The organism is Nitrospina gracilis 3/211 (genome assembly GCF_000341545.2).
GTDB lineage: Bacteria > Nitrospinota > Nitrospinia > Nitrospinales > Nitrospinaceae > Nitrospina > Nitrospina gracilis.
Genome location: NZ_HG422173.1, coordinates 890,662 through 936,045 on the forward strand (window position 1 = coordinate 890,662; position 45,384 = coordinate 936,045).

The window sequence follows — 45,384 nt, forward strand, 5'->3', positions numbered from 1 at the left end:
CTCCCGGTAAAACAGCGAATTGTAAATAATATTGATTTTCTGTCAACATTATAATAGCCTGTCGGGGTACTAAACCGACAATTTTAAAGGCTTTGTGGATTCGGGATCGTTTCCGTCCAATGTATAGGCATTGGGGTCTTAAATCAAGGTTTATAGTTTGAAATGATGAATTTTCAGGTCGAGGGAACATGCCTTCACTAAGTGGATACCGCATTTACGACACGGCGGAACCGTGCAACTACACCGGCCAGAAACTGATCGACGCCATGCACAAGGTGGTGAGCGACAAGTTGAGCGAGGACGGCCGGGAACTCAACCTTTTCGGCTGTTGCGTCGGCGTCAACGGCATCAAGGTGATCGCCGAGGACCCGCGCATCGTCAAGATCAAGCGCCTCAACCTGGGCGGCAACAAGATCGGCGATGCGGGGGCGCATTTTGTTTCTGAGTGCGAGGCGTTTTCCAAGGTCAACTGGGTCGAATTCGGCGGCAACGAGCTCGGCGCCAACGGCATCCGCGCCATCGTCAAATCGAAGGTGTTTCAGAAATTGAGGACGCTCAACCTGTACCGCAACTACCTGCGCGACGAAGGCGCAAAAGTACTGGCGGAGGAGAACGAACTGGAGCGGCTGGAGGAACTGGACCTGGCGCAGAACGAGATCGGCGATGTGGGCCTGATCGCACTGGCCAATTCCACCAAACTGCCGAACCTGGTGTCCATTGCCATGGACAACAACTTCACCACCATCGAAGGGCGCGAGGCCGCGCGCAATGGGCCGTTGTTCCGCAAGTGCCAGTCCGTAAATCTGTAACCGAACGTCATTCCAGTTCAGGTGAGTTCATGTCCGAAGACGCTTACGGCAAAGGCACCTTCCTGATCGCCAACCCGGTCCTGGGCGACCCCAATTTCTCCCGCACCGTGGTCCTGTTGTGCGATCACAATGAAGAGGGTTCGTTCGGCCTGGTGGTCAACCGCAAGGCGGGGCTCATGGCTTCCGAACTGTTCCAGAAAGCGGAGTTTCTGACCGGTTACGACAACGAGGTGTTCGTCGGGGGGCCGGTGGCGCAGTCGCAGGTGTTTTACCTGGTGCGCTCGGAACTGCCGCTGGAGGGGCTCGACCCCATCTGCGACAACATCCACCTCGGCATGAGCTGGGAACCGCTGGAGAAGGTGTACAGGCAACTGGAAAACCCGGCGGAGAACCTGCGCTTTTACATCGGTTACTCCGGCTGGGGAAGCGGCCAGCTGGCCGGGGAGATGGAACACCGCAGCTGGCTGACCTGCGATGCGAAAAATGACCATATTTTCGGCGACCCCGAAAGCAACATATGGGGCCGGGTGGTGAAGTCGCTTGGCAAGGAATACGAATACCTGCTGAGAGCGCCGGTGGACCCGCGCATGAACTGAGGGATCGCCCATGCCCTCCCTGACTCCTTCCGCTTCCAAAACTCGAAACCCGATGAACCGCCTGCACACGCCGCCGCCACAGGAGCAGATCTACGCCTGCCACCTTCCGGGCCGCTACATCGGCTACACCGTCGAAGCCTATTTCTGCGACCGCTTTCCCTACTTCGAACGGGAGGAGTGGGAGCGGCGCATCGTGACAGGCCGCATCACGGTCAACGGCCTGCCGGTGGCCCTGGGAACGCGGCTCAAGGAACACGACTACATCGTCACCAACATGGGCGTGCGCACGGAACCGCCCGCCGACCGCAAGCTGGAAGTGGTTTATGAAGACGACCATTTGCGTGCGTTCAACAAGGGCGCACCGCTTCCGGTACATCCCAGCGGCCGTTATTTCCTGAACAGCATGACGGAGTTGTTGCGCCAACGGTATCCGGACGAAGTGCCGCGTCCGGTGCAGAGGCTGGACGCCACCACCACCGGGCTCGTGCTGTTTGCCAAAACGCGTGAGGCGGCGTATAACCTGTCTCAGGAGTTCACCCGCAACCGCGTGCACAAGGAGTACCTGGCGCTGGTGGCGGGCGAGCCGCAGTCGCCGCGTTTCGTGGTGGACTTGCCGGTGGGCAAGGTGGTGGGCTCGGCGCGCGGCGTGGGACCGGACATCCGGAATCCCAAATCCGCGGTCACGGTGTTCGAATGCCTGGCGGTGAAGGAGGGCGTGTCGCTCATCCGCGCCGTGCCGCACACCGGACGCACCAACCAGATCCGCGTGCATCTGGCGAGTATGGGCCTGCCGATTCTGAATGACGAGGTGTACGGCGAAAAGATTGAGGGTTCGTACGAATACGGCCTGCATGCGTACCGGCTGGTGTTTCACGGACCGGGTGGGGCGATGGAACTCACAGCACCGTGGCCGGAGCATTTCTCTCCGTTGATTGAGCACAGTGTGCTGGCGGGGGAAACGAAAGTATAAATGAACGTACCGATACAAAAACCGACGACGTTAGCTGCTACAGAGACCGCGTATCCGTTGATCCAGCGCATGCGCAATCCGTACTGGATGGCGCCGATGTCCGGCATCACCGACCTCTGCTACCGCCACCTGATCGACGAGATGGGCGCGGGTGTGATCATCTCGGAGCTGGTGTCGGCGAAGGGACTGGTGTACAGCTCGGAACGCACGGCGAAGATGATCCGCGTCCATGAAAATCCCGGCACACTGGTCGGTATTCAACTGTTCGGCGAGGATGCCGACGATTACGTCCGCGTCGCGCCGCAGGTGCAGGAACAGGGCGCGCATTTCATCGACATCAACCTCGGTTGCCCGGTGAAGAAGGTGGTGAAGAAAGGGTGCGGGTCGGCGCTCATGCGCGATCCGGAAAAGCTGTATGTTTTTCTCCAGCACATCCGCGCAAACATCGACCTCCCGCTCACTGTGAAAATGCGCACCGGGTGGAGTCATGAAGAACTCACCATCCACGAATGCGTCGATGCGGCGAAGCAGGCGGGGTGCCAGTGGGTGGCCATCCACGGCCGCACGCGCCAGCAGGGCTACAGCGGGCAGGCCGACTGGGAGTTGATCGCCGACGTCAAACGCAACACCGATATCCCCATCATCGGCAACGGCGACATCCGCAGTGCCGACCGCGCCCGGCAACTGCTTGAGGAAAGCGGCGTCGATGCGGTGATGATCGGTCGTGGCGCCCTGCGTGATCCGTGGATTTTCAAGGAATGCACCGGCGAACTGGGAGACACGTTGTCCCCCACGCCGACGGAGCTGCTGCACCGGTTTCATGAAATGCTGGAGCCGGTGTACGACATGCGGCGCACCCTGTTGTACCTGCGAAAGCTGGCAGTGTGGATGGCGTACGGCTATCCCGGCGCGGCGGCTTTTCGCGGTATGATGTTTTCACTGCCCACGGTGCGCCAGGTGTTGACCGAAGGCGAGGCCTTTTTTCGCAAGGTGGCGCACCTGCCCAGGCCGAAGTTCGACGAGGCGGAGGCTTTCATGATGGGGGGTCATGGTTAAAAATGAACCTGCCGGGTCTCGGTCATTGAGTCGCAGGTTATCATGGGGGAGGGGTGATGATGGATCAGGCAACGCTTCAGCACTGGGTGGAGGCGAACAATTTTTTCCAGTTCATGGATTCGGAAGAGCGGACGCACCTGTATTCGTTCAAGGACCACTGGAAATTCGTGAAGCCCGGCGAATGCGTGGTGCGCGTCGGTGAGACGGATTACGGGTTTTTCGTTATTGTCAAAGGCACGTTCAGCGTCATCAAGCCGGAAGACATTTTCCTCGCGCATCTGAACCCCGGCGACCTGTTCGGCGAAGTCAGCCTCAAATCCCGCCGCAAACGTTACAGCAACGTGGTGGCGGATGAAGAAGGCATCGTGTTCAAGGTCGATGACATCCTGTTAAAAAAAATCAGCCCGGCGCTGCATCTGAAAATCAAAAACCAGGTTATTGAAGTGTTGATCCGCCGGCTGGACGACATGAACCAGCGGCTGGTCAAGCTCACCCGCATGCGCTGACCGGCAGGCGGCGTCCATTTCCCTTTTGTGAGGTTCCATCCGTGACCGCCCGCAACCCCTCCACTCCGCGCGATCAAAACCCGCGCCGCAAACCGCCGCCGAAAAAAAAACACACTCCCGTCAAGGAACGCGAATGGACGCTGTGTGGCTGGAACGCCTGTATGCGCGCGTTCGAGGAACGGCCGGAGGACCTGCTCCGTCTTTACTACCACAAGGACCGCTCGAAAGCGTTGTACCGGGTCAAGCAGTGGTGCGCCAAACGCAAACTGCCTTACCGCGAACTGGATGACGACTCCCTGAACCGAGCGGCGGGAGGGGTGCATCACGAGGGAGTGGTGATGGTCACGCGTCCGCTTCATGCACTCTCCCTCTACAAACTGCTGGAGAAGCCGGTGCCCGCCGACTGGATCGGGGTCGCTTTCGACGGCGTGGCCAACACCCACAACGTCGGTGCGGTGCTTCGTTCGTGCGGCTACTTCGGCGTGCGCGGGGTTCTGCTGGACAAGGAACAACGACAAGTGGCGGTGGCTTCCTCCACCGCGCGCACGGCGGAAGGTGCATTGGAGGTGGTGCCGGTGTACGACTGCGCCGATCTCGCCTCCGGCCTGCGGGATATCAAAGGAAAAGGCGTGTTCGTGCTGGGCACCGACCCGGAGGCCAAGGAATCCCTCTACGAGGCCGACATACCGTTTCCCTGTATGCTGGTGCTGGGCGGCGAGCGCGAAGGGTTGTCGAAACGCGTGCGCGGGCGTTGCGACCGGGTGGTGCGCATACCCGGGGAAAATACGATTCAATCTCTCAACGTGTCGGTCGCGGCAGGGGTGGTGCTGGGCGAGCTGTTCCGCCGTCTGCACGCTCCTCCCAATACTTCATCATCATGAACTTCGCGCTGGTACATCCGTTGATCGTGCATTTCCCGGTGGCCCTGCTCACCAGCGGGAGCGTTCTGGAGTTATACGGCCGCCTGCAGAAGGAGCCGGTGGCGGAACGTGCCGGACGCTTCAACGTGCAGTTCGGGTTCTGGGCGCTGCTTGTCGCAGTGGCGGTGGGTTTGCTGGGACTGCTCGACCTGGAAGTGCAGGACAAATTCCGTTCGTTTTTGGGCTCGCACGTTCTGTTTGCCTTCAGCACAGTGACCGTGTACACCCTGGGCATGGTCTGCTACCGTTTCCGTTCCAGAGCCTGGGCGGACTGGTTGTATCTGTTGTTATTGGCGGTGGGATTGTGCACCACGCTGGTGACGGGGTACTACGGCGGCGAACTGGTGCACCGGTTCGGCCTGCCTTCGGGCGATCAGCCGCTGGTGGAGTGAAACACCAGCAGGTAGCCGCTGTAGGCGGTAGCGGCCATCAACAGCACGTTGGCGATGTAAAAGAAGAACGCGTTGCGCGACAGGGCGTTGGTGTAGGAGTAAATGGTGCAGATGATGGTGACAATGACGAAGGCGAAGGAATAGCCCTGGTGCCCTTCCACCTCCACCACCGGCCACTGGCCGAGGTCTACGGCGAACAGGCCGGAGAAGATCGCCATCACCCCCATCAGCAGGGCGGCGCTGAAATTGAACGCGGCAGCCTGCACCATCTGGGTGTCATTGCGCCGTTTGGCGAACCCCATCATGAGCAGTCCGGCCATAGCCAGCGCTACCGGAAAATGAGACAGAAACGGATGGAGTGAAGGTGTGCTCAGCATAAGAACCGCCAAAGCGCGACCGGCGTGGACTGCGTCCGGGGAACGGGCTACTGCTTAATGAGCGGACAATGGCCTGAGAGCACAAGCCGATGTGCTCCGCGTCCCACGCGGGGGATCAGTTGTCGTTGGGCCGGATGTCGGTATCCAGGTTGACGTCGACGTCGACCTTGGTGGCGGCGGAGACTTCCTGTTCCAACTCCTGCATGTTGGCCGTTTGCTTGACGGTTTCGGTTTCGTCCAGCACTTCCTGCTTGAGTTCGTTGAAGGTGCGCTGAAATTCGCCCCAGCCTTTACCGATGGCCTTGGCGAGACGGGGCAGGTTGGCCGGTCCAATGATGAACATGCCAATGCCCATGAGAATCATGATCTCAAAAAAACCGATATCGAACATAAGGGTTTCCAAAAAAAAGGATTCTGGTATGATTCGATCTTATCAGACTCCGTGGGGGGCGGCAAGAGAAGACAACCGGGCTTGCCCGTGGCCGCCGGGCCCGGAATTTGACACACCCCCGGGACTTGGCTAACCTGTACCCATTCCTTCCCAAACTGGGAACCGGTGGCTCCGAATCCAGCCGATGCGCAATCCGAATCACCCGAAACGCCTTTCATGAAAATCACTCGAGGGACCAAGCACTTCAAAGGCCCGTTGCCGCACCCGGTGGTGGCGCTGGGCAACTTTGACGGGGTGCACCTGGGCCATCAGCTCATTTTCCGCAGGGTTGCGGAAATCGCCAGGGAGAAGCAAGGAGCGGCGATGGTGTTCACCTTCGAGCCGCACCCCTTAAAAATCCTCGCGCCGGAAAAAGCGCCGCCGCTCCTCACAACCTTCCGCCAGAAGATGGAGCTGATCGAACAGTGCGGCATCGACGAAGTGGTGTGCGCCGATTTCACACAGCAGTTCGCCGACCAGCGTCCCCGCGACTTCGCCAAGGACATCCTGGTGGACCTGCTCGGGTCGAAGGAAATCGTGGTTGGCTACGACTATGCTTTTGGCCGCGGGCGCGAAGGCACGTTGTCGTATCTGCAAAAGATGGGGGAGGAGTTCGGATTTGCCGTGCACGTGATCGAGGAGATCCGCATCAACGGCCAGCGAGTGAGCAGTTCGCACGTACGGGAATTGATCGAGGACGGGCAGGTGGAGGAAGCGCGGCAGTTCCTCGGCCGTTACTATTCCATCCATGGTCCGGTGGTGCACGGCTACAAAACCGGCCAGCGCATCGGTTTTCCCACGGCGAACCTCGACACCAGCAAGGTGCAGATTCCCGGCACCGGCGTGTACGCGGTGCGCATCATCCACAATCAGAAAGAATACAACGGCGCGGCCAACATCGGTTTCAATCCGACGTTCCACCGCGACCGGCTGAGTGTCGAAGTGCACATCTTCGACTTTCACCAGGAGATCTACGGCATCGACCTCGAAGTCCAATTCATCGCACGTATCCGCGGCGAAAAGGAATTCGCCAACGCCGACGAACTTGTGGCGCAGATCGAAAAAGATATCGAAACCGTCAAATCCATTCTTGCCAGGCACACGTTTTGAAACGATCCGGTCAACTGATCATCGGCATGCTGGTGGCCGTTGCGGCGGTGTACTACACCGTGCGCAACGTCTCGATGGAGGAGTTGCTCGACTCCTTCGCCAACGTTCATTACGGCTACCTGGCCATCTCCGCGTTGATGATGATCCTCACCTATGTCGCGCGGGCGGTGCGCTGGCGCGTTCTGCTCGCGCCGGTGAAGGAAGTGCGGACCATCGAACTGGGTTCGCCGCTGATGGTGGGGTTCATGGCGGGGGTCCTGCCGGCACGTGCGGGCGAATTGATCCGGGCTTTTTTGCTGGGCAAGAAGTTGAACATGTCGTTCGCCAGCGCGCTGGCCACCATTGTCGTCGAACGCCTGTTCGACATGGTTCTGCTTCTCATGCTGTTTGCGTGGTTGCTGGTGTTTCATGCCGACATGCTGGAATCCAAAATTGCCTGGTCGGGAATACCGATTCAAACGATCGCATTCCAGTTCGGGCTGGCGAGCGTGGTGCTGGTAGTGGGGCTGGTGGTGTTTATTTACCTGTTGATCTACCACGAAGAGCGCGCCATGAAACTGGTGCACTGGTTCATGAAACCGTTTCCGGAAACATTCCAGTACAAGATCGTGCAAATGGCGGAAACGTTCAGCCAGGGGTTGCACGTGGTCAAGAGCCTGCGCTCCCTGATGTGGGTGTTCGTGGCGACGGCGGCAGTGTGGGCACTGGTCATCCTGCAGTATTACCCTCTTTACTTCGCCTACGATTTGAATGAAAAAACGCTCGCGTCCACCATCCTGCTCACAGTGATGATCTGCATCTTCATCACCATCCTGCCGACACCCGCGTTTCTGGGGTCGCTGAACGCCGGGGTCCTGATTGCACTCCACGAAATCATGAACGAGCCGGAAGTGGCGGCGGTGAGCTTCGGTTTCGTCGCCTGGGGGCTCAATTTCATTGTCGTGATGGTGGGCGGCATCTACTTCATTCTGCACGACCACATCTCCGTCAAGAACCTCGTCGACATCGAAGAAGAAGTCTAGCCCCGCCACGCGGAGAAGGAACTGCCACCTGTTGAATGGTTCCGGCGATGGCCTGTGGGCGCGGACAGCGTCTGAAGCAGGGGGCCTGCGCCGGTCGCAGACTCCCTGGCGACCGCTTCCGGCAGTGAAATTAGCATTCCATTTCCCAGGGCGTTATGCTATTTTACCTGCTCAAAATGAACATGCCGAAGTGGTGGAATTGGTAGACACGCATGATTCAGGATCATGTGGGGGCGACCCCGTGGAGGTTCAAATCCTCTCTTCGGCACCATCTTGCTCTGCCCACCGGGCCGGATCCTCTCCGGTCCGGTTTTTTTATGCCTTTGAGGGGATGGGGGCCTGCGCCCCGCGCAAAAGGGGAAATCCCATTTCCTCGCGCTGACGGACGTAACCTTCGGCGCAGAGGCGGGCGAGTTTCCTCACGCGGCCAATGAATCCCGTGCGTTCGGTGACGCTGATGGCGCCGCGCGCGTCGAGCAGATTGAAGGTGTGCGAACACTTCAGGGTGTAGTCGTAGGCGGGCAAAACCAGGTCCTGCTCCAGCAGGGCGCGCGCTTCCGCCTCGTACATGTCGAACCACTGGAACAGGCGTTCCTTGCTGGACGCCTCGAAGTTGTAACGCGAGAACTGCTTTTCCGTCTCCAGGTGGATGTCACCGTAGGTGAACTCGTCGTTCCATTGCAGGTCGTACACGTTGTCGATGTTCTGCAGGTACATGGTGATGCGCTCCAGCCCGTAGGTCAGTTCCACCGTTACCGGTGAGAGGTCGAGGCTCCCCACCTGCTGGAAGTAGGTGAACTGCGTGATCTCCATGCCGTCCAGCCACACCTCCCAGCCCAGTCCCCACGCGCCCAGGGTCGGCGATTCCCAGTCGTCCTCGACGAAGCGGATGTCATGTTGCAGGGGGTCGATCCCCAGCGCGCGCAGGCTTCCGAGATACTGTTCCTGAACGTCTTCCGGTGAGGGTTTTAAAATCACCTGGTACTGATAATAGTGTTGCAGACGGTTGGGGTTTTCGCCGTAGCGTCCGTCGGTGGGACGGCGCGACGGCTCCACGTATGCCGCGCGGAACGGTTCCGGTCCCAGCACGCGGAAGAAGGTGGCGGGATTGAATGTGCCCGCGCCGGCCTCGGTATCGTAGGGCTGGTGCAGCACGCAGCCGCGCGAGGTCCAGTATTCGTTTAACTTCATGATGACGTTTTGAAAATGCATGGTCCGGTATTTAGCAGAGAACGTTTAATCAAGTCAAATATTTAAATCCCCGCAGTCCCTCTGAATCCGGGTCTGCCACCGATTCGGAATCTCGCAAAAGCTGACTCTCATTCAAAAACCGACGAAGCCCCACTCGAATTTATTCAATTCGCCTTTCGAAGCATTTCCCCCTGTATTTTGCAGTTTTGAGGATTTTTAAAATTCGCCTTCTTATATAAGGTGACGGCTATGGAACACATCGAGGTTTCCGTCGGAAGGGAAACCGGGTGAGGCAGGAAACCTCCAAAGGTGGGTGAGACGGCTATGAAGGCAAATGGAACTGAGACGGATTTCAAGCAGGAAGCCAGGTCATTTCAGGAACAATTGAAAAAGTTTTTTCAGAGTAAAACGCAGAATCTGCGCGGCGACATTTTCGGCGGCATCACGGCGGGCGTGGTGACCCTTCCCCTCGCGCTGGCATTTGGCGTGCAATCGGGTCTCGGGGCAACGGCGGGATTGTACTGCGCCATCGCGCTGGGTCTGCTCTCCGCCGCGTTTGGGGGCACACAGACCCTGATCAGCACGCCGACCGGACCGATGACCGTCGTCAGCGCGCTCATCATCGGCCGGGTGATCGACCAGACCGGAAGCCTGGCAGCCGGGTTGGGATTGATCATCGCCATTTTCATGCTGGCGGGGTTGATCCAGATCCTGCTTGGTGTCTTTCGGATCGGCAGTTTCATTCAATACATGCCATACCCCGTGATTTCCGGCTTCATGACCGGCATCGGGGTCATCCTCATCATAGTTGAGTTGTTCCCGTTCATGGGGCTGGAGTCACCCAAGAACGTGCTCACGGTGCTCAGCCAGTTCCCTTCGGCCGTTCCCGATGCGAATTTGTCCGCGGTGGTCCTGGCCACCATGACCATGGCCATCATTTATTTGTTTCCGCGGGTGAGCAAGGCGGTTCCCAGCACGTTGGTCGCTTTGATTGTCGGGACCCTGGCCACGGCGCTGATGGGGTTGTCGGTGCCGATCATCGGTGAAATCCCACAGGGTCTGCCCTCGCTCCAGCTGGATGCACTGACCGGCATCAATGCATCACATCTGTCGATGATTCTCATTCCCGCGTTGACGCTGGCCGGTCTGGGCGCAATCGATTCCCTGCTCACCTCTGTCATCGCCGACACCAAAACGCGCACCCAGCACGACAGCAATCGCGAGTTGATCGGCCAGGGTTGCGGCAACATGTTGTCCGGCGCGCTGGGCGGCATTGTCGGGGCGGGCACCACCATGTCCACCCTGGTCAACATCAACACCGGCGGCCGCACCAACCTGTCCGGCATGATCTCGGCTGGATTTCTAATGATGGTGCTTCTGGGGCTCGGGGCCTACGCCCAGTACATCCCGATCCCGGTTCTCGCCGGCATCCTGATGACGGTGGGCCTGGACATCATCGATTACAAGGGACTCAAGCATTTGGCCGCCATGCCGCGCTCGGCCTCCTTTGTGCTCGTGACGGTGTTCCTGCTCACCGTATTTGTGGACCTGATCGAAGCGGTGGCGGTGGGCATGGGCATCTCCTGCGTTGTGTTCATGAAAACCATGAGCGACCTGGGCCGCAAGCAAACGTCGCTCGCACCCCTCAATGACCTGAAACTGAATTTCAACGGAAACGGAGACAGTGGCCATTTTCATTCGCTGGCGGAGGTATCCGAACAGGTGTACGTGAAAACGGTGACAGGTCCCATCTTTTTCGGCTTCGCGCGGACATTGACGCAGAAGATCCGCGGCCTCAAAAACACGCGCTGTGTGATTCTGGATATGGACCGCGTGCCCTACATCGACCAGACCGGTTTGTTCGCCATGGAAGACATGGTGCGTGAGTTGAATGACCAGAATATCGAAGTGTTGATGGCGGGTGCGAAAAACCAGCCGCTGGAGATGATGAAAAAAATGAAAATGGTGCCCAACGTGATCTCGTCGGAAAACGTGTTTCCCAGTACGTACGATTGTCTGCATTCCCTCGGACAGAGATTGACCCCCGCGTCGGATCATGCCCGGTGATCCCAGGGCGGCTCCGTGAGGGGCCGTTACCCGGCCCTCTCCTCCTGCATCGCGTCATGTCAGCCACAGGCTCCTTGGGGAGCCTGGAAGAGGGGACCGGGGGTCATTAATTTTTAGCGGTTCGGCAATTCTTCCTTTTCCCGCACCAAGCGTCCTCAGGAAGAATTGTCGAACTCCCCTCAAGGGATCGCCAGGCAGGCGGTCTCTTTCATGCACTCATTCCAGATCGCTGTAGTCCCGCCGCACCTTCTCGATGTGCTCGCGGTAACTGTTGCCATCGCCGTAGTCCAGAAAATATTTGTAGCGGTTGTGCAGGTCCTTGACTTTGCGCGCGTGCTTGATGGGGCACCAGTGCTGTTCCGTGCGCGCCGCGATTTCCCGCACATAGGCCACGAGCCCGTTGAAGTAACCGCAGTACATGCAGTTGAATTTCTCGATGCCGTTCAGGTAGCGCAGGTAGTGACGGTCGATCACGATGTAATCTGACCGCTTCACTTTGGGCACACCGTACACCGGAAAACAGATGGCCTGGTATGCGGACACCATCATGTCCATCAGCACGGCGGGGATAATAAGAGAATAAATAACCGGCGCAGTGACGACCGGCATGATGCGCGCGTCGTGCAGGTAGCGGTAGATAGTCTTCATCAACAGCTTGTGCTGTTCCCGAACCTGCTTTTCGAAATACACGCGCTTGCGTTTTATATGGTAATAAAATTTTTCCTGCCGGGTTTCGATTTCCTGCTGGAGTTGACCCTCAAGTTCCTTGATCTTGTTGAGTATGTTCTGAATGGTATCTTCCATGATCGGTCTCGCGCGTTCACTGGTTGATGAGATACTTTCAAGGTATCATACTTCAGGGTGCGCGAATTCAGCCGGGTGATGAGATTGAGGAAAAGGGAGAGTGTTTAGAAGATGGCGAGGGAAGTGGGTTTCAGCAACAGCCTCTCCACCTGGAACGACATGCCCATGGATTCGCCGTTTTTCTGCTGGAGAAGCGCTTTTTGAATTGCCATGCCCTGAATTTCGGTCAGGCGAAGCAGGTCGTCCTTTGCGAAGAATCGGCCCTTCACGACGCGTTGGATTTTCATCGTCGCATCCATCATCTCCATACGAGGGATGGTATTCTGCATGGGCTGACCGCGATTGAGAAAGGTGCCTTCCAGCTTGCCTTGCGGCCCCTTGGGGCACTGGATGTCGATCCGGCCGCGCTGGGAGGTGAATTTTTTAATGTCCCTGGAGCTGAATTCGAGGATTTGCAGAAACGGATCGAGCGGCACCGAGCCGTTTCCCTGTGCCGCCACGCGGCAGATGTTCTTGATGAGCGTTGCCGCGTTTTTGCGGTTGCGCCCTTCAAGCGACCACTCGAGGATGGCCTCCGATCCGAACAGGGCCATGGGGTTTCCCGGATAAGGCTTTTAAAATTGAAATGCGGAACCGCGCCCCGCATAATCCCAGTATATCGCAAAGGCCACTCCATGCATGAAGTATATAAAGAAACGTCGATCGCGGACATTCACCGCATCCTGAATTACTGCCACCACCACAACGTGACCCGGGGGGGGCTGTTCGAGGTGTTCACCACTCCCGGCACCGACGTCCACATGGTCATCGTCAATTCCGGCGGCAACGACCAGCCGCTGGAACAGTTCCGGCCGCTGGGCGCGTTTTACCTGAATTACACCCAGCCCGGTGCCATCACCATCGAAGTGGACGACCCGCATTTCGACGGCATGCCCGAACGCAAGTACCACGTCGCGGCCATCCGCCAGGTCATTGACCTGCTCCTGGAACATGCTCGCCCCGGAACCACCATTTCTTTCAATGACCTGCCTTCCATCCCCAAATCCTGATTGCTTTTGCCTCCTCGCAGGGTGATACAATCGAAGAAAGCAACAGAAGGGGGAACACACGCCCAATCGGGCGTATCATCCCACACTCATCCGGAGATTTCGACATGTACGGAATCAACACATCGACACGGTATTTCTTAAGCACCTTGTTTTTGGCGGGACTTTTGTTGTTGGGGTTCGCGTCTTCCGCTTCGGCCGAAATGGGCAAACACCGCACCCCCGACGGCAAGCTGAAGGTGCTGTACCACATCGACGGCAACGACGTGGCGGTCGCCAAGTACGCCATGGCACTCGTCAAGAAACACATCGAGGCGGAAGGCGGGATGGACAAGATCGACATCAAGGTCGTCGTGCACGGCCCGGCGTTGATGCTGTTCGACCGCGACGACGTCGATCCCGAATTGAAGTCGAAACTGAAATCGGTGATGGACATGGGCGTGGAGCCGGAGATGTGCCAGGTGTCGATGAAGCTGTTCGGCCGGCCTTTGGACAGGCTTGTGGCCGGATTCATTCCCACCGAGCACCCGGTGGCGGTGAAACGCATCGCCGACCTGCAGGAGCAGGGGTATCTCTACATCAAACCCTGACCTTTATATCTAAAATCCATCCGAATTCCCTTTTCAATCCTCTCCTGTAACGGGGGAGGATTGAAAAGGGTTGCCCATGATCCTTCCCTTTTTATTTTTCTGAAAAGCCAAAACAAAAAAAGGCTGCGTGCTGGATGCCGCGAGTGGGTCCGTCTATGATTACTTTCCTGCCAGGCCGGGAGTCGGATAGTCGGTGAGCTTGCTGAAAAGCAGGGCCTGTGTTTCTCGGTCGAGGCGTCCGGTTACCTCCAGCCGGTGGGCCTGTTGAAAACGCTCGACGGCTTTTTCCGTCAGCGGACCGAACTGCGGCGCGTTGGGCTTGTCGAAAAAGCCCAGTGTTTTGAGTTGCGCCTGCAACCACAGCACCGCCTCGCCTTCGTCGTTGCGGCCGAGCGACTCCGGAAGGTTCTCAAAATTTTTCCAAACGATCTCCGCCTTGCGGTCCCAGACGGGATCGATGAGTGCCAGCGGAATCTGCAACAGTCCCTTCGCACCGAACAGGCCGATGTTGCCGATGCGTCCCAGGTAGGTCAGGTGGTGCCGTCCGGTGGTTTCGCCCAAGTCGATTGTGATGAGCGCCGGGTAGTTCAGCGCGGTCAGCCGTTCCAGGTTTGCGTTTAAAGAAAGCGTCTGCAGGTTGTTCCCCGATTGCAGGTTCTGCCAGCCCGTCTGTCTTAATTCGGCAATGGTTTCCAGCGTGATGCCCCAGGTTTTCAGCATCCATCGTTGCGCGTAGGCCTCGCTTTCCTCGCCCGTCATGGTGGAAAAATAACCGTGAAGCTGACCCGCATGCACCACCCGGTACGCGCCGGAAGGTGTCACCAGCGGCGGCCCGGCGGGAGCGTGCAGGGAAGCGGAGGGCGGTTGTATCGATTCCAGTTTGCCCGCCCGCCGGGGATTCATCAGGTTGTGCTGGATCACGGGGTCGAGGTCGACGCCCCACGCCGGGCGCCAGTCCACCTGGTCACGCACGGCGTAAAACAATCCGGTTCCGGCAACGAGGGCGAGCAGGATCAACCCCAGGACCGCCTTCACGCATTTGAGCAGGAACGACGGTTCGCGGTCCAGTCCGCCAAGGTCGTCCGCCGCCTGCCTTATGAATTTCCCGGAAATCTTTTTCGTGCCCTCGTTGTGGGCGAGGGTCAGGGCGCGGTCCATCAGCGCGTTGATCATACGTGGCACGCCCTTGGAAAAACGGTACACGTTGTCAAAAGCGCGGTCGTCGATCAGCACCTTGCCCTTGCCGCCCGCGCGTTGCAGGCGATAGCGGATGTAGCCCCGCGTCTCTTCACGGTTGAACGGGGTCCACACGCGTTGCAGGGCGATGCGTTGGCGTACTGACTTCCATTCGGCTTTCGATAAAAAGCGGTCGAGTGCGGGTTGGCCAAGCAAAATGAACTGGATCAGTTTGTCCGTTTCTGTTTCCAGGTTCGACAGCAGCCGGATCTCCTCCCATACCGGGGCCGAAAGGTTCTGCGCCTCGTCGATCAAAATCGCCGTCCGCCGTCCGGCCCGGTACTCGGCCAGTAAAAACTGCGACAATTCACGAACCAGCTCCTTTTTGCTGGTGGAATCGGCGGGCAGGCCAAACTGCTGGTTGAGCGATTGCAGAAGCTCGATGCCGTCCTCCGCCGGAATGTGGATGCAGGCGAAGCGATAGGGGCCTTTCAGGTTTTTAAGAAAACTTTTGCACAGCGTGGTTTTGCCCGTGCCGGGTTCGCCGGTGATTTTCAAAAACCCCTTGCCTTCTTCAAGACCCATCAAGAGCGCCGCCAGCATGTCCTTGTGGCGGTGCGGCAGGTAGAGGTAATCCGGGTTGGGGGTCAGGTCGAACGGCTTCTCGGTGAAACCGAAAAACTCCGGGTACATTTGACGCCGGCGGGGGCGTGGAGCCGCGGGCGCGGTTTGAGACTCGCCTTCGGCGTAACCGGAATCCGGCGCGCCCTGTGTTTCGGAATTCATTTTGCCTGAAGACAGTGCGTCCAGCAGTTGGTATGAATCCAGCTCGTGCGGTTGGCCCATGTCTGCGCTTTTGAAAGGACCTGGCCGGCGGGCGGTCAAGGTCGGGATGCCGCCGCCGTCAACCAGTTAAGTTAAAATAAATCAATTAATTATGGTCAAATCGGCGCGAAGAAAATTATAATGCATTACTATACAAAGGTTTAGGGTTTGTGTAAACCGAAAAAGAATTTTAACTGATTGATTTTTAAAGATTTTCTGTTTTTGGGGGATTGGGTTCAGGGGGGAGGGCTGAATCCGGCAAGCTCCGGGGTTGCGCGGCAATGGAAACTTGCGGCACACTTGGGAGTGGAACCACACCACCCTGAACCTTGTCATGGACCGATGTGCCGTGAGTGCTTCATTCCTGAAATGCCCCATCTGCAAAAAGAGAACGGAGAAGGAGGGCAATGCGTTTTTTCCGTTCTGTTCCGAGCGTTGCCGGCTGGCCGACCTGGGTAAGTGGCTGGACGGTGCCTACGCCATACCGGACACACAAACCCCGCCTTCGCCGGAAGAACCGGAGTCCGAAAACAATTATTGAAGCGGGTTGAGGAGGGGTCGGGACGTGTGGAACGGTCCTTGCCCAAACGGAGCTTCTCCGACCGGGCTATGTCTAACCGGGCTGTGCCCGGTCAGGACTGAATGTTGCGCGCGGGGATTTTGCGCATCAGGATTTCCAGTATGGAGTTGTCGTAAAGGATGATGGCGACGTCTTTCATGCCGTCCTTATTGAAGTCGCTTCCGGCAATGGCCCACGGATGGCGACCGACTGGATAGTTGAAGTGGGGATAGATGAAGGTGCCGTCGCCGCGTCCCTGCAGAAGGCTCACCGAGTTGTCACGTTCGTTGAGGATCAGAAGATCCGGCACGCCGTCGCCGGAAAATTCGCCGGGGATGATGTGGCGCGGGCCCTTCTCCGCCGCGAACTCTTCGGTCGGACGGAACCCGCCTTTGCCGTCGCCTAAAAACAAGGTCAGGCTGTCGGTGGTGGGACTGGACACGATGAGGTCCATGTTGCCGTCGCGGTTCATGTCCGCCTGCTCGATGTACGTGGCCTGGTGACCTCCGCGTATGGTTTTCGGCGGCAGGAAGGTGCCGTTGCCGTTGCCGAAGAAGATGCGGATGTAATCGGCCTTCACCCCGTTGAACGCGACGGCGAGGTCCTGGTTGCCGTCGTTGTCGTAATCGCTCACCACCACGCGCACCGGCAGGCTGTGCGCCTTGTAGGCTTCTGCCAGTTTGAACGTGCCGTCCCCGTTGCCGAGAAAGATGATCAGTTTGTCAAAACGGAGCGAGACCACCAGATCGATCTTGCGGTCGTTGTTGAAATCGCCGGTGGCGATGTTGATCGGAAGTTTTCCCGCTTTCACCGTGCCCGCGTTTTTGAACACGCCGTCCTTCTGGCCGAGGAAAACCTGTATGTTGCCGTCGCCGTAGTTGCACACCGCGATGTCGGCGATGCCGTCGCCGTTGAAATCCTCCGCCGCCAGCGCCATCGGTTCGCGCCCGGTGTCCATGGTGAACGGGTCCTTGAAGGTACCGTCGCCGCGTCCTTCAAAAAACATGATGTTGTTGTCCTGCGAATTGGCCACCAGGATGTCGGGAAAATCGTCGCTGTTCATGTCGTGGGCGATGATCATCGCCGGCTTTTTACCCACGTCGTACATGGTGGGCATGTGGAATGGATCCGGGTCCTTGGCGCGCGGACCGGAATCGCAGGCGGACAAGGGGAGCCACATCAGGGCGAATACAGCGAAAAACAGGAAAAAACGGTGAGACACGATACGGAAAAACCGGGAACCCGGCCGGACAGAGGGTTTGAGGAATCAGGTCAATGCCTGTTTCTCATATATACAGAATATCGAACGGCTTGTAAAGCGGGGAAAGCGCCTTGACTCCTTAAAGGCTGATGGTATAATTTTAGTGTTTTCAATCACTTATAAAGTCAGCCTGCGTGATGGCCCCAATCCGTTTATTGAAATGGGCGGCCCTTCTGGCCGCCGTGTTGTTTCTGACCAGTTGCAGTGTGCTGGATGCCTGGCGCTATCCGGCGCCGCAGGGCGTGTACCACACCGTGTCCAAGGGGCAGACGCTGTATTCCATCTCGCAGGCCTACGGGGTGAAGGTGCGGGTGCTCATGCGTGTCAACGGGCTGGAGAACCCCACCCAGTTGCGCGCTGGCAGGCACCTTTGGATTCCAGGAGTGGATCGTGTGAAGCACGTCCCGCCGACGGTGGGATACGCCAAAAAAAAATCCCAGCGAAAACAGCGCACGGCCTCACGCAAACGCAAACCCACCGACAAGCGCGTGGCGCGCAAGGCATTTTCCAAGTACCTCATCTGGCCGGTGAACGGTGTCATCACCTCGCGGTTCGGTCCGCGTGGACGCAGCACCCATGAAGGCCTCGACATCGGTGCGAGTACCGGCACGCCGGTGTTCGCCGCTGCCGACGGGCTGGTCAAGTTTTCCGGTTGGGGACCGACGGGATACGGACGCATGGTGATCATCAAGCACCCGAACCATCTCACCACGGTGTACGCGCACAACTCCGAGAACCTGGTGAAGAAGGGACAGAAGGTGACGAAGGGGCAAATCATCGCCAAGGTCGGCGCCACCGGCCGCGCATCCGGGCCGCATTTGCATTTTGAAGTGCGTAACGACACGCACCCGAAAGACCCCCTGTTATATCTTCCCTGAATGGGCTACAATCCTGCGGCATTCGAGTGACACCCGCCCAAAACCACATCGCCTGTTGAACGAGAGGAGACACCACGGCATGAAGGAAATCAAGGAATACATCCGCGACATCCCGGACTTTCCCAAGGAAGGGATCGTCTTCAAGGACATCTCGCCCCTTCTCAACCACTCCGACACCTTCAACCGCGTTATCGAAATGTGGAAGGAGCGGTATGCCAACCACGGGATCGACACTGTGGTCGGCGTGGAGGCGCGCGGCTTCGTGTTCGCCGCCGCCGTGGCCTACGCCATCGGTGCGGGATGCGTGATGATTCGCAAACCCCGCGAGCTTCCATACAAGACGTTCAGCAAAACCTACGACCTGGAATACGGTACCGACACCCTCGAGGTGCACCAGGATGCCATCGACCCGGGCAACAAGGTGCTGGTGATCGACGACGTGCTCGCCACCGGCGGCACCATGGAGGCGGTGCTGGAGTTGTTGATGGACAATTTCAAGTGCGAGCTGGTGGAAGTGACGTTCCTGATGGAGCTGTCGTTTCTGGGCGGCCGCGACAAAATGAAAAACCTGCCCGTCTATTCCCTCGTCAGTTACTGAACCGAAAAGACCGGATTTCAGTCCGCTCGCACGCGCAAACCCAGGCTCTCCGCCAACTGCCAGGCGGGCTCGAAATCCGGGTCCAGATTCAGCGCCTGCTGCAGGTGCAGCACGGCACGGTCGAATGTCTCCTGCGTGACGCCCCCGGGCCAAGAAAGCTGGTAGTGCGCGAACAGGGTGTGGTAGCGCGGATCGGCATCAAACAGGAACAGGGCCGATCCCAGGGCGAGCCCCGCCTCGGCCACCCGGTTTGCCAGCAATGCATCCGCCCCCTTGCGGAAATATTCTTCCGCCGTGGGGTGCCTGGTCCCGGTGATGGAGATCGACCCCAGGAGGTCGTTGAATGAGTTCCTAACCGGTCCGGTGAACATGCCTCCTCCCGCTGTCAGGCCCTGCCGGTACACGTGAAACAACTGGACCCGTCTTCTTTTCTCCTCTTTCTCAACCACGTACGATTCGGTGAGCAGGTCCAGCTGGTCGCCCGGAATATGCCGGGCTTTTTTATTCGAGCGAAGGTGGAACTGGAAGTCCAGCTCAAGCCCGCGTTCCATAACGAACAGCAGGCCCATGCGTTCCTCATGCCATTTGCGAACGAGCTCCAGTTCGGTCGCTTTGTAGTTGAGATGATGGAAGTACGATGCCGCGGACAGGGAGCCCAGCAGGCTCTGGACAAAAGTCCTGTCTTGCAGAAAAACCCGCGTCCCGTCCGGGGTCTGCAACGCCATCGCGCGCAGGATGAAGTCGTAATGAATGAGCCCCTGCTTCAAAATGTTCCGCCTTTGCGTGCGGAAAGTTTCAGAATCCATGCGGACGTGAAATACATCGACCATCCGCGTGCCTTCGGGGAGAAGGATGCGATATCCCATCGGCAGGAGGAAGGGTGTGGCGTTCAAAGGCGTGCGCATTCCTGCCACCGGGGAAGTTTTCATTTTCGGAAAGTTCAGTGCCACCACGAATCCCGTGACCATGGGCACCAGTCCCACGAACAGGATAGTCAGTCCGACGTTCTTCAAATGGCGCCGCGGTCGTTTGAGCTTCACCGTCTCATCGATGAAGCGGGAGTAAATGGAGGGATGCTGAAGAAACGCGATGGCGGCGGCGAAGATGGCAAAATGAAAAAGATAGAACCATCCCATCCCACGCACGCCCAGGAACACCATCTTCAGGTACACGTAGCCGAAATAGAAAACCACCAGCGTCAATTGCGCGAAGAACCAGCCCCAGAGCCGGGGACGGAGCAGGCCGTATGCGGATATCCAGCAGGATGCGACCAGCATGACCTGCCAGTTCAGCCAGAAGTAATCCCAGTAGACATTGATGTTGCGGGGAAAGTCGTCGAGGTAAAGACGCGCCAGGAAATACAGGCCGAGGCCCAGCGCCGTCATGCCCATCAAAGGCGGAATGATTTTGCGGGTCGGTTTCTCCAAAAAAGCCCCCCGTTGTTGAGGGCATTATCTTCAAATCCGGAGTGGATGAAAAGGGAGAATGTTTTCCTACTCCGGACGCAGTCCGCGCCCACGGACCATCGCCGGGACTATCGGGGATTAGCCATTTGCCCCGGACGCAGTCCGCGCCCACGGACCATCGCCGGGACTATCGGGGATTAGCCATTTGCCCCGGACGCAGTCCGCGCCCACGGACCCTCGTTCGCTCACTGGGCAGTAGCCATTCGCTTCCGGGTGCAACCCGGTCAGCGCGACAGGATCTGTACGGGGATTTCTCTGGAAAGGGCTTCCACCACGCTTGCGACATCACTTTCGAAATCCGGTGTGATCATGAGCTCGATGTGGCCGCGCTTGGGATCGAGCGTGCGCACCACGGCGAGGCCGTCATAGGCTTCGAAGGTGCCGACGATGTAGGCGATGTCCTTCGGCTCGACTTCCAGGATCCATTGAACCGAATCGGTATGCGGCGGTTGCATGTGGGGGAATCGTTACGCGGCGGGGCGTTGGTGGTTTCGGCGGAGCCGGTAAGGCCGCGCGAGCGCCGCTCCAGCATGAGCATCAGCAGGCTCACCGCCGAGGGCGTGACGCCTGAGATGCGCGACGCCTGGCCGAGCGTCGCCGGACGGATGCTCTCCAGCTTCTGCACTTCCTCGCGCGACAACCCGGCGATGTCTTCGTACGCGAGGTCGTTCGGGATGACGTAGTTTTCGAGCTTCTTCTGTTTTTCGACGAGGTGGTTCTGCCGCTGGATGAACGCCTCGTACTTGACCTCGATCTCCACCTGCTTGGCCACCGCCTCCGGCACCGCGTCCGCGCCGTCGCCGAACACCTCCATCAACTGCGCGTGCGTCACCTCCGGCCGGGTGAGGAGTCCGCTCAACGGCGTCGGCCCCTTGAGATTGCCAATGCCCAATCGGGCGAGCTTCGGTTTGGTCAGCTTGTCCGGCACCACGGTGGTTGTGCGCAGGCGGTCGATCTCTGCCGCCACCCGGCGGTGGCGCTCGACGCACCCGGCATGGGTGTCGCCGGAGACCAGTCCCAGTGCATGCCCCTTCGCCATCAGGCGTTGATCGGCGTTGTCCTGGCGGAGCAGGAGCCGATACTCGGCGCGCGAGGTGAACATGCGGTACGGCTCCAGCGTGCCTTTGGTGACGAGGTCGTCGATCAGCACGCCGATGTAGGCGTCCATGCGCGTCAGCACGAACGGCGGTTTGCCTTGGACTTTCAGCGCGGCGTTGATGCCCGCCATCAGGCCCTGCGCCGCCGCTTCCTCATAACCCGAGGTGCCGTTCAACTGCCCGGCGTGAAACAGGCCGGACACGCGCTTGGTCTCGAGCGTGGGTTTGAGTTGCGTCGGCGGGATGAAATCATATTCCACCGCGTAGCCCGGCCGCACCAGTTCCGCCCGCTCCAGCCCCGGGATGGTGCGCACGAACTCCTGCTGAATCTCCTGCGGCAGGCAGGTGGAGATGCCGTTCGGGTACACCCAGTCGGTGTCCAGTCCCTCCGGCTCCAGAAAGATGTGGTGCGACAGTTTGTCGGGAAATTTGACGAGTTTGTCTTCGATCGACGGACAGTAGCGCGGGCCGATGCCCTCGATGACGCCGCTGTAGAGCGGCGACTGGTCCATGTTGGCGCGGATGACTTCCGCCGTGCGGTCGTTCGTATAGGTGATGTGGCACGGCACCTGCGGCCGGTGATCGACGGATTCCGTGGAAAACGAAAACGGTTGCGGGTCGGGGTCGCCGTCCTGCACCTCGCAGACGGAGAAGTCGATGGTGCCCGCCTTGATGCGCGGCGGCGTGCCGGTTTTCAGCCGTCCCACCTCGAAGCCGCAGGCGAAAAAGGAGTCGGAGAGCTTGTTCGACGGTTGCTCGCCCATGCGCCCGGCGGCGTGATTCTCGAGGCCGATGTGGATGCGGCCTTTCAGAAACGTGCCGGTGGTGATGATCACGGCGGTTGCATAATACTCGTTGCCCCCGGCGGTGCGGAGTCCCTGGATGACGTGGTTGTGCACCAGCAGTTCCTCGGCTTCTTCCATCACGATGTCGAGGTTCGGTTGCGCTTCCAGCACGCGGCGCATCTCGGCTTTGTAGGCGTGCTTGTCCGCCTGCGCGCGGTTGCCCTGCACGGCGGGGCCTTTCGACGCGTTGAGCATGCGGAACTGGATGCCGGTGGCGTCGATCACCTTCGCCATCTCGCCACCGAGTGCGTCGATCTCGCGCACCATGTGGCCCTTGCCGACGCCGCCGACGGCGGGGTTGCACGGCATGAGGGCGATGTTGTCCAGGTTGAGCGTGAGGAGCAGGGTGGAACACCCCATCCGCGCCGCGGCCAATGCCGCTTCGCACCCCGCATGCCCCGCACCGATCACTATGACGTCATACCGTTTCATGAAAACCTTCTTTTTTTTCCAAGCATCAAAGGTACTGTGAAACCATATATCATACAATAATATGAAAGTTTTTACCCCATCTGTGTTCTTCGGTGTCCCTCTGTGGGTCCCCTTTTGGTTTTAGGGAATGCGCCCACATACCATCGTTCGCCCACTGGGTATTAGCCGGTTGGCTCCGGCTCCCAGCGGGGCGCCCGCTGACCATCGTTCGCCCACCGAGTATTAGCCATCTACTTGCAGGCGTTGCCTGCCGTTGACTTTGTAAGGGATTGGCGGTTTAATGTGCGGCGACGCTCACCCGATCCACTTCCTTGAAAGTTAAGGTCATGCCCGAGTTGTTTTTCGAAATCGGAACGGAGGAAATCCCCGCCGGCTACATCGAGCCCGCGCTCAAGCACCTGTCGGGACAGCTTTCCGATTACCTGGAGAAGCACCGCCTGCACGCCGGAAAACCGGTGTGGATGGGCACGCCGCGCCGCCTCGCCGTGTGCGTGCCGGACGTCGCCGACAGGCAGGAGGACGTGGTCGAGACGCACCTTGGCCCCAGCGTCAACATCGCTTACGACAAGGATGGCAACCCGACCAAGGCGGCCATCGGCTTCGCCAAGGGCAAGGGGGTGGAGCTTTCGGAAGTGACCACCGAGTCCACGCCGAAAGGCGACGTGCTCTGCGCCCGGGTCGAGAAGAAGGGCCAGCCGACGCCGGACATCCTGAACGCCTACCTGCCGGAGCTGTTCGGCTCGATTCCGTTTCCCAAAAAAATGCGCTGGGCCGACGGCAAACTGGCGTTCGCCCGCCCGGTGCACTGGATCGCCGCGTTGTTCGACGGTCAGCCGCTCCAATTCGAGTTCGGCGGCATCGCCGCAGGCAACACGTCGTACGGTCACCGCTTCCTGCGTCCCGACGCCTTCCCCGTCAAAAGTTTCGATGATTACCGCAAGCAGGCGGAGGCGCATTGCCTGGTGGTCGATCCCACGGCGCGCCTGCAACGCATCCGCGAACAGCTCAACCAACTGGCCTCGGAAGTCGGCGGCACGATACAGGAAGACACCGAACTGCTCGACACGGTGACGCACCTCGTCGAGTACCCGGTGACTCTGCGCGGCGAGTTCGACGCGCGTTATCTCGAGTTGCCGAAGGAACTGCTTGTCATCACCATGAAGCACCACCAGAAATACTTTCCCGTGTGGAAAGGCGGCGATCTTCTGCCGTACTTCCTCGCCGTCAGCAACATGAAGACACAGGACGGCACGTTGATCCGGCAGGGCAACCAGCGGGTTCTGCGCGCGCGGCTCGACGACGCACGGTTCTTTTACGACGAGGACCGCAAGCGCAAACTGGAAGAGTTCGTCGAGGAACTCAAGGGCGTGGTGTTTCAGAAGGACCTCGGCACCGTGTACGAACGCACCGAACGCATCCAGGCCCTCGTCACCGCGCTCACCGGTGAGATCCAGCCGGGACAGATTCTCCCCGTTGATGGCAAGGCCACCCAGCGCGCGGCGATGTTGTGCAAGGCGGATCTGGTGACGCAGATGGTGTACGAATTCCCGGAGTTGCAGGGCGTGATGGGCGGGTACTACGCGCTCCATTCCGGCGAGGTTGCAGACGTGGCGACGGCGGTGAAGGAACATTACAAGCCCGCGTTCGCCGGCGACAGCGTGCCCTCCACCCTGACCGGCGCGCTGGTGGCCATCGCCGACAAGCTGGACACCATCGTCGGCTGCATCGGCGTCGGGCTCATCCCCTCCGGTTCCGAGGACCCGTACGCGCTTCGCCGCAACGCGCTGGGCATCATCCAGATCCTGATTCATTACGATTTGCAGACCAGCCTCGAGTGGCTGATCGACCAGGGTATTTCCATTCTGGGTGACAAAGCCAAACTCGAGCCGGACAAAATCCGCTATCATTGCCTCGAGTTGTTCTCGCAACGGTTGAAAACGTTGCTCACGCAGGAGGGGTTCGAATACGACGTCATCGATGCCGTACTGAGCACGCGGGTCGATTCGTTCAAGGACATCAAAGAGAAGGCGATCGCCCTTTCCGACCTGAAAAAACAGCCGTATTTCGAGGCATTGGCCATCGCTTTCCGGCGGGTCGCGAGCATCATCGATGGCCAGGTTCCGGATGAGGTGAATCCGGATTACCTGAAAGAAGAACCCGAGCGCGCGCTCAACGAAAAATTCGTGGAACTGCGCCCGGTGGTTGAAAGCTGCCTCAATATCCGCGATTATTCGTCGGCGCTGGCGAAGATCGTGGAAATCAAGCCGGCGGTGGACCGGTTTTTCGACCACGTCATGGTGAACGTCGAGGACCCGAAGCTGCGGCAAAACCGCATGGCGTTGCTGAAATCCATCTCCGCGCTGTTTTCGCAACTGGCGGATTTTTCGAAGATCGTAGTCAAAAAAAGTTGAAATGAAAAAGCGGGTTCGCTAACCTGAGGCCCGTTTTTCCGATTAACCTTATAGGAGTCAATTCCTTACACCCCCTGACCGGGGTGTTCATACAAATGAGTCCCAATTCCAAGTACGTTTATTTTTTCGGAGCCGACCAGACCGAAGGCAAAGCAGAAATGCGCGAGTTGCTCGGAGGCAAAGGCGCCAACCTGGCGGAAATGGCTTCCCTCGGCATCAACGTGCCGCCCGGCTTCACCATCACCACCGAAGCCTGCAACTACTATTTCAAAAAAGACAAGACCCTGCCCCCGTCCCTGTGGGACGAAATCATAAAAAACCTCAAAAGCCTTGAGAAGGCCATGGGCAAGACGTTCGGCGGCAAGAAGGATCCGCTTTTGCTGTCGGTGCGTTCCGGTGCGCGCGTGTCCATGCCGGGCATGATGGACACCGTCCTCAACCTCGGCCTCAACGAGGACACAATGAAGGCGCTGGCCAAGAAGACCAGCAACAACTGGTTCGCCCACGACTGTTACCGCCGCTTCATCGCCATGTTCGGCAACGTGGTGCTGGGCATCGACGGCGAACATTTCGAAACCATCCTCGAGCGCAAAAAAGAGAAGCGCAAGGTGGAGTTCGACACCGAACTGCTGGTGGACGACCTCAAGGGCGTCATCAAGGATTTCAAGGCACTGGTGAAGAAGAAGGTGGGGCATGCGTTTCCGGAGGACCCGGTCGAGCAGTTGCGGATGGCCATTGAGGCCGTGTTCAACTCGTGGAACATTCCGCGCGCCATCCATTACCGGCGGCTGAACCACATTCCCGAAGACTGGGGTACGGCGGTGAACGTGCAGTCGATGGTGTTCGGCAACATGGGCCCGACCTCCGCCACCGGCGTGGCGTTCACGCGCAATCCCGCCACCGGCGAGAAAAAGTTTTATGGCGAGTACATGATCAACGCGCAGGGCGAGGACGTGGTGGCGGGCATCCGCACGCCGCAACCCATCGCCAAGCTGAAAGAAGACATGCCCGCCAGTTACGATGAGCTCCTTGAGGTGTACCAGACCCTGGAAAACCACTACAAGGACATGCAGGACATCGAGTTCACCATCGAGGACAACCGGCTCTACATGCTCCAGACGCGCGCGGGCAAACGCACCGCGGCGGCGGCGATCCGCATCGCCGTGGACATGGTGAACGAAGGATTGATCAGCAAGCAGGAGGCGCTGCTGCGCGTTCCCGCGGAACAGGTGGACCAGATATTCCATCCCATGATCGACCCGAAAAGCAAGGTCAAGGTGCTGGGCAAGGGATTGGGGGCGTCTCCCGGCGCGGCCACCGGCAAGGTGGTGTTTTCGCCGGATGCGGCGGCGGAGTTGGCGCGCAAGAAAGAGCGTGTCATCCTCGTGCGTACCGAAACCTCTCCGGAAGACATTCACGGAATGAGTGTGGCGCAGGGCATCCTCACGGCGAAGGGCGGCATGACTTCCCACGCGGCGGTGGTGGCCCGCGCCATGGGCAAGCCCTGCGTGTCGGGTCTCGGCGAACTCAGCGTCGATACGCGCAAAAAGAAAGCGTGGCTTAACGGTACGGAGATCAAGGAACTCGACGCCGTCACCCTGGATGGGGCCGACGGACGCGTCATGCTGGGCTCGGTGAAACTGGTGCAACCGCGCATCACCGGGTATTTCAAGCAACTCATGAGCTGGGTGGACAAGGTGCGAAACCTGAGCGTGCGCGCCAACGCGGACACTCCGCACGACGCGCTGGTGGCACGGGAGTTCGGCGCGCAGGGTATCGGGCTGTGCCGCACCGAACACATGTTTTTCGACGAAGACCGCATCCTCCTTGTGCGCAAGATGATCGTCGCCGACAAGGAAAAGACGCGGGAAGAGGCGCTGAAGAAACTCCTGCCCATTCAGCGGAGCGATTTCACGCAGATCTTCAAGGCGATGGAAGGGCTGCCGGTGACCATCCGCCTGCTCGATCCCCCGCTTCACGAATTCCTGCCTGCCGACCCGAAGGAAATCAAGGCCCTCGCCAAACAGATGAAGGTCTCCCCCTCGGCGTTGACCAAGAAAATCCACTCCCTAAAGGAAGCCAATCCCATGCTGGGCCTGCGCGGTTGCCGGCTGGGTTTGATGTTTCCGGAAATTTATAAGATGCAGGTCAGCGCCATCATCGAAGCCGCCTGCAAGCTGGTGAAAAAGGGAACCAAGGTGTACCCGGAGATCATGATCCCGCTGGTCGGCCATGTCGAGGAATTGCGTCAGGTCCGTTCCCAGTTGGACGAAGTGGCGCAGGACATCATCAAAAAGGCGAAAGTGAAGCTCGATTACAAGGTAGGTACGATGATCGAACTGCCCCGGGCCGCCATCACCGCAGATGAGATCGCCGCCGAAGCGGACTTTTTCTCCTTTGGCACCAACGACCTGACGCAGACCACGTTCGGCCTCAGCCGCGACGACTCCGGCATGTTCCTGCCGGAATACATCGAGATGGGCGTGCTGGACCGCGACCCGTTCGTCAGCGTGGACGTGAGCGGCGTGGGCGAGTTCGTGCGCATTGGGGCGGAGAAAGGCCGGGCGGCGAACAAGAAAATCCATCTCGGCATCTGCGGCGAACACGGCGGCGATCCGAAATCCATCGAGTTCTTCAACAGTCTCAAGCTGGATTACGTCAGCTGCTCCCCGTTCCGCGTGCCGACGGCGCTTCTGGCCGCGGCGCAGGCGGCCATCAAGGACCCGAAACCCTGATTTTTCCGTGGTTGGGTGGTTTCCAGAATCGGGTTGACTTCAAAAATGGGCGCCACCATAATTGGTCCATCCTGAAGAGGTTGTGTCGTCCCGCAGCTTTGGCTGTATTCATTCAAGGGCGATCCCCCAAAAGAAATGGCAACCCGGCGGAGCCCGCCGATTAAGGAAAGGCTCGGAGGTTTTTTCATGAAAATCGCAATGACCGGTATCACCGGCATGGTCGGGTCCCACCTGATCAACAAACTCCACGGCAAAAAGTCCGCCGAGGAAGACCCGAAACTCGGTCCGGCCAATTTCGACGTGCGTGCCCTCATCCGCGAAGGCAGTGTGGTGGAGCACCTCAAGCCGTTTGAAGAAGTGGATTACGTCATCGGCGGGCTGGAGGACAAGGAATCCCTGAACAAACTGGTGGAAGGCCGCGACGTGGTCATTCATCTTGCGCATTTCCCCGGTCCGGTGCAGACCGCCGATCAACTGGTGAATGTGAATGTCAGCGGATCGTTTGACCTGCTGGAAGCGGCGCGCCGCGCCAAGGTGAAGCAGTTCATCTTTATAAGTGCGTGCAACGTGTTTGGCCAGGTCCTTCCCACGGTCAATGAAGAACGCCCGCTGGACGAAACGCATCCCGTACAACCCGGAACGCTTTACGGGTCCATCAAGTCAGCGATCGAATCGTTCTGCTTTTTCTTCCAGAAGAGCCGTTATTTCGACGTCACCATCTTCCGCCCGGTGCTCGTTTACGGCGTGCGACCGGAGATTCAGAAGTCCGAGTGGTTCAACACCGTCGATTTTCTCGCTACCAATTACAACGTGGACGTGAAGGGAAGCACCAAGTACGTGTCCGTCGATTCCGTGATCCAGGGCATCGTCAACAGCCTGGGCAACAAGGACTGCGCAGGCAAGGTGTACCACCTCGTGGACGATCACATCCACAACATGGAGCTGGCAAAGATGATCGCGGAAACCATCGACTCGTTTGGCGAGGTCGAGGGCACCATGGGTGAGAACGGCGTGCCCATGTCCAACCAGGCGGCGCGCGATCTGGGCGTCACCTTCCGCGGCCGCGACGGAGTGCTCGAGTACATCAAGAAGATTCACGAACTGCAGATGACCTACGGAGGCGAGCGCAAGATCGAGAACTGGTGAGCCGCTGCTCCCGCTTGACGATCGCCTCTTCACACCCCATCACCCTTCGCACACACCCAACATGCTGGCATCCGATTCCTTTATTGAAAAATTAAGAGAGCGCGGCTACGACTTCTTCACCGGAGTGCCGTGCTCATTATTGTCCGGTCTCATCTCCGCCCTGGAAGCGCGCGAAGACGTATCGTATTTTCCGTCGGTGCGGGAGGATGCGGCGGTGGGCCTGTGCGCGGGTGCGTTCATGGCCGGCAAAAAACCGGTGCTGCTCATGCAGAACTCCGGCCTCGGTTACAGCCTGAACGCCTTCACCTCGCTCAACCTCATCTACAACCTGCCGGTGCTGGTGATCATGAGCTGGCGCGGGTGCGGTGGCAAGGACGCGCCGGAGCACATCATTATGGGCGACGTGAACGAAAAACTTCTGGAGACCGCGGGCATGGAGTTCGACGTCATTGGCGAGGACAACGTCGATGCCCTGCTGACGCAGGCGGAAGACGCCTGGGCCAAACACCTGCCCTACACCCTGCTGGTCAAGAAAGGCATGTTCGATGAAAGGCATTGAGGTTTACAGGGAACTGGCGCCCCTGCTGAAAGACGAACCGGTGGTGTGCGCCAACGGCTACATCAGCCGCGAGTTTTTCAACGTGGACGACCGCAAAGGAAACTTTTACATGATCGGGTCGATGGGCCTGGCGTCCTCCATCGGCCTGGGTGTGGCCATGGCGCGGCCCGACCGAAAAACGATCATCCTTGACGGCGACGGCAACGTACTGATGGCGATGGGGACGCTGGCGATGATCGCCGCCGCCCAGCCGAAAAACCTCCTGCACATCTGCATCGACAACGAGGTGTACGAGTCCACCGGCAAACAGCGGTCCCTTTCCAATGTGATCCGGTTGGAAGAAGTGGCGAAGAGTTCCGGTTACACGCAGGTCCTGCGCGTGACGAAAAAGGAAGAGTTGAAACCCGCCTACGAAAAACTGCACGCCGCCGAAGGCCCCACGTTCCTGCTGGTGAAGGTGGAGCCGGGATTCGATCCCGGAACGGGCCGGGTGACACACACTCCAGAAGAAATAAAAAACCGGTTCATGGAAGCGGTCGCCGGGTAGCGATCCCCTCCACAAACCGGTGTCCGGGCCGGTTGGTATTTATTCTGGCTGTGCGATGGGCGTAAAAGTCCCCCCTGTTGAGGACAGCCTGATTGCCATTGTCTGGATGACGTGCAAATCACCCATCCTCGCGCTGTTCCTCGATGATCTCGCTCATCGCCTGTTTCAGGCGAAGGTGATCTTCCGAGGGAACCTGGCGGACCACTTCATTGCTTTCCGGGTCCACGAACTTGACCACCAGCCGGTGGTCTTCCGTGACATCGCGCACCGCTTTGGTCGGCGCAAACGGGTTTCCCGATTCCGATCCGGTCCGGTTGGAACCGGAGGCGCGCAAGCCGCGCGTGGAAAGCGATACGGTGTCGACCCTGGCATTCTGTTTGCCGGATGCCACCTGGTTCGCAGCCTGGGACGCCTGCACCGTCCCTGCAGGACGGGTTGCCACAGACTGAGGGGCCGGTTTGACCGGTACCAGGTTGGAAATCGCAGTTGGGTTGACTTCTGCTGCCATGTTGCATCACCTCACATTTCAATTCGCTCTAAAATGGTGATTTGGAACCTCAATGAAGGCTCCTTTTTGAGGGCCATACATTGGTTCCGTACATCTCTACGGCAGGAACAGGACCCGACTTGAGGGGTGTTCCTGATTTTTTTTAAAAAAAATGCGGGATTCCGAAACAGGGCCGGGAGCACCATGAAAGCCATTGATTTCAGGGTGATTTTTATTGAATCTCCAGTCAGGGATTTGTTGAATTGAGGGCGCCTTTGACGGTATGATGAGCGATTTCAAACGACAACCTGTTAAAAAGAGAGCCAACGGGGGAGCCCCCTCATTTTCTGGGTGATATCCGGTTCATGAAAGAATTTTCCAAAATCCTGCATTATGCCAGGCCCTACACGAAAAACATCGTTCTGGCCTTTTTGTGCCTGGCCCTGACGTCGGTCATCACCCTGATCCTGCCGCTCATCGTGCGCAACATGATCAATGCCGTGGTGGTGCAGAACAATGTGGAGGCGCTCAACAGCCTGACGTTCGACCTCGTCGTCATCATCACGTTCCAGATGGTATTTGGCGTGACCACCAACTATATCCTGGGTTTTGTCGGCAACCGCATTACCGCCGACTTCCGCATGGAGTTTTTCGGGCACATCCAGAAGCTGTCACTGTCGTTTTTTCATTCCCGGCGGGTGGGTGAAATCCTGTCTCGCATGGGCAACGACATCACCGTCATCCAGAAAGCGCTCGTCACCATTCCGGTCGCCGTGTTCCGGCAGACCATCACCCTGCTCGGCGGACTCGCCATCATCATTTACCTGAACTGGAAGCTGACCGGACTCATCCTCCTCATTTTGCCGCCACTCATGCTGTTTGCGCGGGTGTTTGGCAAGCGGCTCAAGGACCTTTCGGCGCAGGTGCAGGACCGGCTGGCCAACGCGACGGTGGTGCTCGAGGAGATGGTGTCGTCCATCAAGGTGGTCAAGTCCTACACGCGCGAACCGTACGAGCAGAAACGGTTTGAGGAGGGCATCGAGGACGCTTTCGACGCCGAAGTGAAGAAAGTGAAAATTTCGGCGGCCTTCGGTCCGTTCATCCTGTTTCTCACGTTTCTGGTTTCGACGGCACTGGTGTGGTACGGCGGGCGCCAGGTGATGCTCGGCGCGACCACGCCGGGCGAACTGGCGGCGTTTTTCCTCTACGCCATCATCATCGCCGGACCCATAGGCACTTTCGTTCGCCTGTACACGCAGATTCAGGAAGCGCTGGGCGCCATCCGCCGGGTGTACGAGATCATGGACCTGAAACCGATTGTCCAGCAACCGGAAAACCCGGTGGTGCTGGACCGCATCGAGGGCCGGATCGATTTCGATCACGTCACCTTCGGGTACTCGCCGGAGCGGCCGGTGATCGAGGACGTGACTCTGAGCATTCACCCCGGCGAGCGCGTGGCGCTGGTGGGGCCGAGCGGCGCGGGCAAGTCCACCCTCATCCAGCTCCTGCACCGCTTCTTCGATGTCAACCAGGGCGCCATCCGTGTGGACGGGCACGACGTGCGCGAACTCGATCTCACGGCGTATCTGAAACAGGTGGCGCTGGTGCCGCAGGAAACACACCTGTTCGGCGGTACGGTGCGAGAGAACATCCTGTACGGCAAACTCGACGCGACGGAAGAGGAACTGCAACGCGCCGCCAAAACCGCCAATGCGGAAGCTTTCATCCGGAATCTGGAAAAGGGATACGACACCATTGTCGGCGAAAAGGGCGTGAAGCTTTCCGGCGGTGAACGCCAGCGCGTAGCCATCGCCCGCGCCATGCTGAAAGACCCGCGCATCCTCGTGCTGGACGAGGCGACCTCGTCGCTCGACACCCAGTCGGAGCACCTCATCAGCGAAGCGCTGGAGCAGCTGATGAAAGGCCGGACGACGTTCATCATCGCGCACCGGCTGAGCACCGTCCACAACGCCGACAAGATCGTGGTTCTGGAAAAAGGCCGCGTGGTGGAGGTCGGCACTCACACCGAACTCATGGAGAAGGAAGGTTTGTACTACCACCTCTACACCCTGCGCCTGTTCGACGACGCGCCCTTGACGCTGGAAGAAGAAACCTGATTTCGGCCGCGCCGTTCCGGCCTCCTCCCTTACCCATCCTCAAGCAGATTTTTCGTGTTTCCCCGCCGGGATTTGAATTAAGCTGTGTGGGTTGATCTCTTCATCATTCGCTTTTACTTTTAAAAGATATTTTCATGCAAAAGCTGAAACTGTTGTTTGGCGTGCACAACCACCAGCCCGTGGGCAACTTCGACCACGTGTTCGAGGAGTTGTTCGAGAAAAGCTACCGGCCCTATTTCGACGTGCTGGAGCCGTTCGAGCACCTGCGCACCGCGGCGCACTTCACCGGGCCGTTGCTCGAGTGGATACAAAAACACCGCCCGGATTTTTTCAAGCTCCTGCGAGGCATGGCGCAGTCGGGTCGTCTGGAAATCATGAGCGGGGGATTCTACGAACCCATTTTGTCGAGCCTGCCGGAAAAGGACGCCATAGGCCAGATCCGCATGATGAACGAATTCATCGAAACCGAATTCGGTCAGACGCCGCGCGGACTGTGGTTGGCCGAGCGCATCTGGTCCCCGACGCTTCCCAGCCTCCTTGCGCAGGCAGGCATCGAGTACACGGTGCTCGACGACACGCACTTTTATTACGCCGGTCTGGAGACGGACCAGATCTCCGGTCATTACATCACCGAAAACCAGGGCCACGCGCTCAAGGTGTTTCCCATCAGCAAAACCCTGCGTTATTCCATTCCCTTCGACCTGCCGGAGAAAACCATCGAGCACCTGAAGCGTTTTCGCGATGAGAACGGCTTCGACGCCGTCACCTACGCCGACGACGGGGAAAAATTCGGGGGCTGGCCGGAAACCTACGAGTGGGTTTACGAAAAGGGGTATTTGAAAAACCTGTTCGGAGCACTGGAGGCGAACCGCGACTGGCTGGAGACGGTGACCTTTGGCGAATACATCCAGAGCACGCCGCCGGTGGGACGGGTGTACCTGCCTATGGCGTCGTATGACGAAATGATGGAATGGGCTCTGCCGCACCGGGCGGCCTCGCGTTTCGAGGACCTGAAGGCTCAAATGAAAGAGCGGGGGATGGATGAAGACGGCTATCGCACGTTTTTAAGAGGCGGGCAGTGGGACAACTTCCTCACCAAATACGAAGAGAGCAACCTCATGCACAAAAAAATGCTCTACGTGAGCCGGAAGGTGCATCGCCTGACCCCCGATCAGCAGAAGGAAAGCGGCGCGTTGCGGGAACTGTACCGGGGCCAGTGCAACTGTGCTCAGTGGCATGGCCTGTTCGGCGGACTGTACCTGAATTATTTGAGGCATGCCTTGTACAACCACCTCATTGCGGCGGAGAACATCGCCGACCATTTACTGGATGGAAACGATCGTGGGCTGAATGTGGACGTGCTCGATTACAACCATGACGGGCACGAAGAGGTGATCGTGTCCAGCCGGGCCCTCACCGCGGGCATTGTTCCGGCCTGCGGCGGCGCGTTGTTTGAGCTGGACTGCCGACCGCTGTGTTTCAATCTCAGCAACGTGCTCAAGCGCCGGGAAGAAGCGTATCACCGGCGGCTGGAGACGGCGCAAGCGACTCACGCCGGGGATGAAGCGGCCCAACCCGCGTCCATCCATGACCGGGTGAAGGTGAAGGAAGCGGGCTTGAAGGACCGCCTGTTCTACGATGCACAGGAACGGTATTCGTTCATGGAACGCTTCCTTCCACTCAATACCACCCTGGAGGCGATGAAATCCAGCCGTTACCGGGAACTTGGAGATTTTGTCGGGAAACCGTATGCGGTGGTTCGGAATAAAGAAACCGGAACGCATGCCTCCTTCGAGCTGGAACTCCAGCGTGAGGGAAGGGTGATGGATGACGCCGGGGCTCATCCGGTGAAACTGAACAAGCGATACGTGTTTTCACCCGATTTGGGAGAAATGATGGTTGCCGTGACGGTCGCCAACGCCGGAGACCGGGTTCTGAAGGTGCTGTGGGCCGAGGAGTTCAACTTCACACTGCTGGCCGGCGATGCACCGGACCGCTATTATGTGTCCCCCGGGTTTGGCTCTGAACGGCCGCGCATGAACAGCGAAGGTGAATTGGAAAAGGTGGGGAGTTTCGGTCTGCGTGACGAGGCATTCGGATTTGCCTTATGGCTGGAAAGCCAATCGACGGCCCGGTGGTGGTGGTACCCGGTCGAGACCGTCTCCCAGTCGGAAGAAGGCTTTGAGCGCACCTACCAGGGCTCCTGCCTTTTGAATTTGCAAGCTTTACGGTTGAATGCGGGAGAGAAGTTTGAAACGGTGTGGCAGTTGAAGGTGCGGGTGGAAGGCGAAGAAATACCTTGAGTTGAAAAGGTTTTGCCTGGGGTGGACCCCCCGGGCCAGCGGCTCATTCCCCGGGGTCGGCTCCGTTGACAAATCCGATCAGGTGCGCCCGCTTTTCCAGTCCCCCCTTTTTGTATATGCGGACCACCTTCTCAATCACCTCGCGCAGTTTTTGATCCTCCCCATACTGCTCCAGCATGGAGCTGACCATTCCCTCCTCCTGTGCAGAGCCGGTTTCATCACGGGTCATGGGGCCTTTCCCGGTCAGCAGCCAAACTATATTGAGGTTGGAAAACTGGTACAACTTGGCAATGGTGTCGGCAGACGGAAGGGATTTTTCGTTTTCAATATCCGACAACGACCCTTGGGATATTTTGATGAGCTTGGCCAGCTCGTAAGATTTCATCGGGATGGTTTTTCGCCACTGGCGCAGGCGTGATCCCAGATGTTTGGCGGTTCCTTTATGTTTTTTTTCCGGCATATGGGTGTACTTGGTAGTTAGTTAGACAGGAAGTGGTGCCTGAATGTATGGAATCCAAGTGTCATTATGGAATAAATCCACTTTTATTCTCATTGAAAATAAACTTTACCTTAATCCTGGCAGTTTTGGGTTCGCTTCCCCTAAGCAAATCGTAAATGCAGCTTAAAATGATAACTTAGGAACTACTCTAGTCATTCCAGCGTTTTCGTCAATCAAAACATTGAAAGTCGGGGGTTAACGTATATCTGCTCAGCCCCCCGGACTTCGGGAGATTAGGGGTGGCTTGAATGATTATTTGGAATCCCGAATGGTTGGCGATGGATAAAAATATCGGTTTTCCAAATCTTATATTTGTATACTAAGATATACTATATCAATAGTATAAATACTATGTTTATGATTTTGAACTTATTTTCTATGGCTCTCAATATTCATGTTTTTACTTTAGGTTGATCCGGAACGAGGGGGGCGGCGCCTGAGGATGGCAAAATAATCCTTTCTCCAAACTTTTTGAAAAGAGGAAAACGGACTCCATATTAGGCTTATCGATATGAAAATTTTTTTCCCGGAAGAGTAAAATTTTAGACATTAATGACAATTGTATCGAATCAATAGTACCAAGCCGGTCGAAAAGTCGCCAAAGACTGTAAATGAATACAATGGCATGATAAATGAGGGATTTTGTAGTCCGTGTTCAGACGGAGGGCTCGGCCGCTTGTCGCAGGCGGTCCGCAATGGGCTGATGGTAGGAGGTCCAGCCCGCCGGTTCCGGCGGCTGTTCGGGAGCCGGTTTCAGTTTTTTCTTCATGCGAAGCAGCCGCTCGACGGAGCTATCAATGCGGGAGGGGTCGATGCGGCCGCTTTCCACTCCCCGAATCAGCTGGTCTTGAAGAGCCTCCACCTTGTCGGGGTGGTGGCAGATGAGAAACACGTCCAGCCCGGCTTCCACCCCGCGTTCGGCGAAGGTGTCGAATGAAAAGTGCTGGTCCACGGCCTTCATCTCCAGGTCGTCGGAGATGATCACTCCCTCAAAACCCAACTGGCCGCGAAGGACCTCCTGCAGGATGCGCGGGGAAAACGTGGCGGGAAGGGTTTCGTCCCACGCAGGATACATGACGTGGGCGGTCATGATCGCTTCCAGTCCATGCTGGACAGCGTGGACGAAGGGAGCCAGCTCCACCTGGTTCAACCCGCTTTCATTGCGTTCCACCCACGGCAAATCGTGGTGTGAATCGAGGTGGGTATCCCCGTGGCCGGGAAAATGCTTGCCGACGGGAAGAACTCCGGAATCGCGGCACCCATTCATGAACGCCACCGCCAGCACTCCGGCCCAGTGCGGATCCGTGCTGAACGCGCGGTCGCCGATGACCGGATTGTCGGCATTGGTGTGCACGTCCAGCACCGGGGCGTAATCCATGTTGACGCCAACTTCAAAAAGTTCCCGGGTGAGCGCCCGGCCGAACTCATAGGCAAGGTCTTCAGATCGTATGCGGTCCAGCCCGATCGCCGGGGGGAATTCCGTGAACGGTGCTTTCAGGCGAGCCACGCGGCCCCCTTCCTGGTCGACGGAAACCAACAGCGGCAGGCCTGTGGAGGATGCGGCCGCCACCTGTTGCAGGTCCCGCGTTAACGCGTGCAATTGCTGGGGATTCTCGTAATTGCGATCGAACAGGATCAGTCCGCCGATGTGACGGTTGACGATCAGGTCCTCTGTTTCGCGTGTGACGCGGGTGCCTTCAAACCCGGAAATCAACATCTGTCCGGTCTGTTCGCGAATGGATAAATTGTGTTTCAAGAGTGGTGTGCTCCTAAGGGGGATCCCGCAAACGGACGGCTTGCGTTCCGGCAAAGCATAGCACTAAATTCCGGAAGTGAGAATATTTCCGAGTGTGCTTGGCGTAAGGTCTGCTCCCGGTTCAAGACTCAGCCGTATATAATAGGAGCTTTGGGTGTGGTAGAATCCCACCCTCATCTAATTTCTGTTTGCCAAAATTGAGGTTATGTTTCCAAGACGCGTGGTGATCACCGGCCTGGGTGTCGTCAGCCCCAACGGCATCGGTAAAGACATTTTCTGGCAGAATACCTGCAATGGGGTCAGCGGTATCGACCGCATCCGGAGTTTTGATCCCGAGGGATTGGACTGCATGATCGCCGGCGAGGTGGCGGACTTTGATCCGCGGCGGTATTATGGCGAAGCCGAACTCAAAAAACTGCCGAGGTCGGTGCCTCTTTGCGTGGCGGCGGCCACGGAGGCGTTCGATGACGCGGGGATCAACTTCAAGGATTTTGAGGAAGAGGATTTTGAAAGCCTGGGCGTGCTGGTTGGCACGGGTGGCTCCGGTTTCGATTTCTCGGAAAAGCAGTTCGCGTTTTATTATTCCGACAACCGCCACAAGATCAGCCCCTACGCCATTTCAAACTCGCTGGTTGGCATGTTGTCCAGCGAGGTGTCGATGCGTTTCGGTTTGCAGGGGCGGAGCCACGTCATCTCCAACGGGTGCACCAGTTCGACCGATGCCATGGGCTACGCTTTCAACGCCATCCGCTTCGGCCAGGAGGACTGGTTCCTGACCGGCGGCGTGGAAGCCTGCGTGACGCCGGCCATGATGACCGGCTTCCAGCGCATGCGCGCCAACCCCGTTCACTTCAACGGGGACCCGACGAGAGGGTCGCGCCCCTTCAACCGGGACCGCGAGGGTTTCGTGCTGGCGGAAGGCAGCTGGATGCTGGTGCTGGAGGAACTGGAGCACGCGCTAAAACGTCGGGCCAAGGTGTACGCGGAAATAATCGGTTACGGCACCACCTGCGACGCCTATCACCGCGTGGCGATCATGCCGGATGGCAAACAGTCCACGCGCGCACTCAAACTGGCACTCAAGGACGCACGGCTGAGCGACATGGACGTGGATTACATCAATTTCCACGGAACCTCGACCGTCATCAATGACAAAATTGAAACCCATGCGGTGAAGCAGGCGCTGAACGGGTATGCGATGCAGATCCCGGTGAGTTCCACCAAGTCGATGGTCGGGCATCCCCAGGGAGCCTCGGGAGCGCTCGGGGTCACGGTGACGGCGCTGTCGCTCAAGCAGGGAGTACTGACGCCGACCATCAACCTGGAAAACCCCGATCCGGAATGCGACATGGACTACATCGCCAACGAAAGCCGCGAAACGCCCATTCGCACCGCCATCAGCAACTGCATCTCCTTCGGCTCGAAAAACTCCGCCCTCGTCCTGCGCAAATTCGAGTAGCGGACTGGGTCCGAGGCAACGGGCTCCTTCCCGGACGCCGTGTTCCCCTTTGTCCGTTTCCCTGTCCGGTGCGCAACCCGGTTGAACTCCGTTCCGGGGAATTCTATAATGGGACCCAACTCAAAGAGACGAAATCAGGTTTCAACCGTTTTTTATAAATTAAGGAGTGCGTCATGTCTGAACAGCACGCTCACGACATAGAAATCAATTACCGGAAAATTTTCGCGCGTCTGCGCACCCGCAAGAAGTTCTCCATCCAGTCCATTGAAGGCACCAAAGTCATCGTGGAGCAGGACGAGGAAATCTGCGGACAGAAGGAACCGCGTACGTTCGAGTTCAACAGTGAAAAAGAACTGGAACAGTTTGTCACCCAGGAAAACCAGATCGAGCGTGACATCGAGTCCCAACTGTCCGGCAACCAGATGCCCTATCGTTGATCCGTCAACCACTGAAAAAACGATCGAAGCAAATGTTCATTGCCTCACCCGGTTCGTTTCGCTTGAGTGGAGAACGACCGGGTGACGGATGCAGGGCGAACTTCCAGTATCTTTCCCTTTTCTTTTGTTTGCTTTCCTGAGTAAACAGGGGTACACACCGAAAAAAAATTGTGCTAGCATTTGTCCAGCACATCGGGTCGCAGATTCCCACAAGCGGCCCACCATAGCCTGCCTTGACTCAACGGGAAGCATTCCTGCCGATCCGGTTTCAATTTGTTTTTCCTGGAACCATAACCGAACCGGATTCTTTAAACTTCATGTCTCAGAGACTAACGCTTCAAACCCTTGCTGAAAATCTGATCCGCGAATCGCAGACCCCCTTCACTTTGGAAGATTATGTTTCACGCATCCAGGAACGCTGGCGGCGGCGCATTGCACCGGACACACTGGACCATCTCAAGGCCAAGCTCAACGACCACGATTATCTGATCGAGGTGGGCGACAACGACTTCCTTCCGTTCCGCCTCATTCTCAATCGGCTGGGACGGATTCCGCTTGTGATCAATCCCGGCACGGTAGAACAGGAGAAGGGGCTCCTCGTCCCGGGTCACCGGCTGGCTCCCTTTGTTTCGTGCGAGCTGGAGGAAGGGGAACTGGTGTTTGTCGATACCGAAGGCCGTGAAGTTCCCAAAAAACGCAAAACTTTTTTCATCGAGGACGTGATTCCGTTTTTTCAGTATTGTGACGAGCGGCATTTTCCGGACCAGATCAAGGTCAACCAGTTCGTCCCCGGTAAAAGCATGCTCACCCTCACGGCTTGGGACGTGAGGCCGCTTTACTCTGCCTACGGCCTGAAACCGGGCGATGCCATGCAGGCGCGTTTGGAGGATTACCGCGGCGGGGTGTTTTCCCTGCATCCGTACCCGGCTGAAAAAGGGAGGGAAGACCGCATTCGTCTGCGCTCACTGTACATCGCTCTCGAACGGGTGCTGTCGGATTTGTTCACGCGGAAACGGCAGCGGCCCGACCGGCTGGACAAACAGCTTCTCTATGCGTTGTTCACCCTGGCCGAAAGGAGGGTGGAGATCCCCGCGTTCTCCCTGCCGGGGATGGTGGAAAACCTCAACCGCATGCACGTGGTGCGGGATGAGGTGCGGGGCATTCACATGGCACCGGCCCATCCTGCGGGACCTGATCCGTACGTTTGGGAAGCGGTGGAGCAAACCCCGAGCGGGCGGACGGGATCGCTAGCTGAAATTTTCGAAGACATGGGCCTCGCGTTCAACGATCTCGAGTTCAAGGCCATCCTGGTTTCGATGATGGCGACGGACGACTTCGATATTGAAGCCGTGTTCGACCTGCTCTTCGGAGCCAAGCGCGATCGCTTCTATGACGAGCGGCAGCACAAGGCCTTCTACCGCTACCTGCGCAAAATGTTGCAGGGGATCTGCGAGGACCTGCAATGCCCGGAACCGAAACCGGTGTCCGATATCCGCAACGAGACGGTGGGCATCAAATTGCGACTCATCCAGATTTTGCGTTACCTGGAATCGCAGATGGTGAACCTGGAAGACCTTCCTGCGGAAATGCTGGAAGCGCTGGCGGATCTGGACGAATTCTGCACGGAAACGCTTGAAAAACTTTCCGACCGGCTCAATCCGCCGGATGTGAAATCCATTCGCGACATGAGGATGACGCTCCACATGATCGGTCCCGACGCCGACCTCATCGAAGAAGACATCTACGACAATCTGGGAATCTACTGACCGGGCGGAGCCCGCCCCACAACGTGGGCAGGAGACGGTTTGTGTTTGGAACCGGCCCACTCCCCATCGTTTGCAAACGAAGCGTTACCCCTTTCGCCGAAGAGCCGCACACCGCGAAGAAAATTTTAAAAAATGACCGGGTTGGAGTACAAAAAGGAAGGGTTTACAACCCGACGGCTGTTGCGGGCGCGGTTATGGAAACGTACTCCCCTTTGAGGACATGACCCTGCGCACTGTGCACGCGCACGCGGGCGAGGTCGCCGGTCTGCAATGCGTCTTCCCCACCTGAGAAAATCACCATCCAGTATTCCGGATTGCGGCCTTTGAAGGTCATGTTCTGCCGTGAGGTACGGCTTTCAACCAATACCTCGACTTCCTCATCGAGAAACTTCTGGCTCAATCGATCCGTCAGTCGGGACTGCAGTTCGATGGTGGCGTGCAGCCGGCGTTTCTTCTCTTCGTCCGGAACCGAGTCTTCATACAACGCGGCGGGGGTGTTGGGTCGAGGGCTGTAGGCGAACATGTAGCTGTTGCTGTAGCCCACCTTCTCCATCAGCCGAAGTGTGTCCTCGAACTCGCTCTCCGTCTCGCCGGGAAAACCGACGATGATGTCGGTGGACAGCGCGATGTCCGGCACTGCGTCTTTCAATGCGTCGATCTGTTCCATGTACTCCGCCACGGTGTGACTGCGCCGCATGCGGTCCAGGATGCGGTCGTTGCCGGACTGCACCGGCAGGTGCAGGTGGTTGACCAGTTTGTCCAGATCGCGGAACGCCCGGATGGTTTCCGGTGTGAAGTCGCGCGGATGGCTGGTGGTGAAGCGCAAACGCTCGACGCCCGGAATTTCCGCCACGCCGTAAAGCAGTTCGTGAAACGCCGCCGGTTTTTCCAGGCCCCGCTTGCCGTAGGCATTGACGTTCTGGCCGAGCAGGATGATCTCCCTCGCCCCCTGGTCCACCAATTGCCGGACCTCCTCATAGATCTCCGACGCTTCCCGCGATTTTTCCCGCCCGCGGGTGAACGGCACCACGCAGAACGAGCAGAACTTGTCGCACCCCTTGATGATGTTGATGAAGGCACTGGGTCCGGGAGGCTTCACCGGCGCCACTACGGGGATGGAATAGTGTTTCTCGCGATCGAACTCCGTCCAGGCCAGCGGCCTGCCCTCGCGGCGGACGCGATCGACCGCCAGTGGAATGTCCTCCACCGCGTCGGGTCCGATGATGAAATCCAGAAACGGCATGCGTTTCAGCAGGAATTCCTGTTCCTGTTGCGCCAGACAACCCGCAAGGCCGAACAGCAGGTCCGGGTTCTGTTTCTTGAGCGGGCGGAACGAACCAAACAGCGAATACACCTTTTGTTCCGCTTTCTCCCGGATCGAGCAGGTGTTGACGAGAATGAGGTCGGCGTCTTCGGCGTGTTGCGTGCGGGTGTAGCCGGAATGGAACAGCAATAGCTCCATGCGGTCGGTATCGGCCACATTCATCTGGCAACCGAAGGTTTCGAGGTAAACGTGTTTCATGGCGGAAGATTGTAGCGGAATTGCCGGCTCATTCCAACCGGCATTTGGCACGGGGGAGCTGCGTCCCTCGAGGCTCGGGATTTTTTTTACCGCCCCAGGCAAAAAATAGGGGAAATTGAGGAAAAATCACCCAAGCCCTTTTTGCCGCGCCGCGGAGGTGCGGGCGGCTGGGAATCCCGCGCGCAGAAAGGAGATACGGCCCACCCGGCAGAGAATGCGGCGGATACAAGTTTGTTTAAATTTATATAAATTAATATTAATAAGAATTAATTCAAAAAAATTATTGACATAATAATAAATATTCAAGTATATTGATTAGCATCCGTAAAAATTAAATAGCATAACCATTCAAATCATGCGCAATTCGTCCCATTTTTTTAGCAAAAGGAGGGGAATATTGTGGCCAGTGTGAATAATGTCCGCAAAATCCGCGAGTCGAAGATGATGAGCAAGGCCGAGCTCGCACGGAAAGCCAGTGTCACCGTGCAAACCATCGACCGGATTGAAAAAGGGAACGATTGCCGCTTGGACACCAAACGCAAAATCATACTTGCACTCGGGTACAAACTGGGGGAGCGCTCGAAAGTCTTTGGGGAGGAAACGTCTGCAGACGACCGGGCATCCAGCCAGGTCAAGACCAAATCCAAATCCAAGGTCAAGGTGCGTCGCCAGGCCGGAAAGGGGAAAAGGCAGGCATGATTCCGAACGGAGTTCAACGGTTTCATCAGGCAACAGGGCACTGCCAACAAGGTCGCAGGTGCCGTTTCGAAATTAAGCAGGAGGAGGGGACCGGGTTTCCGGCTCGATGGACGGTTCCCGTAAAAAGCGCAACCTAACTCATACGCAGAGGACGTTACATGTTTCTTTCGGCCAAAACTCCGTTGTTGGCTATTGATATCGGGTCGCATTCCATCAAGGTCGCCCAGCTCGATGGGGATCCGGGAAAGTTTGAGTTGAAAAACTTCGGACTCATGCCCCTGGAACCGGAATCGGTGACGGAGGGAGTGGTGCGCGATGAAGAGCAGGTCTCCGACGCCCTCACACGCCTTCTGGCCGCGGAAAAGATTAATAACCGTTTCGCGGTTGTTTCCGTTTCCGGTGAGGCGGTGATGATCAAAAAGATCAAGGTGCCCGTTCTGCCGGAAGAAGACCTGGCTGAAGCCATCCAGGAAGAGGCGGAACAGTATATTCCCTTCGACATCGACGACGTGCGCATCGACTACCAGGTATTGGAACCCAGCGTGACTTTTGATGAACACGAATTTGAGGATGAGGAAGAGGAGAAACTGGACATCCTGCTGGTTGCCGTGCAGAACGAAATCATCGACAGCCGTCTGGCTGTGCTCGCGGCCGCCGGCCTGAAACCGGTCATTGTCGACCTCGACGTTTTCGCCATCGTCAACGCTCTTGGCAATTCCAGAAATGTGAAGGACATGGGTTCGGTGGCATTGCTTGATCTGGGGCATACGTTCACCCACCTCAATATTCTGATGGACGGCGTCAGCACCTTCACCCGCGACATACCGGTGGGTGGTGGGTTGTGCACGAAAAATCTGGTGAGCCGTTTTCAGCTGGAACCCAAAGATGCCGAGGCCCTCAAGTACGGCGTTCTGCCGGAAGAGGTGGAAAAGGACGATGTGATCAATGTCATCCTCGATTCTATCGATCCGATCATCGAGGAGCTCCATAAGGCTTTTGAGTTTTTCAGCTCTACCTCCAACAGTCAGGTGGAGAAGGTGTTTGTCATGGGAGGGGGTGCGTTGATTCCGGGGGTGGATGGATTTATCGCCGATCGCATGGCGGTGCCTGTGGAATTGTTCGATCCGTTTGAATCCATCAAGATTCCGTCGACTTTTGACAAGAAAGCCCTGGCGCACATGGCACCCATGTCCGCCGTCGCCATCGGGCTTGCTTCGAGACGGTTCGATTACCTGGAACAGATGGAGTCCAAGAAAAAAGAACAAAAGGTGAAATAATTCATGAATCTCATTCGCGTCAATCTATACGACTACCAGCGCATTGTCCGGGAAATCATCATTCAAAAGCTGTTTGCCGGCATTTTGAGCGCCGGCTTGCTCGCAGGCGTGGCCTGTTTTCTGGTGTGGGCATGGCAGCTGGTCACCGTTGCGCAGTTGGAAGGCGACATCGAGGAAGTGCAGTCCCAGGTGAACGCGTTGACCCCGGATTACCGGAAAGTTCAGAAACTCAAAAAGAAAAAGGACCGTTACGGAGACATCATCAAGGGAATCGACGGGCTTCGTACCAAACGAAGCCGAACGACCGAGTTGCTGGAAGACCTGGGGCAGAGCCTGCCGGACGGGGTTTGGCTGACGGTGGTGGAGCAGCGAACGCTGGACGACCTGGCGAATATCCCGGATCTTTTTCTCGGCGTCAACAAGGCTGCCATCAATGAAGCGAAGGCCAATGCGGAGAAGGAGGGGCGCGAACACGAACCGCACCAGTTTATCCAGATCACGGGTCAGGGGGACGACCACCAGGCTATCGTTCATTTCGTGGAGAGACTGAGAGAGCTGCCCTACTTCGATCATGTGATGCTGGCCCGGACTGAGCAGAAGTGGAAGAAGAATTATCCGGTCAAGGAATTCATCATTTACAG

Annotated in this window: 41 protein-coding genes, 1 tRNA gene and 1 pseudogene; 29 read left to right on the forward strand and 14 right to left on the reverse strand. The window is 57.8% G+C overall.

Going from position 1 to position 45,384, the window contains the following annotated elements; all coding sequences use genetic code 11:
- Nucleotides 1–188 precede the first annotated feature (188 nt).
- Genes TX82_RS04190 through TX82_RS04220 form a run of 7 tightly spaced genes read left to right on the forward strand, consistent with a single transcriptional unit; the run spans nt 189 to nt 5,249 of the window.
- Nucleotides 189–809 carry a leucine-rich repeat domain-containing protein gene (locus TX82_RS04190; protein ID WP_005007399.1) on the forward strand — a complete coding sequence of 207 codons (621 nt, stop codon included), beginning with the start codon at nt 189–191 and terminating at the stop codon, nt 807–809.
- A gap of 29 nt (nt 810–838) precedes the next feature.
- The gene (locus tag TX82_RS04195; RefSeq protein ID WP_005007401.1) at nt 839–1,405 is read left to right on the forward strand and encodes a YqgE/AlgH family protein; all 567 of its coding nucleotides are present in this window, start codon (nt 839–841) and stop codon (nt 1,403–1,405) included.
- A gap of 10 nt (nt 1,406–1,415) precedes the next feature.
- Nucleotides 1,416–2,375, forward strand: a complete 960-nt coding sequence (locus TX82_RS04200) for an RluA family pseudouridine synthase (RefSeq protein ID WP_005007404.1) — start codon at nt 1,416–1,418, stop codon at nt 2,373–2,375.
- Nucleotides 2,376–3,431 carry a tRNA dihydrouridine synthase gene (locus tag TX82_RS04205; protein WP_005007406.1) on the forward strand — a complete coding sequence of 352 codons (1,056 nt, stop codon included), beginning with the start codon at nt 2,376–2,378 and terminating at the stop codon, nt 3,429–3,431. It begins immediately after the preceding gene.
- 56 nt (nt 3,432–3,487) lie between these two features.
- On the forward strand, nt 3,488–3,937 hold the full coding sequence (locus TX82_RS04210; protein WP_005007408.1) for a cyclic nucleotide-binding domain-containing protein: 450 nt from the start codon (nt 3,488–3,490) through the stop codon (nt 3,935–3,937).
- Between the two features lie 41 nt (nt 3,938–3,978).
- Nucleotides 3,979–4,818: a TrmH family RNA methyltransferase gene (locus TX82_RS04215; RefSeq protein ID WP_005007411.1), complete on the forward strand. Its 840-nt coding sequence runs from the start codon at nt 3,979–3,981 to the stop codon at nt 4,816–4,818.
- Nucleotides 4,815–5,249: a DUF2231 domain-containing protein gene (locus tag TX82_RS04220; protein WP_005007412.1), complete on the forward strand. Its 435-nt coding sequence runs from the start codon at nt 4,815–4,817 to the stop codon at nt 5,247–5,249. The genes TX82_RS04215 and TX82_RS04220 overlap by 4 nt, the downstream gene beginning before the upstream one ends.
- Here the strand turns inward: TX82_RS04220 and TX82_RS04225 are convergent.
- Both TX82_RS04225 and TX82_RS04230 read right to left on the reverse strand, forming a co-directional pair.
- Nucleotides 5,231–5,626 (reverse strand): DUF2231 domain-containing protein, encoded by a 396-nt coding sequence (locus tag TX82_RS04225; RefSeq protein ID WP_005007415.1) that lies wholly within the window; start codon nt 5,624–5,626, stop codon nt 5,231–5,233. The two genes, TX82_RS04220 and TX82_RS04225, sit on opposite strands and share 19 nt — an antisense overlap.
- A gap of 115 nt (nt 5,627–5,741) precedes the next feature.
- Nucleotides 5,742–6,017, reverse strand: a complete 276-nt coding sequence (locus TX82_RS04230) for a Sec-independent protein translocase subunit TatA/TatB (protein ID WP_042250531.1) — start codon at nt 6,015–6,017, stop codon at nt 5,742–5,744.
- 216 nt (nt 6,018–6,233) lie between these two features.
- On the opposite strand from TX82_RS04230, the gene TX82_RS04235 reads away from it, so the two are divergent.
- The 3 genes from TX82_RS04235 (at nt 6,234) to TX82_RS04245 (ending at nt 8,459) form a co-directional block, all read left to right on the forward strand.
- On the forward strand, nt 6,234–7,166 hold the full coding sequence (locus tag TX82_RS04235; protein WP_005007417.1) for a bifunctional riboflavin kinase/FAD synthetase: 933 nt from the start codon (nt 6,234–6,236) through the stop codon (nt 7,164–7,166).
- Nucleotides 7,163–8,188, forward strand: a complete 1,026-nt coding sequence (locus TX82_RS04240) for a lysylphosphatidylglycerol synthase transmembrane domain-containing protein (RefSeq protein ID WP_005007419.1) — start codon at nt 7,163–7,165, stop codon at nt 8,186–8,188. Before TX82_RS04235 ends, TX82_RS04240 begins: the two co-directional genes overlap by 4 nt.
- Nucleotides 8,189–8,372: 184 nt before the next feature.
- Nucleotides 8,373–8,459: transfer RNA gene (locus TX82_RS04245), tRNA-Leu, on the forward strand.
- A gap of 44 nt (nt 8,460–8,503) precedes the next feature.
- Here the strand turns inward: TX82_RS04245 and glyQ are convergent.
- Nucleotides 8,504–9,400 carry a glycine--tRNA ligase subunit alpha gene (glyQ, locus tag TX82_RS04250; protein ID WP_005007421.1) on the reverse strand — a complete coding sequence of 299 codons (897 nt, stop codon included), beginning with the start codon at nt 9,398–9,400 and terminating at the stop codon, nt 8,504–8,506.
- 303 nt (nt 9,401–9,703) lie between these two features.
- Here glyQ and TX82_RS04255 point away from each other — a divergent pair, with 303 nt between their 5' ends.
- Nucleotides 9,704–11,446, forward strand: a complete 1,743-nt coding sequence (locus TX82_RS04255) for a SulP family inorganic anion transporter (protein WP_005007423.1) — start codon at nt 9,704–9,706, stop codon at nt 11,444–11,446.
- A 216-nt stretch (nt 11,447–11,662) separates the two neighbouring features.
- On the opposite strand, the gene TX82_RS04260 is transcribed toward TX82_RS04255, so the two are convergent.
- Nucleotides 11,663–12,250: a hypothetical protein gene (locus tag TX82_RS04260; protein ID WP_005007425.1), complete on the reverse strand. Its 588-nt coding sequence runs from the start codon at nt 12,248–12,250 to the stop codon at nt 11,663–11,665.
- A gap of 104 nt (nt 12,251–12,354) precedes the next feature.
- On the reverse strand, nt 12,355–12,843 hold the full coding sequence (locus TX82_RS04265; RefSeq protein WP_005007427.1) for a hypothetical protein: 489 nt from the start codon (nt 12,841–12,843) through the stop codon (nt 12,355–12,357).
- An 81-nt stretch (nt 12,844–12,924) separates the two neighbouring features.
- Between TX82_RS04265 and TX82_RS04270 the strand changes: the two genes are divergently transcribed.
- Together TX82_RS04270 and TX82_RS04275 are read left to right on the forward strand one after the other, a co-directional pair.
- A complete protein-coding gene (locus TX82_RS04270; protein ID WP_005007429.1) occupies nt 12,925–13,299 on the forward strand; it encodes a hypothetical protein in 375 nt (124 codons plus the stop codon).
- Between the two features lie 104 nt (nt 13,300–13,403).
- Complete coding sequence (locus TX82_RS04275) at nt 13,404–13,886, forward strand: DsrE family protein (RefSeq protein ID WP_005007430.1); 483 nt, start codon at nt 13,404–13,406, stop codon at nt 13,884–13,886.
- Between the two features lie 159 nt (nt 13,887–14,045).
- Here TX82_RS04275 and TX82_RS15045 read toward each other — a convergent pair whose 3' ends face one another.
- Complete coding sequence (locus TX82_RS15045) at nt 14,046–15,908, reverse strand: ExeA family protein (protein ID WP_005007434.1); 1,863 nt, start codon at nt 15,906–15,908, stop codon at nt 14,046–14,048.
- Between the two features lie 328 nt (nt 15,909–16,236).
- Here TX82_RS15045 and TX82_RS04285 point away from each other — a divergent pair, with 328 nt between their 5' ends.
- The gene (locus TX82_RS04285; protein WP_222822963.1) at nt 16,237–16,428 is read left to right on the forward strand and encodes a DNA gyrase inhibitor YacG; all 192 of its coding nucleotides are present in this window, start codon (nt 16,237–16,239) and stop codon (nt 16,426–16,428) included.
- Between the two features lie 91 nt (nt 16,429–16,519).
- On the opposite strand, the gene TX82_RS04290 is transcribed toward TX82_RS04285, so the two are convergent.
- On the reverse strand, nt 16,520–17,563 hold the full coding sequence (locus TX82_RS04290; RefSeq protein WP_222822964.1) for an FG-GAP repeat domain-containing protein: 1,044 nt from the start codon (nt 17,561–17,563) through the stop codon (nt 16,520–16,522).
- 281 nt (nt 17,564–17,844) lie between these two features.
- Between TX82_RS04290 and TX82_RS04295 the strand changes: the two genes are divergently transcribed.
- On the forward strand, nt 17,845–18,585 hold the full coding sequence (locus TX82_RS04295; protein ID WP_005007437.1) for a LysM peptidoglycan-binding domain-containing M23 family metallopeptidase: 741 nt from the start codon (nt 17,845–17,847) through the stop codon (nt 18,583–18,585).
- A gap of 79 nt (nt 18,586–18,664) precedes the next feature.
- Nucleotides 18,665–19,183 carry an adenine phosphoribosyltransferase gene (locus TX82_RS04300; RefSeq protein ID WP_005007439.1) on the forward strand — a complete coding sequence of 173 codons (519 nt, stop codon included), beginning with the start codon at nt 18,665–18,667 and terminating at the stop codon, nt 19,181–19,183.
- Nucleotides 19,184–19,200: 17 nt separating this feature from the next.
- Here the strand turns inward: TX82_RS04300 and TX82_RS04305 are convergent, their stop codons facing one another.
- From TX82_RS04305 to mnmG, 3 genes and pseudogenes are all read right to left on the reverse strand, one after another.
- Nucleotides 19,201–20,610: a hypothetical protein gene (locus tag TX82_RS04305; RefSeq protein WP_005007442.1), complete on the reverse strand. Its 1,410-nt coding sequence runs from the start codon at nt 20,608–20,610 to the stop codon at nt 19,201–19,203.
- 263 nt (nt 20,611–20,873) lie between these two features.
- Nucleotides 20,874–21,005, reverse strand: a pseudogene (locus TX82_RS17085) (DUF4911 domain-containing protein); the annotation flags it as partial.
- Nucleotides 20,957–23,023 (reverse strand): tRNA uridine-5-carboxymethylaminomethyl(34) synthesis enzyme MnmG, encoded by a 2,067-nt coding sequence (gene mnmG / locus TX82_RS04315; protein ID WP_005007446.1) that lies wholly within the window; start codon nt 23,021–23,023, stop codon nt 20,957–20,959. The gene mnmG and the pseudogene TX82_RS17085, both read right to left, overlap by 49 nt.
- Nucleotides 23,024–23,349: 326 nt before the next feature.
- Here mnmG and glyS point away from each other — a divergent pair, with 326 nt between their 5' ends.
- The 5 genes from glyS to TX82_RS04340 all read left to right on the forward strand — a co-directional run bounded on the left by glyS (nt 23,350) and on the right by TX82_RS04340 (nt 30,421).
- A complete protein-coding gene (gene glyS / locus TX82_RS04320; RefSeq protein WP_005007447.1) occupies nt 23,350–25,434 on the forward strand; it encodes a glycine--tRNA ligase subunit beta in 2,085 nt (694 codons plus the stop codon).
- A 95-nt stretch (nt 25,435–25,529) separates the two neighbouring features.
- Entirely contained in the window at nt 25,530–28,169 is a 2,640-nt protein-coding gene (ppdK, locus tag TX82_RS04325; protein WP_005007448.1) for a pyruvate, phosphate dikinase, read from the forward strand.
- 186 nt (nt 28,170–28,355) lie between these two features.
- Nucleotides 28,356–29,315: an NAD-dependent epimerase/dehydratase family protein gene (locus tag TX82_RS04330; RefSeq protein ID WP_005007449.1), complete on the forward strand. Its 960-nt coding sequence runs from the start codon at nt 28,356–28,358 to the stop codon at nt 29,313–29,315.
- Nucleotides 29,316–29,376: 61 nt separating this feature from the next.
- A complete protein-coding gene (locus tag TX82_RS04335) occupies nt 29,377–29,874 on the forward strand; it encodes a thiamine pyrophosphate-binding protein (RefSeq protein WP_005007450.1) in 498 nt (165 codons plus the stop codon).
- Nucleotides 29,861–30,421, forward strand: a complete 561-nt coding sequence (locus TX82_RS04340; RefSeq protein WP_005007451.1) for a thiamine pyrophosphate-dependent enzyme — start codon at nt 29,861–29,863, stop codon at nt 30,419–30,421. Before TX82_RS04335 ends, TX82_RS04340 begins: the two co-directional genes overlap by 14 nt.
- A 118-nt stretch (nt 30,422–30,539) precedes the next feature.
- Here TX82_RS04340 and TX82_RS04345 read toward each other — a convergent pair whose 3' ends face one another.
- Nucleotides 30,540–30,929 carry a flagellar protein FlaG gene (locus TX82_RS04345; protein ID WP_005007453.1) on the reverse strand — a complete coding sequence of 130 codons (390 nt, stop codon included), beginning with the start codon at nt 30,927–30,929 and terminating at the stop codon, nt 30,540–30,542.
- A 344-nt stretch (nt 30,930–31,273) separates the two neighbouring features.
- Between TX82_RS04345 and TX82_RS04350 the strand changes: the two genes are divergently transcribed.
- Nucleotides 31,274–33,025, forward strand: a complete 1,752-nt coding sequence (locus TX82_RS04350) for an ABC transporter ATP-binding protein (RefSeq protein WP_005007454.1) — start codon at nt 31,274–31,276, stop codon at nt 33,023–33,025.
- Between the two features lie 134 nt (nt 33,026–33,159).
- A complete protein-coding gene (locus TX82_RS04355; protein ID WP_005007455.1) occupies nt 33,160–35,328 on the forward strand; it encodes an alpha-amylase/4-alpha-glucanotransferase domain-containing protein in 2,169 nt (722 codons plus the stop codon).
- 43 nt (nt 35,329–35,371) lie between these two features.
- Here TX82_RS04355 and TX82_RS15050 read toward each other — a convergent pair whose 3' ends face one another.
- Nucleotides 35,372–35,788 (reverse strand): helix-turn-helix domain-containing protein, encoded by a 417-nt coding sequence (locus tag TX82_RS15050; protein WP_005007458.1) that lies wholly within the window; start codon nt 35,786–35,788, stop codon nt 35,372–35,374.
- A gap of 694 nt (nt 35,789–36,482) precedes the next feature.
- Entirely contained in the window at nt 36,483–37,583 is a 1,101-nt protein-coding gene (gene nagZ, locus TX82_RS04365) for a beta-N-acetylhexosaminidase (RefSeq protein ID WP_005007462.1), read from the reverse strand.
- Between the two features lie 205 nt (nt 37,584–37,788).
- Between nagZ and TX82_RS04370 the strand changes: the two genes are divergently transcribed.
- From TX82_RS04370 to TX82_RS04380, 3 genes are all read left to right on the forward strand, one after another.
- Nucleotides 37,789–39,042: a beta-ketoacyl-[acyl-carrier-protein] synthase family protein gene (locus TX82_RS04370; protein ID WP_005007463.1), complete on the forward strand. Its 1,254-nt coding sequence runs from the start codon at nt 37,789–37,791 to the stop codon at nt 39,040–39,042.
- Nucleotides 39,043–39,215: 173 nt separating this feature from the next.
- Nucleotides 39,216–39,479, forward strand: coding sequence for a hypothetical protein (locus TX82_RS04375; RefSeq protein ID WP_005007464.1), 264 nt, complete (start codon nt 39,216–39,218; stop codon nt 39,477–39,479).
- A 317-nt stretch (nt 39,480–39,796) separates the two neighbouring features.
- Entirely contained in the window at nt 39,797–41,245 is a 1,449-nt protein-coding gene (locus tag TX82_RS04380; protein ID WP_005007465.1) for a hypothetical protein, read from the forward strand.
- Nucleotides 41,246–41,408: 163 nt separating this feature from the next.
- Here TX82_RS04380 and miaB read toward each other — a convergent pair whose 3' ends face one another.
- Nucleotides 41,409–42,767, reverse strand: a complete 1,359-nt coding sequence (gene miaB / locus TX82_RS04385) for a tRNA (N6-isopentenyl adenosine(37)-C2)-methylthiotransferase MiaB (protein WP_005007467.1) — start codon at nt 42,765–42,767, stop codon at nt 41,409–41,411.
- A 399-nt stretch (nt 42,768–43,166) separates the two neighbouring features.
- Here miaB and TX82_RS15645 point away from each other — a divergent pair, with 399 nt between their 5' ends.
- The 3 genes from TX82_RS15645 to TX82_RS04400 form a co-directional block, all read left to right on the forward strand.
- The gene (locus TX82_RS15645) at nt 43,167–43,466 is read left to right on the forward strand and encodes a helix-turn-helix transcriptional regulator (RefSeq protein ID WP_005007472.1); all 300 of its coding nucleotides are present in this window, start codon (nt 43,167–43,169) and stop codon (nt 43,464–43,466) included.
- 158 nt (nt 43,467–43,624) lie between these two features.
- Complete coding sequence (gene pilM, locus TX82_RS04395) at nt 43,625–44,743, forward strand: type IV pilus assembly protein PilM (RefSeq protein ID WP_005007473.1); 1,119 nt, start codon at nt 43,625–43,627, stop codon at nt 44,741–44,743.
- 3 nt (nt 44,744–44,746) lie between these two features.
- Nucleotides 44,747–45,384 (forward strand): PilN domain-containing protein (locus tag TX82_RS04400; protein ID WP_042250542.1); only part of this gene is annotated, 638 nt, incomplete at its 3' end.

What these genes read in the sequence shown, in the direction of transcription:
- TX82_RS04380 (WP_005007465.1), top strand. Translation starts at nt 39,797, where the DNA reads ATGTCTCAGAGACTAACGCTTCAAACCCTTGCTGAAAATCTGATCCGC.
- TX82_RS04295 (WP_005007437.1), top strand. Translation starts at nt 17,845, where the DNA reads ATGGCCCCAATCCGTTTATTGAAATGGGCGGCCCTTCTGGCCGCCGTG.
- TX82_RS04290 (WP_222822964.1), bottom strand. Translation starts at nt 17,563, where the DNA reads ATGCCCACCATGTACGACGTGGGTAAAAAGCCGGCGATGATCATCGCC.
- TX82_RS04340 (WP_005007451.1), top strand. Translation starts at nt 29,861, where the DNA reads ATGAAAGGCATTGAGGTTTACAGGGAACTGGCGCCCCTGCTGAAAGAC.
- TX82_RS04230 (WP_042250531.1), bottom strand. Translation starts at nt 6,017, where the DNA reads ATGTTCGATATCGGTTTTTTTGAGATCATGATTCTCATGGGCATTGGC.
- TX82_RS04195 (WP_005007401.1), top strand. Translation starts at nt 839, where the DNA reads ATGTCCGAAGACGCTTACGGCAAAGGCACCTTCCTGATCGCCAACCCG.
- TX82_RS04330 (WP_005007449.1), top strand. Translation starts at nt 28,356, where the DNA reads ATGAAAATCGCAATGACCGGTATCACCGGCATGGTCGGGTCCCACCTG.
- TX82_RS04235 (WP_005007417.1), top strand. Translation starts at nt 6,234, where the DNA reads ATGAAAATCACTCGAGGGACCAAGCACTTCAAAGGCCCGTTGCCGCAC.
- TX82_RS04375 (WP_005007464.1), top strand. Translation starts at nt 39,216, where the DNA reads ATGTCTGAACAGCACGCTCACGACATAGAAATCAATTACCGGAAAATT.
- glyS (WP_005007447.1), top strand. Translation starts at nt 23,350, where the DNA reads ATGCCCGAGTTGTTTTTCGAAATCGGAACGGAGGAAATCCCCGCCGGC.
- TX82_RS04205 (WP_005007406.1), top strand. Translation starts at nt 2,376, where the DNA reads ATGAACGTACCGATACAAAAACCGACGACGTTAGCTGCTACAGAGACC.
- mnmG (WP_005007446.1), bottom strand. Translation starts at nt 23,023, where the DNA reads ATGAAACGGTATGACGTCATAGTGATCGGTGCGGGGCATGCGGGGTGC.
- TX82_RS04355 (WP_005007455.1), top strand. Translation starts at nt 33,160, where the DNA reads ATGCAAAAGCTGAAACTGTTGTTTGGCGTGCACAACCACCAGCCCGTG.
- TX82_RS04345 (WP_005007453.1), bottom strand. Translation starts at nt 30,929, where the DNA reads ATGGCAGCAGAAGTCAACCCAACTGCGATTTCCAACCTGGTACCGGTC.
- TX82_RS04370 (WP_005007463.1), top strand. Translation starts at nt 37,789, where the DNA reads ATGTTTCCAAGACGCGTGGTGATCACCGGCCTGGGTGTCGTCAGCCCC.
- TX82_RS04300 (WP_005007439.1), top strand. Translation starts at nt 18,665, where the DNA reads ATGAAGGAAATCAAGGAATACATCCGCGACATCCCGGACTTTCCCAAG.
- pilM (WP_005007473.1), top strand. Translation starts at nt 43,625, where the DNA reads ATGTTTCTTTCGGCCAAAACTCCGTTGTTGGCTATTGATATCGGGTCG.
- TX82_RS04275 (WP_005007430.1), top strand. Translation starts at nt 13,404, where the DNA reads ATGTACGGAATCAACACATCGACACGGTATTTCTTAAGCACCTTGTTT.
- TX82_RS04260 (WP_005007425.1), bottom strand. Translation starts at nt 12,250, where the DNA reads ATGGAAGATACCATTCAGAACATACTCAACAAGATCAAGGAACTTGAG.
- TX82_RS04335 (WP_005007450.1), top strand. Translation starts at nt 29,377, where the DNA reads ATGCTGGCATCCGATTCCTTTATTGAAAAATTAAGAGAGCGCGGCTAC.
- TX82_RS04255 (WP_005007423.1), top strand. Translation starts at nt 9,704, where the DNA reads ATGAAGGCAAATGGAACTGAGACGGATTTCAAGCAGGAAGCCAGGTCA.
- TX82_RS04265 (WP_005007427.1), bottom strand. Translation starts at nt 12,843, where the DNA reads ATGGCCCTGTTCGGATCGGAGGCCATCCTCGAGTGGTCGCTTGAAGGG.
- TX82_RS15050 (WP_005007458.1), bottom strand. Translation starts at nt 35,788, where the DNA reads ATGCCGGAAAAAAAACATAAAGGAACCGCCAAACATCTGGGATCACGC.
- TX82_RS04220 (WP_005007412.1), top strand. Translation starts at nt 4,815, where the DNA reads ATGAACTTCGCGCTGGTACATCCGTTGATCGTGCATTTCCCGGTGGCC.
- TX82_RS04200 (WP_005007404.1), top strand. Translation starts at nt 1,416, where the DNA reads ATGCCCTCCCTGACTCCTTCCGCTTCCAAAACTCGAAACCCGATGAAC.
- ppdK (WP_005007448.1), top strand. Translation starts at nt 25,530, where the DNA reads ATGAGTCCCAATTCCAAGTACGTTTATTTTTTCGGAGCCGACCAGACC.
- TX82_RS04210 (WP_005007408.1), top strand. Translation starts at nt 3,488, where the DNA reads ATGATGGATCAGGCAACGCTTCAGCACTGGGTGGAGGCGAACAATTTT.
- TX82_RS15045 (WP_005007434.1), bottom strand. Translation starts at nt 15,908, where the DNA reads ATGGGCCAACCGCACGAGCTGGATTCATACCAACTGCTGGACGCACTG.
- miaB (WP_005007467.1), bottom strand. Translation starts at nt 42,767, where the DNA reads ATGAAACACGTTTACCTCGAAACCTTCGGTTGCCAGATGAATGTGGCC.
- TX82_RS04270 (WP_005007429.1), top strand. Translation starts at nt 12,925, where the DNA reads ATGCATGAAGTATATAAAGAAACGTCGATCGCGGACATTCACCGCATC.
- TX82_RS04225 (WP_005007415.1), bottom strand. Translation starts at nt 5,626, where the DNA reads ATGCTGAGCACACCTTCACTCCATCCGTTTCTGTCTCATTTTCCGGTA.
- TX82_RS04190 (WP_005007399.1), top strand. Translation starts at nt 189, where the DNA reads ATGCCTTCACTAAGTGGATACCGCATTTACGACACGGCGGAACCGTGC.
- TX82_RS04350 (WP_005007454.1), top strand. Translation starts at nt 31,274, where the DNA reads ATGAAAGAATTTTCCAAAATCCTGCATTATGCCAGGCCCTACACGAAA.
- glyQ (WP_005007421.1), bottom strand. Translation starts at nt 9,400, where the DNA reads ATGCATTTTCAAAACGTCATCATGAAGTTAAACGAATACTGGACCTCG.